This window comes from Alteromonas sp. ABV2_168 (assembly GCF_056161165.1).
The window spans coordinates 57,672-115,342 of the sequence record NZ_JBSWYQ010000003.1; the positions used below are offsets into that span (position 1 = coordinate 57,672).

53 protein-coding genes (1 of these 53 only partly in view) are annotated in these 57,671 nt (G+C 49.4%); 29 read left to right on the forward strand and 24 right to left on the reverse strand.

The genetic code is table 11. The features are described 5' to 3' along the window. Positions 1-133 precede the first annotated feature (133 nt). Entirely contained in the window at positions 134-1,018 is an 885-nt protein-coding gene (metF, locus tag ACXAH4_RS05830; protein WP_303573894.1) for a methylenetetrahydrofolate reductase, read from the reverse strand. 156 nt (positions 1,019-1,174) lie between these two features. Between metF and metJ the strand changes: the two genes are divergently transcribed. Continuing rightward, positions 1,175-1,498, forward strand: a complete 324-nt coding sequence (gene metJ, locus ACXAH4_RS05835; protein WP_119499938.1) for a met regulon transcriptional regulator MetJ — start codon at positions 1,175-1,177, stop codon at positions 1,496-1,498. 48 nt (positions 1,499-1,546) lie between these two features. On the opposite strand, the gene ACXAH4_RS05840 is transcribed toward metJ, so the two are convergent. Both ACXAH4_RS05840 and ACXAH4_RS05845 read right to left on the reverse strand, forming a co-directional pair. Then, positions 1,547-2,755, reverse strand: coding sequence for an MFS transporter (locus ACXAH4_RS05840; RefSeq protein ID WP_119499939.1), 1,209 nt, complete (start codon positions 2,753-2,755; stop codon positions 1,547-1,549). A 97-nt stretch (positions 2,756-2,852) separates the two neighbouring features. After that, the gene (locus ACXAH4_RS05845) at positions 2,853-4,106 is read right to left on the reverse strand and encodes a malic enzyme-like NAD(P)-binding protein (RefSeq protein ID WP_303573892.1); all 1,254 of its coding nucleotides are present in this window, start codon (positions 4,104-4,106) and stop codon (positions 2,853-2,855) included. Between the two features lie 148 nt (positions 4,107-4,254). Here ACXAH4_RS05845 and ACXAH4_RS05850 point away from each other — a divergent pair, with 148 nt between their 5' ends. Then, a complete protein-coding gene (locus ACXAH4_RS05850; protein ID WP_474852208.1) occupies positions 4,255-4,395 on the forward strand; it encodes a hypothetical protein in 141 nt (46 codons plus the stop codon). 92 nt (positions 4,396-4,487) lie between these two features. On the opposite strand, the gene rpmE is transcribed toward ACXAH4_RS05850, so the two are convergent. After that, positions 4,488-4,700, reverse strand: coding sequence for a 50S ribosomal protein L31 (rpmE, locus tag ACXAH4_RS05855; protein WP_303573891.1), 213 nt, complete (start codon positions 4,698-4,700; stop codon positions 4,488-4,490). Between the two features lie 176 nt (positions 4,701-4,876). Here rpmE and priA point away from each other — a divergent pair, with 176 nt between their 5' ends. The 6 genes from priA to ACXAH4_RS05885 all read left to right on the forward strand — a co-directional run bounded on the left by priA (position 4,877) and on the right by ACXAH4_RS05885 (position 12,383). Continuing rightward, positions 4,877-7,048 carry a primosomal protein N' gene (gene priA / locus ACXAH4_RS05860; protein WP_474881130.1) on the forward strand — a complete coding sequence of 724 codons (2,172 nt, stop codon included), beginning with the start codon at positions 4,877-4,879 and terminating at the stop codon, positions 7,046-7,048. Positions 7,049-7,203: 155 nt separating this feature from the next. Then, positions 7,204-7,767 carry an SPOR domain-containing protein gene (locus tag ACXAH4_RS05865; protein ID WP_119499943.1) on the forward strand — a complete coding sequence of 188 codons (564 nt, stop codon included), beginning with the start codon at positions 7,204-7,206 and terminating at the stop codon, positions 7,765-7,767. Positions 7,768-8,172: 405 nt separating this feature from the next. Beyond that, positions 8,173-8,697, forward strand: coding sequence for an ATP-dependent protease subunit HslV (gene hslV, locus ACXAH4_RS05870; RefSeq protein WP_119499945.1), 525 nt, complete (start codon positions 8,173-8,175; stop codon positions 8,695-8,697). Positions 8,698-8,770: 73 nt separating this feature from the next. Further along, on the forward strand, positions 8,771-10,102 hold the full coding sequence (hslU, locus tag ACXAH4_RS05875) for an HslU--HslV peptidase ATPase subunit (RefSeq protein WP_119499946.1): 1,332 nt from the start codon (positions 8,771-8,773) through the stop codon (positions 10,100-10,102). Between the two features lie 210 nt (positions 10,103-10,312). Further along, complete coding sequence (locus tag ACXAH4_RS05880) at positions 10,313-11,200, forward strand: LysR family transcriptional regulator (RefSeq protein ID WP_474845264.1); 888 nt, start codon at positions 10,313-10,315, stop codon at positions 11,198-11,200. A 94-nt stretch (positions 11,201-11,294) separates the two neighbouring features. Then, positions 11,295-12,383, forward strand: coding sequence for an alkene reductase (locus ACXAH4_RS05885; protein WP_474881132.1), 1,089 nt, complete (start codon positions 11,295-11,297; stop codon positions 12,381-12,383). 39 nt (positions 12,384-12,422) lie between these two features. On the opposite strand, the gene ACXAH4_RS05890 is transcribed toward ACXAH4_RS05885, so the two are convergent. The 6 genes from ACXAH4_RS05890 to ACXAH4_RS05915 form a co-directional block, all read right to left on the reverse strand. Then, on the reverse strand, positions 12,423-13,313 hold the full coding sequence (locus tag ACXAH4_RS05890) for an ATP-grasp domain-containing protein (RefSeq protein WP_474881133.1): 891 nt from the start codon (positions 13,311-13,313) through the stop codon (positions 12,423-12,425). 82 nt (positions 13,314-13,395) lie between these two features. Further along, positions 13,396-13,575, reverse strand: coding sequence for a hypothetical protein (locus ACXAH4_RS05895; protein WP_474881135.1), 180 nt, complete (start codon positions 13,573-13,575; stop codon positions 13,396-13,398). Positions 13,576-13,640: 65 nt separating this feature from the next. Continuing rightward, positions 13,641-13,949, reverse strand: coding sequence for a hypothetical protein (locus ACXAH4_RS05900; protein ID WP_474845256.1), 309 nt, complete (start codon positions 13,947-13,949; stop codon positions 13,641-13,643). 2 nt (positions 13,950-13,951) lie between these two features. Then, positions 13,952-14,203, reverse strand: a complete 252-nt coding sequence (locus ACXAH4_RS05905) for a helix-turn-helix domain-containing protein (protein WP_349583825.1) — start codon at positions 14,201-14,203, stop codon at positions 13,952-13,954. Next, on the reverse strand, positions 14,196-16,361 hold the full coding sequence (locus tag ACXAH4_RS05910; protein ID WP_474881137.1) for a peptidase domain-containing ABC transporter: 2,166 nt from the start codon (positions 16,359-16,361) through the stop codon (positions 14,196-14,198). The genes ACXAH4_RS05905 and ACXAH4_RS05910 overlap by 8 nt, the downstream gene beginning before the upstream one ends. Next, on the reverse strand, positions 16,361-17,614 hold the full coding sequence (locus tag ACXAH4_RS05915) for an HlyD family secretion protein (RefSeq protein ID WP_474845251.1): 1,254 nt from the start codon (positions 17,612-17,614) through the stop codon (positions 16,361-16,363). Before ACXAH4_RS05915 ends, ACXAH4_RS05910 begins: the two co-directional genes overlap by 1 nt. Positions 17,615-18,020: 406 nt before the next feature. Here ACXAH4_RS05915 and ACXAH4_RS05920 point away from each other — a divergent pair, with 406 nt between their 5' ends. Together ACXAH4_RS05920 and ACXAH4_RS05925 are read left to right on the forward strand one after the other, a co-directional pair. Continuing rightward, positions 18,021-19,565 carry a hydroxymethylglutaryl-CoA reductase gene (locus tag ACXAH4_RS05920; RefSeq protein ID WP_474845249.1) on the forward strand — a complete coding sequence of 515 codons (1,545 nt, stop codon included), beginning with the start codon at positions 18,021-18,023 and terminating at the stop codon, positions 19,563-19,565. Positions 19,566-19,674: 109 nt separating this feature from the next. Then, the gene (locus ACXAH4_RS05925; RefSeq protein ID WP_474845247.1) at positions 19,675-20,688 is read left to right on the forward strand and encodes a hypothetical protein; all 1,014 of its coding nucleotides are present in this window, start codon (positions 19,675-19,677) and stop codon (positions 20,686-20,688) included. Positions 20,689-20,732: 44 nt separating this feature from the next. On the opposite strand, the gene ACXAH4_RS05930 is transcribed toward ACXAH4_RS05925, so the two are convergent. From ACXAH4_RS05930 to ACXAH4_RS05945, 4 genes are all read right to left on the reverse strand, one after another. Beyond that, complete coding sequence (locus ACXAH4_RS05930) at positions 20,733-24,005, reverse strand: amidohydrolase family protein (protein WP_474881365.1); 3,273 nt, start codon at positions 24,003-24,005, stop codon at positions 20,733-20,735. A 233-nt stretch (positions 24,006-24,238) separates the two neighbouring features. After that, positions 24,239-24,412, reverse strand: a complete 174-nt coding sequence (locus ACXAH4_RS05935; protein WP_161599083.1) for a hypothetical protein — start codon at positions 24,410-24,412, stop codon at positions 24,239-24,241. A 92-nt stretch (positions 24,413-24,504) separates the two neighbouring features. Next, the gene (locus tag ACXAH4_RS05940) at positions 24,505-25,203 is read right to left on the reverse strand and encodes an NUDIX hydrolase (protein ID WP_474845245.1); all 699 of its coding nucleotides are present in this window, start codon (positions 25,201-25,203) and stop codon (positions 24,505-24,507) included. Then, on the reverse strand, positions 25,196-25,762 hold the full coding sequence (locus ACXAH4_RS05945) for a nicotinate-nicotinamide nucleotide adenylyltransferase (RefSeq protein ID WP_474845243.1): 567 nt from the start codon (positions 25,760-25,762) through the stop codon (positions 25,196-25,198). Before ACXAH4_RS05945 ends, ACXAH4_RS05940 begins: the two co-directional genes overlap by 8 nt. Positions 25,763-25,891: 129 nt before the next feature. Here ACXAH4_RS05945 and ACXAH4_RS05950 point away from each other — a divergent pair, with 129 nt between their 5' ends. Genes ACXAH4_RS05950 through nadE form a run of 3 tightly spaced genes read left to right on the forward strand, consistent with a single transcriptional unit; the run spans position 25,892 to position 29,878 of the window. Next, a complete protein-coding gene (locus tag ACXAH4_RS05950; protein WP_474845241.1) occupies positions 25,892-26,527 on the forward strand; it encodes an isochorismatase family protein in 636 nt (211 codons plus the stop codon). Positions 26,528-26,546: 19 nt separating this feature from the next. Then, positions 26,547-27,755, forward strand: coding sequence for a nicotinate phosphoribosyltransferase (gene pncB, locus ACXAH4_RS05955; protein ID WP_474845239.1), 1,209 nt, complete (start codon positions 26,547-26,549; stop codon positions 27,753-27,755). Positions 27,756-27,763: 8 nt separating this feature from the next. Beyond that, entirely contained in the window at positions 27,764-29,878 is a 2,115-nt protein-coding gene (gene nadE / locus ACXAH4_RS05960) for an NAD(+) synthase (protein WP_474845237.1), read from the forward strand. 67 nt (positions 29,879-29,945) lie between these two features. On the opposite strand, the gene gorA is transcribed toward nadE, so the two are convergent. Further along, positions 29,946-31,295 (reverse strand): glutathione-disulfide reductase, encoded by a 1,350-nt coding sequence (gene gorA, locus ACXAH4_RS05965; RefSeq protein ID WP_474845235.1) that lies wholly within the window; start codon positions 31,293-31,295, stop codon positions 29,946-29,948. Between the two features lie 124 nt (positions 31,296-31,419). Between gorA and ACXAH4_RS05970 the strand changes: the two genes are divergently transcribed. Then, entirely contained in the window at positions 31,420-32,757 is a 1,338-nt protein-coding gene (locus tag ACXAH4_RS05970) for a sensor histidine kinase (RefSeq protein ID WP_474845233.1), read from the forward strand. On the opposite strand, the gene nosR is transcribed toward ACXAH4_RS05970, so the two are convergent. Genes nosR through ACXAH4_RS05990 form a run of 4 tightly spaced genes read right to left on the reverse strand, consistent with a single transcriptional unit; the run spans position 32,749 to position 36,012 of the window. Next, entirely contained in the window at positions 32,749-34,083 is a 1,335-nt protein-coding gene (gene nosR, locus ACXAH4_RS05975; protein WP_474845231.1) for a response regulator c-di-GMP phosphodiesterase, NosR family, read from the reverse strand. The genes ACXAH4_RS05970 and nosR overlap by 9 nt on opposite strands. A 36-nt stretch (positions 34,084-34,119) precedes the next feature. Next, positions 34,120-35,058 (reverse strand): sensor histidine kinase, encoded by a 939-nt coding sequence (locus ACXAH4_RS05980; protein WP_303573862.1) that lies wholly within the window; start codon positions 35,056-35,058, stop codon positions 34,120-34,122. A gap of 1 nt (position 35,059) precedes the next feature. Further along, positions 35,060-35,425 (reverse strand): hypothetical protein, encoded by a 366-nt coding sequence (locus tag ACXAH4_RS05985; protein ID WP_474845229.1) that lies wholly within the window; start codon positions 35,423-35,425, stop codon positions 35,060-35,062. A gap of 26 nt (positions 35,426-35,451) precedes the next feature. After that, entirely contained in the window at positions 35,452-36,012 is a 561-nt protein-coding gene (locus tag ACXAH4_RS05990) for a response regulator (RefSeq protein WP_119499978.1), read from the reverse strand. 360 nt (positions 36,013-36,372) lie between these two features. Between ACXAH4_RS05990 and ACXAH4_RS05995 the strand changes: the two genes are divergently transcribed. The 8 genes from ACXAH4_RS05995 (at position 36,373) to ACXAH4_RS06030 (ending at position 45,588) form a co-directional block, all read left to right on the forward strand. Next, positions 36,373-38,076 carry a two-component system response regulator gene (locus tag ACXAH4_RS05995; protein WP_474845226.1) on the forward strand — a complete coding sequence of 568 codons (1,704 nt, stop codon included), beginning with the start codon at positions 36,373-36,375 and terminating at the stop codon, positions 38,074-38,076. A 141-nt stretch (positions 38,077-38,217) separates the two neighbouring features. Continuing rightward, positions 38,218-40,254, forward strand: coding sequence for an oligopeptidase A (prlC, locus tag ACXAH4_RS06000; RefSeq protein ID WP_474845224.1), 2,037 nt, complete (start codon positions 38,218-38,220; stop codon positions 40,252-40,254). Continuing rightward, a complete protein-coding gene (locus ACXAH4_RS06005; protein ID WP_474845222.1) occupies positions 40,254-40,940 on the forward strand; it encodes a DNA-3-methyladenine glycosylase I in 687 nt (228 codons plus the stop codon). The genes prlC and ACXAH4_RS06005 overlap by 1 nt, the downstream gene beginning before the upstream one ends. Positions 40,941-41,063: 123 nt before the next feature. Beyond that, positions 41,064-41,846, forward strand: coding sequence for a bifunctional demethylmenaquinone methyltransferase/2-methoxy-6-polyprenyl-1,4-benzoquinol methylase UbiE (gene ubiE, locus ACXAH4_RS06010; RefSeq protein WP_474845220.1), 783 nt, complete (start codon positions 41,064-41,066; stop codon positions 41,844-41,846). Further along, positions 41,846-42,490 (forward strand): ubiquinone biosynthesis accessory factor UbiJ, encoded by a 645-nt coding sequence (locus ACXAH4_RS06015; protein ID WP_474845218.1) that lies wholly within the window; start codon positions 41,846-41,848, stop codon positions 42,488-42,490. The genes ubiE and ACXAH4_RS06015 overlap by 1 nt, the downstream gene beginning before the upstream one ends. A 20-nt stretch (positions 42,491-42,510) precedes the next feature. Then, positions 42,511-44,151 carry a ubiquinone biosynthesis regulatory protein kinase UbiB gene (gene ubiB, locus ACXAH4_RS06020; protein ID WP_474845216.1) on the forward strand — a complete coding sequence of 547 codons (1,641 nt, stop codon included), beginning with the start codon at positions 42,511-42,513 and terminating at the stop codon, positions 44,149-44,151. A 290-nt stretch (positions 44,152-44,441) separates the two neighbouring features. Continuing rightward, on the forward strand, positions 44,442-44,651 hold the full coding sequence (gene cspE / locus ACXAH4_RS06025) for a transcription antiterminator/RNA stability regulator CspE (RefSeq protein ID WP_108568737.1): 210 nt from the start codon (positions 44,442-44,444) through the stop codon (positions 44,649-44,651). Positions 44,652-44,910: 259 nt separating this feature from the next. After that, entirely contained in the window at positions 44,911-45,588 is a 678-nt protein-coding gene (locus tag ACXAH4_RS06030) for a hypothetical protein (RefSeq protein WP_474845214.1), read from the forward strand. A 56-nt stretch (positions 45,589-45,644) separates the two neighbouring features. Here the strand turns inward: ACXAH4_RS06030 and ACXAH4_RS06035 are convergent, their stop codons facing one another. From ACXAH4_RS06035 to fadB, 3 genes are all read right to left on the reverse strand, one after another. Next, positions 45,645-45,809, reverse strand: a complete 165-nt coding sequence (locus ACXAH4_RS06035; RefSeq protein ID WP_181013645.1) for a hypothetical protein — start codon at positions 45,807-45,809, stop codon at positions 45,645-45,647. 171 nt (positions 45,810-45,980) lie between these two features. Further along, complete coding sequence (gene fadA, locus ACXAH4_RS06040; protein ID WP_119499987.1) at positions 45,981-47,144, reverse strand: acetyl-CoA C-acyltransferase FadA; 1,164 nt, start codon at positions 47,142-47,144, stop codon at positions 45,981-45,983. Positions 47,145-47,163: 19 nt separating this feature from the next. Continuing rightward, the gene (gene fadB / locus ACXAH4_RS06045; RefSeq protein ID WP_474845211.1) at positions 47,164-49,314 is read right to left on the reverse strand and encodes a fatty acid oxidation complex subunit alpha FadB; all 2,151 of its coding nucleotides are present in this window, start codon (positions 49,312-49,314) and stop codon (positions 47,164-47,166) included. A 328-nt stretch (positions 49,315-49,642) separates the two neighbouring features. Between fadB and ACXAH4_RS06050 the strand changes: the two genes are divergently transcribed. From ACXAH4_RS06050 to ACXAH4_RS06060, 3 genes are all read left to right on the forward strand, one after another. After that, positions 49,643-51,673: a transglycosylase SLT domain-containing protein gene (locus ACXAH4_RS06050; RefSeq protein WP_474845209.1), complete on the forward strand. Its 2,031-nt coding sequence runs from the start codon at positions 49,643-49,645 to the stop codon at positions 51,671-51,673. A gap of 65 nt (positions 51,674-51,738) precedes the next feature. Further along, the gene (pepQ, locus tag ACXAH4_RS06055; protein WP_474845207.1) at positions 51,739-53,058 is read left to right on the forward strand and encodes a Xaa-Pro dipeptidase; all 1,320 of its coding nucleotides are present in this window, start codon (positions 51,739-51,741) and stop codon (positions 53,056-53,058) included. Between the two features lie 69 nt (positions 53,059-53,127). Then, positions 53,128-53,787, forward strand: a complete 660-nt coding sequence (locus tag ACXAH4_RS06060; RefSeq protein ID WP_474845370.1) for a ZIP family metal transporter — start codon at positions 53,128-53,130, stop codon at positions 53,785-53,787. 26 nt (positions 53,788-53,813) lie between these two features. Here the strand turns inward: ACXAH4_RS06060 and ispB are convergent, their stop codons facing one another. Beyond that, the gene (gene ispB / locus ACXAH4_RS06065; RefSeq protein WP_349584550.1) at positions 53,814-54,788 is read right to left on the reverse strand and encodes an octaprenyl diphosphate synthase; all 975 of its coding nucleotides are present in this window, start codon (positions 54,786-54,788) and stop codon (positions 53,814-53,816) included. 310 nt (positions 54,789-55,098) lie between these two features. On the opposite strand from ispB, the gene rplU reads away from it, so the two are divergent. The 4 genes from rplU (at position 55,099) to folA (ending at position 57,555) form a co-directional block, all read left to right on the forward strand. Continuing rightward, the gene (gene rplU / locus ACXAH4_RS06070; protein WP_119499992.1) at positions 55,099-55,410 is read left to right on the forward strand and encodes a 50S ribosomal protein L21; all 312 of its coding nucleotides are present in this window, start codon (positions 55,099-55,101) and stop codon (positions 55,408-55,410) included. A 15-nt stretch (positions 55,411-55,425) separates the two neighbouring features. Beyond that, a complete protein-coding gene (rpmA, locus tag ACXAH4_RS06075) occupies positions 55,426-55,683 on the forward strand; it encodes a 50S ribosomal protein L27 (protein WP_070125553.1) in 258 nt (85 codons plus the stop codon). A gap of 182 nt (positions 55,684-55,865) precedes the next feature. After that, a complete protein-coding gene (gene cgtA, locus ACXAH4_RS06080; RefSeq protein ID WP_474845204.1) occupies positions 55,866-57,029 on the forward strand; it encodes an Obg family GTPase CgtA in 1,164 nt (387 codons plus the stop codon). Between the two features lie 22 nt (positions 57,030-57,051). After that, positions 57,052-57,555, forward strand: a complete 504-nt coding sequence (folA, locus tag ACXAH4_RS06085) for a type 3 dihydrofolate reductase (protein ID WP_474845202.1) — start codon at positions 57,052-57,054, stop codon at positions 57,553-57,555. 97 nt (positions 57,556-57,652) lie between these two features. On the opposite strand, the gene rpoS is transcribed toward folA, so the two are convergent. Beyond that, positions 57,653-57,671, reverse strand: the 3' portion of a protein-coding gene (gene rpoS, locus ACXAH4_RS06090) for an RNA polymerase sigma factor RpoS (RefSeq protein WP_474845368.1). 932 nt of this gene lie beyond the right edge of the window; only the last 19 of its 951 coding nucleotides appear in the window; its start codon lies off the right edge, out of view; it ends in the stop codon at positions 57,653-57,655.

Consider the following 57,671-nt stretch of genomic DNA (forward strand, 5'->3'; position numbering starts at 1 on the left):
AGCGATAAGGGGGAGGAGGCCAGAGAAAAAACCGTCTGCAGCAGGGATGCTGCAGCCGAGCCTCCATGGATGGAGTTCCGGCGTGTTTTTTCTCTGGCCTTCGCGCCCAGCGAAGATGCCGGGAGAAATCCGCCTATTCAGCGCGAACGCCCAGCATGTGGCAGATGGCGTAGCTGAGTTCGCAGCGGTTCAGGGTGTAGAAGTGGAAGTGTTTTACCCCTTCTTTCGCCAGCACTTTTACTTGCTCCATGGCGATGTTTGCGCCAATCAGATTACGTGTTGCCTGATCATCGTCATCAAGCCCTTCGTACATTTTGTGCAGCCAGCCGGGTACGTGAACATTGGTGAAACCGGCAAACTTAATCAGTGTCTGATAATTCGTAACCGGCAGGATCCCGGGGACGATATCCAAATCGATACCGGCTGCAGCAGCACGGTCACGGAAACGCAGGTAAACACTGGTGTCAAAGAAGAACTGAGTAATTGCTTCAGAAGCCCCGGCTTCCGCTTTACGCTTCAGGTTAAGCAAGTCGAACTGGGCATTCGGCGCTTCCGGGTGTTTTTCCGGATAGGCGGCGACGGAGATATCAAAGTCTGCCACGTCTTTCAGCAGTGCCACCAGATCAGAGGCATACATTTCGGTTTTATCTACGCCCTTCGGTAAATCGCCCCGCAGAGCAACAATACGGCGAATACCCGAATCCCAGTACTCCTGAGCAATTTGTTTGAGTTCATCACGGCTTGCGTCCACGCAGGTCAGGTGAGGGGCTGCCTGTACACCGGTTTGTTGTTGAATGCGTTTAACAACATCATGGGTGCGGTCACGCTCACCACTGTTTGCACCGTAGGTCACAGACATATAAGAAGGCTTAAGAGGCGCCAGGCGTTCAACAGATTTCCACAGCGTTTGTTCCATCTTTTCCGAGTTAGGCGGAAAAAATTCAAAAGAGACATCAATGTCACGCAATTCGGACAATGACTGGTTTAAGGCGTCGATACCTTGTGCATAGGAAACCATTTTGTTGACTCACTCAATTCTTTGGACGTTTAGACGTCTAAACTAATTAATATATGTCTGGACGTCAAGAGGTTTACACGGCTTAATTGACCTTTTCGCTACATTGTTTAGAATTTCCGCTTATAAAGTAAAATAACAGGCAGTCCGAGATTTCACATGGCAGAATGGAATGGTAAGTATATACACCCTTACGCAGAGCATGGAAAAAAGAGTGAACAAGTAAAGAAAGTCACTGTTTCTATTCCGATTAATGTGCTTAAGGTGCTCACAGACGAGCGAACCCGCAGACAAATTAATAACCTGCGTCACGCGACGAATTCAGAGTTACTGTGCGAAGCATTCCTTCATGCTTTCACCGGGCAGCCGCTGCCTGACGACGACGATTTGCGCAAAGATAACCCTAACCGTGTTCCTGCCGTTGCAAGGAAAATGATGGAAGAGATGGGGATCGACCCCACCGCCGACAACGAAGAAGAATAAAGTAAAGCCAGAGCAAATCACTCTGGCTTTTTTGTATCAGGGGCAAGCTTAGTCTTGCCTGGCTGAGGGCGGTTCGATTTTTTGTAATTCGAATAGAGGCCTGAAAGTTGAGCGGAACAGGAGCACAATACCCAGGCTCATTACTCCGCCCGCAACCGCGCAGGCTACCGGACCAACTGCTGCCGTCACCGAACCACTTCTGAAGTCTCCGAGTTCGTTGGAAGACGCGATGAACAGGGAGTTCACTGCACTCACCCGGCCACGTAATGCGTCCGGTGTCATAATTTGTACTACTGAGCTTCTGATCACCACACTTATCATGTCTGAACCGCCATAAATCAGTAAAGCGAAGCAAGCCACATAAAGGTTCTGTGAAAAGGCAAAGCCGATAATGGAAAAGCTGAAGATGATCAGTGACCAGAACAGCAGCGGGCCATTGCGTTCAATAGCCCGCTTACGTCGTACCATTGTCAGACCGATAAGCGTCGCACCCACAGCCGGCATGGCCCGCAATAAACCCAGAGTTTCCGGACCTTCATGTAAGACGTCTTTCACAAACACAGGTAATATGGCCATGACACTGCCACATAGTATGACCACAAGATCAGTAAACAGCGCTCCGCGGACAACGTTGTTGTGCATCAGGTATTCCACACCGCTGAATATATCTTTAAGTGCCAGTTTGCGCTCTGAATGAATGTTCAGAGCGGGCAATAAAGAAAAGCCACCCAGCGTAAACAGGCCGAAAATGATGAGCACCCAGTAGAGCTGACGGTCGAGCGCCGCCAGTAACACGCCGGCGAGGAAAGGCCCCACGGTTAAGGCGATATTCCAGATAGAGCTTATGGCAGCCACCGCACGCCCCAGATGATCGGTGCTGACGATATTCGGCAACACAGACTGAATGGCCGGTGCGAAGAAAGCCCGCCCTGCGCCCAATACCGATAACGAGCAAAACAGCGCCCATTTATTCAGTTCCGGCTGATTCATCAGCAAAGCGACGGCCAGCACCACCAGTAACTGCAATCCGGCAGAAATTAATAAAATGCTTTTGCGGGAAAAGTTGTCTGCAGCCCAACCTGCCACGAGGAATAAACTGATCACCGGCACAATCTGAAAAATGCCTACCAGTGCCAGGTCAAAGGCCTCGCCGGTGGCTTCGTATAAATGCCAGCCTATACTGACTGCCATGGTTGAGCCGATAAGCGTGGTAGCTATTCGTCCGATGATGAGCCCGATAAGTGCTTTTGACCACATGAAATCTTTGTCCGTCAGATTAGGGGAAGCGGGAAGATAAACGAAAACGGGCCGGTAGTATAACCGGCCCGTAACAAATGAAGTCAGTATGCTTCAATCAGTCTTTGTTACCCGTGTATTTTGCCGGTAAGGATTCAACACCGGCGACGCCTGAGTCAATCGCTGCCTGTGCTACGGCACTGGCAATACGGTGAAGCAAACGGGGATCCATAGGTTTAGGAATAATGTAATCTTTACCAAATGTCAGCGATGCTGATTTACTGGCTTTCAATACTTCTTCAGGTACAGGCTCTTTCGATACTGAACGTAATGCTTCAACCGCAGCGACTTTCATTTCGTCATTAATGGTCGAAGCACGAACATCCAGTGCACCACGGAAAATGAACGGGAAGCACAGTACATTGTTCACTTGGTTGGGGTAATCTGAACGGCCCGTTGCCATGATCAAATCACTGCGAACCTCATGGGCCAGTTCCGGTTTAATTTCCGGATCAGGGTTTGAACAGGCAAATACCACCGGGTTTGGTGCCATCAGTTTTAAGGTTTCTGGAGGCAATACGTCAGGGCCGGAAACACCGACAAAAATATCCGCACCATCCATTACATCGTCAAGGGTACGTTTATCCGTGTTGTTGGCGAACAACATTTTGTGTTCCGTGAGATCGTCACGGCGGGTATGAATCACCCCTTTACGATCGAGCATATAAATGCGCTCACGCTGGGCGCCGCACTTGATCAGCAGCTCCATACATGCAACGGCGGCAGCACCGGCTCCCATACAAACAATTTTGGCGTCTTCGATGTTCTTGCCCTGAATTTCCAGCGCGTTGAGCATACCGGCCGCTGTTACGATGGCTGTACCGTGTTGATCGTCATGGAATACCGGAATCTTGCAGCGTTTGATCAGCTCCTGCTCGATTTCGAAACATTCCGGCGCTTTAATATCTTCAAGGTTAATACCGCCGAACGTATCAGCGATATTGGCAACCGTGTTGATGAATTCTTCAGTAGTCCGGTGTTTAACTTCAATATCGATAGCATCCAGTCCGGCAAAACGCTTAAACAGTAACGCTTTACCTTCCATCACGGGTTTTGATGCCAGCGGACCTAAATTACCTAATCCGAGAATGGCCGTACCATTACTGATTACTGCAACCATATTACCTTTGGCGGTATATCGGTATGCTGCATCAGGATCTTCGGCAATTTCACGTACCGGTTCGGCTACGCCGGGGCTGTAGGCCAGTGCTAAATCATCTACGCTGTCAGCCGGAGTCGACAGTTCTACCTTTATTTTGCCCGGAGTAGGGTATTCGTGGTAATCCAGGGCGCGTTGTCTGAAATCTGACATTCTTTTGTGTGTCCTTCTCAGGGTTTGGTCTTTGCACAACTACTACTTGTCGTTCCTGCGCTAATCTCTTGTTTTCGTTATAAAGCGCAGCTTGCGACAAATGTAACACAACGCCTTTCACAGTACATATCTGATCAGGAGCTATCTTATGCTTACTTTAGTTGCCGGAGGGCGGCTTCACAAAACGGAATTATCAATGCCGACTATTGATGAAATTTATAAGTTAACTTTAATTTATAATTTATTTTATATGGCTGGACGGTGGAGCGGGCGGGTGAGTAAAGCGTAACGGGACGAGCACGGGTTAAGTGTTTTAAGTAACGGATTTAAGGCACAAAAAAAGCGCCGTAAAGGCGCTTTTTTCGCAATTCAATGCCGGACTTATTTTTTGCCCAGAGCACCAAAACGCTTTTTGAAGCGGTCAACACGACCACCAGTATCAACGTTACGCTGCTTACCAGTGTAGAACGGGTGGCAGTTTGAGCATACGTCCAGGTTCAGTTCTTTACCTGCAGTAGAACGTACTTTGATAACGTTACCGCAAGAGCAAGATGCAGTAATTTCTTCGTAAGTAGGGTGGATACCTTGTTTCATGGGTTACCTCATTATATAAGGCCGTATCGCAATCCAGCCCGAAGCTGAACACCATACGCAACTATATTCAATACAAGGCACAACTGGCCTTGCCGTAAAGAGCGGCGCATATTAATGTATGACGCCGTTTTGATCAAGAACGATAAGTAAAAAAGTGCGGAAAATATAGGCAGATTATGCGTTTTGTTGAGGTGGCGGTTCCTGTACCGTTACGACAAGCTTTTACCTACTCCTGTGACACATTACCGGAAGCAGGCTGCAGGGTCAGTGTGCCTTTCGGCCCCCGCACATTAACCGGCGTCGTTCTGGGAGAGGCGGAAACGCCGGAGAACAGCGGAAAAATCAAACCGGTTCACCATGTTATTGATGACAGTCCGGTGCTCGACAGTGTGATGCTGAAACTGTGTCACTGGTTATCCCAGTATTATCTTCATCCGGTGGGGGAGGTTATTCACACCGTATTACCGGTCCTGCTGCGCAAGGGTGAACCGGCGAATCCGGTGGATGAAATCTGGTGGCATGCCGGTGATAACATTGATGAAAATCTGGCGTCACTGAAGCGGGCGAAGCGCCAGTACGCTTGTCTTGAGGCACTGGCGGATGAGCCGGTTCGCGAAGGCGATCTCAAAAATACCTTTCCTTCCTCCATCATCAGTGCTCTGGAAGAGAAGGGCTTTGTGTACAGCGAAAGTAAACCGCCGCCCCTGCGACCGAAAATGTGGCTCGATTATTTTCATGTCGGCAAGAAGCCGTTGCCTGATAAAGAGCAGGCGGTTGCCATCAGCGCGTTGTCGCAACAGGCCGGCAAGTTTGCGCCTTTTTTACTGGAAGGGATCACCGGAAGCGGGAAAACCGAAGTCTACCTGCAGGCCATTGAAGATATTCTTTCTGCAGGTAAACAGGTATTGATTCTGGTACCGGAGATTGGTCTTACTCCGCAGACGGTTACCCGTTTTGCCAACCGCTTTGGTATCGATATCGGCGTATTACACTCCCAATTGAATGACAAAGATCGCCTTTCAGTCTGGCAGCGTGCGCGGGAAGGTGAACTGGGCATCATTATTGGTACCCGGTCTGCGATTTTTACGCCAATGAAATTCCCGGGCATGATCATTGTGGACGAAGAACATGATGATTCGTTTAAGCAGCAGGACGGATTGCGATATCACGCCAGAGATCTCGCAGTTATGCGCGCCAGTACTGAGCACATTCCTCTTATTCTGGGCACCGCGACGCCTTCACTGGAAACACTGAACAACGCCCTGACGAAGCGATATGGTCATCTGCAACTGACCCGGCGGGCCGGCGGTGCTTCGAACACTCATCAGCAGGTACTGGATGTACGGGACCAGCGGATGCAGTTTGGTATTGCCGATGGCATGCTGAGCATCATGCGCCAGCATTTGTCGATGGGAAATCAGGTACTGGTATTTGTTAACCGGCGGGGGTACGCACCGGCATTGCTCTGCCATCATTGTGGTCATTCTTATGATTGCCGCCGGTGCGAACGGCCCTACACGGTTCACCGCACCCAGCAACGTTTGCAGTGCCATCATTGCGGTGGCGCCAGACCGGTACCCCGCCAGTGCGAACATTGCGGTGAAAATAAACTGATTACTGCCGGCGTGGGAACGGAGCAGATTGAAGATGGTCTGGCGAAGTTGTTCCCCGCCGTGAAACAAATCCGTATCGACAGCGACTCGGTGCGGGGCAAAGACAAGTTGCAACGTTCTCTGGATGACATTAATGCGCAGAAGTATCAATTGCTGATCGGTACGCAGATCTTGTCAAAAGGGCATCATTTTCCCCATGTGACTCTGGTTGTTGTACTGGACTGCGACGGCGCCTTATTCAGCGCAGATTTTCGTGCCAGTGAAAAGCTGGCGCAACTGGTTACTCAACTGGCGGGGCGCGCAGGCAGGGCATCGAAGCCGGGGGAAATGTGGCTACAAACGCATAATCCGGGGCACCCGTTGTTGCAGGATTTAGTGCACAACGGTTACGCGCATTTTGCCCGCCAGGCGTTGGAAGAAAGAAAGTTATCATGGATGCCGCCCTTTCAGTCTCAGGCGGTGATCCGTGCTGAAGCCACTCATGCTGAACAGGCGTGGGATTTTCTTGAACAGGCGGGGTCGCTGTTGCAAAGTCCGTCTGTGAGATTAAACGGGCCACTTCCCTGCCTGATTGAGAAGCGTCAGGGGCGTTACCGTTTTATGCTGGTCCTGCAGTCGGCGCGGCGTAATGATATCAACGGGTTACTCAGAAAAGCCTTACCGCTATTATCAGCGATGCCAGCGGCAAGCCGTGTTCGCTGGTCACTGGATGTTGATCCCTCTGACTTCAGTTAGTATTCGCTTCTTAACGCATATAGCGGCAGCATTTTAGGAAAATTCACGATACACTGCTGTGCGGTTTCACTAAAAAGCGCTGATTTAATCACGTGATAATCAGCCAGCAGGTGATGCTTTTTTCAAACAATATTTGACGGGATATTACGCCGGATATGGCACAACGTGATTATGTAGCTCGTGGTCGTGCGCCACAAAATAAAAAGAACAACAATAAACGCAAGCCGCCTTCGCCGGAGACGAACCGGACTAAGATTTGGGCACGTCTGGTGGTTGTGGTGATCGCTATTCTGGGTCTTATTTATTTTCTGTTCTCTATTAAAGACAATGTTGATGAAACGGCTGACTCGCCGATGGAACCACTACCGCAAATTGTCGAAGAAGAGGAATTGCCTGAGCTGCCTAAGGAAGAATGGGAATACATTAAATCCTTACCCGGTTACGAAGTCGAAGTGGAAGTCGCGGAGCAACAAAAATCCGACAAACTGTATTTACTTCAGTGTGGTTCATTCCGCACCCGCTCGCAGGCTGAAGAAATGAAAGCCAAAATCGCCTTTCAGGGTCTTGAAGCACAGGTTCGGGCCACTACCGGCTCTAACGGTGAATGGTTCCGGGTCATCATGGGGCCGTTACAAACCAAACGTGATGCAGAAAGAGCAAGACACAGCCTGAGAAAAGTAAACATCACCACCTGCATGATCCTGTACTGGAATCTCTAAGGTAGATAACCCGTCGCTGTCGGGGCTTCCGATATTCTGGTACAGAACTCGCTGTAAACCCATCCATGGGCGCTCGGCAGCCGCTTCCCTGCGGCTGACGGTTCTGTACCAGAATATCTTCAACCCCTGCGCTTAGGGTTCTCAATCTCTTTTCGCCGGATCGTGTGCCTTTCCCGCCGGTAATACTTCATCCCGTCCACAGGCTCACCATGTTCCCTGCAGCAGCTTTCCTACTGCTGAAGGTTTGTAATGGCTTCTTCTTGCTCTGTTTGCGGGCCTGACACCGGACTTTATTGATGCTGGTGGATTGTCCCTTGAAAAAATTATCTCTTCCCCCACTTATCTCTTCATTGAAATTAATTTGCTGCGCGACAGCCAGCGACACCCGGAATATGGGGAAGTGTAGTGACTACTATTGTATCTGTAAGACGCGACAATCAGGTCGTCATTGCCGGAGACGGACAGGTTTCTCTGGGCAATACCGTAATGAAAGGCAACGCGAAAAAAGTGCGTCGCCTGTATCATAATAAAGTGCTCGCCGGTTTTGCCGGTGGTACTGCTGATGCATTTACGCTGTTCGAGCGTTTTGAATCTAAACTCGAGATCCACCAGGGGCACCTTACCCGCGCTGCGGTGGAACTGGCCAAAGACTGGCGTACTGACAGGGCGCTGCGAAAGCTCGAAGCGCTTCTGGCGGTGGCTGATGAGACGGCATCTTTCATCATTACCGGTAACGGCGACGTAGTGCAACCTGAAAACGACTTAATTGCCATTGGTTCCGGCGGTGCTTATGCGCAGGCGGCTGCAACGGCCTTGCTGGCAAATACTGAATTGTCAGCCCGTGAAATAGCAGAAAAGAGTTTAACCATCGCAGGGGATATCTGCGTATATACCAACCATCACCAGACGGTTGAAGTACTAGATTATTGATCGACTGCAGGCCGTATCACGGTCATGCAGCCGGTAGCTGAGCATCATCAGCGTTAGTAAGAGAAGGTTTATTATGTCTGAAATGACACCCAGAGAAATTGTTCACGAGTTAGATCGCCACATCATTGGTCAGCAGGACGCAAAACGCGCCGTATCTATCGCCCTGCGTAACCGCTGGCGCCGGATGCAATTGCCGGAAGAGCTTCGTGTTGAAGTGACGCCTAAGAATATTCTGATGATTGGCCCAACCGGTGTGGGTAAAACTGAAATTGCCCGCCGCCTGGCGAAGCTGGCAAATGCACCTTTTATTAAGGTTGAAGCCACGAAGTTTACTGAAGTGGGCTATGTTGGTAAAGAAGTTGAGACGATCATCCGTGATCTGACAGACATCGCGGTAAAGCTGACTAAAGAGCAGGAAATGACGAAGGTCAAATTCCGTGCTGAGGAAGCGGCGGAAGAGCGTGTGCTGGATGCTCTATTGCCACCACCGGAAGACGTGTGGGGTAAAAAGGAGCAGGTTGAAGATCGTGGCACCCGTCAGGCATTCCGTAAAAAGCTCCGTGAAGGTCAGCTGGATGACAAAGAAATTGAAATCGATGTCGCACTGCCGCAAATGGGTGTTGAAATCATGGCGCCTCCGGGCATGGAAGACATGACCAATCAACTGCAGTCGATGTTCCAGAACCTGAATTCTGACTCTCAGAAGAAAAAGAAGAAACTGAAAATCAAAGATGCGCTGAAAATGCTTACTGAAGAGGAAGCTGCCCGTCTTGTGAATCAGGAAGATCTGAAAGAAAAAGCGATTCATGCGGTTGAACAGCACGGTATTGTGTTCATTGATGAAATCGACAAGATTTGTAAGCGTGAAGGCAATAACTCTGCGGATGTGTCCCGTGAAGGTGTGCAACGGGATCTGCTGCCGCTGGTGGAAGGCTCTACCGTTTCGACGAAGCACGGAATGGTGAAAACTGACCACATGTTGTTTATCGCATCCGGTGCTTTCCAGATGAGTAAGCCGTCTGACCTGATCCCTGAGTTGCAAGGCCGTCTGCCAATCCGTGTTGAACTGTCAGCACTGAAAGTGGAAGACTTTAAACGTATTCTGACTGAACCGAATGCAGCATTGACAGAGCAGTATCGTGCTCTTATGGCTACAGAAGGCGTGACAATTAAGTTTGAAGAGTCTGGCATTCAGCGCATTGCTGAAGCAGCCTGGCAGGTAAACGAGCGCCTTGAGAACATCGGTGCCCGTCGTTTGCACACGGTGCTGGAGCGTTTGATGGAAGATATTTCTTTCGACGCATCCGAGAAGTCCGGTGAAACTTTTACTATCGACGCCGCCTATGTGGACTCACACTTAGAAACGCTGGTCGATAACGAAGATCTCAGCCGCTTTATTCTGTAAGGCTCTGTCTGTTACTTACCACATGGGTCGCTGCCTGGCTGAACGGTAGCTGCTCATTAATAATACTAAAACGCGCGACTGTCTGACGGTTGCGCGTTTTTTGTTGCCTGCAAAGTTGATTGCGTTGAATACGTCAGGTTTCTTTCTGGTTATTTGTATAAAATGTAATTAGTAAGCTGCTATCTTTGTGGAAAATGAAAAGGTTGAACAATGCCGGTTAATGCTAAAACAGAAGATTTAGAAGCCTTTGTAACGGTGGTGGATACCGGTGGTTTCTCTGCCGCCGCAGCGCTGCTGGACCAGCAGGTTGCCAGGATATCACGCTCGGTAACGCGGCTGGAAAAGACTCTCAATGTTACTCTGTTTAACCGCACCACCAGACGGGTAGAGCTGACGGAAGAAGGTGAGCTTTTCCTGCGTTACGCCAGAGACGGTCTGAACATGCTGGAAAAAGGCGAGGAGGCATTGCGACTGCTCGGGCGGACACCATCAGGCAAGCTGCGGGTTGATGCAGCCAGCCCGTTTGTATTTCATCAGCTGACACCGTTAATAGACGGGTTCTGCCGCACCTATCCGGATATATCTCTGGAGCTGACCAGTCACGACAGCATCATTGACTTACTGGAGCATAAAACCGATATCGCCATTCGTATCGGCGATTTAAGTGACTCCAATCTCCATGCCAGAAAGTTAGGGCGAAGCCGGTTACATGTAGTGGCAAGTCCGCAATACCTGGCTAAACATCCGGTCAGCGGCGATATTACAAGCCTTTCGCAGCATCGTTTAATTGGTTTCAGTGACGCGCCGCATTTAAATAACTGGCCACTTAAAAGTCCTCAGCAGCTTACATTTGCCATCAGTGCCTCAAGTGGTGAAACCGTGCGGCAACTTTGCATTGCAGGGCAGGGGCTGGCGATGCTGTCACACTTTATGACGTATGAAGATATTGAGGCCGGCCGGTTGGTGCCTGTGCTGACAGACCATGTCCTGAGTCCGAACCGGCGGGAACTGGTACAGGCGGTATATTACCGTAACAGTGCCGTGTCTTCCCGCATCTCTGCATTCCTTGATTATATCGCGCCGCGACTCACTCTATAATTGCAAAAATAACAAAAGTGTTTTTAATTTATTGCTGTTAATGATTCAAATAGGCTGCGATATGCTTCATCCATTGAAAATGGAAGGAGGCTTTATGAGTCTATTATTTAACAGTATTTCTCTTGCCGGCAAAACGCTTAAAAACCGTATTGTCATGCCCCCGATGACCCGCTCAAGGTCAACGCAGCCCGGTGATGTCGCCAACGATTTAATGGCTACTTATTATGCCCAGCGTGCCAGTGCCGGTTTGATTATCAGTGAAGGTACGCAAATCAGTGAACTGGGCAAGGGCTACGCCTGGACCCCGGGCATTTACACCGGAGCGCAAGTCGAAGGCTGGAAGAAGGTCACAAATGCCGTTCACAAGGCAGGAGGTGTGATGTTTGCGCAACTGTGGCACGTTGGCCGCGTATCCCACGAAAGTAATACGGGTGGCAAACAGCCGGTTTCTTCGTCAGCGCTTCAGGCTGAGGGCGTGAAGGTATTTATCGACGAAAATAGCTCACCGGGTTTTGTGCAATCTTCTGTACCCAGAGCACTCAGTAAAGAAGAAATCAAAGCGGTCGTTGAAGATTACCGGCACGCGGCGCAATGTGCCAAAGATGCCGGATTTGATGGCATCGAGCTGCATGGAGCCAATGGCTATCTCATCAACCAGTTTCTTGATTCACAAGCCAACAACCGTACTGATGAATACGGCGGCAGCCTGGAGAACCGTCTGCGGTTCCTGAAAGAAGTCGTGTCTGCCGTCAGCACGGTGTTCGACAGTCGCGCAGTGGGGATCCGTCTGGCTCCGCTGACGACGTTGAACGGTGCGGTAGACGAAAACCCTGAGCAGACGTACGTTGAAGCGGTGCGGGCCCTGAATGAGTTAGAGGCCGGCTATGTACATATCGCTGAAGCCGACTGGGATGATGCGCCGGAAATGGCGGTAAGTTTTAAACAGGCCATCCGCGAGGCGTTTGACGGTATTTTGATTTATGCCGGCAAATATACCCGTGACCGCGCTGAACAGGCGCTGGAAGAAGGATGGGCTGATATGATTGGTTTCGGTCGCCCCTTTGTATCGAATCCCGATCTGCCTGCCCGTTTACAACAAGGCATCGCGCTGGCAGAGCATGATCCTGATACCTTGTTCGGTGGCGCAGAGAAAGGTTATACCGATTATTCTGTCGCGTCATAACGGTTATCAGAGATAAACTGCTTCATCAACAGCAGCGGACTAGTGTTCCGCTGTTGTTATCAGCGCCCGGCATAAGGTTTCAGTGAGCGGGTGCTGTGTTTCATGTTCAAATTTCAAAAAGTACGGGCAGGGATTCGCTTCCAGGAAGATAAACTCGCCTTTAGTGTTACACCGCCAGTCAATGGCGCACCATTTCATCCCGAAAGCAGCGCAAATTGTTCTGGCCAGTGAGCGGATATCCTCAGGGACGTCTGTAGCCTGCGCCTCTGCGCACTCATCAGTACGGTAATCCGGCTTATCCGAGTAGATAATACCGGAAAAAACCTCATCACCAATAACGTACGTCCGCACATCAAGCCCGTCAATCCGGGCCTGTAACGTCACCGCACCGGTATCCTGCTGATGCAGAAGTTCACTGAGATACACGCCATGCTGACGAAGCAAGGTGGTGTGGGCACCACCGGAAACCGGTTTGACAATGACATCCTGAAACTGCTCAGCGAAGTGTTTGAGGGCAGTGACATCATTGCTGATGAGCGTATCGGGAATGATGGCGCCCAGTGCCGATGCTGTTTGCAATTGCACGGGCTTGGCCTGGTGAAAACGAATGGCACTCAGCGGGTTATACCAGCGCTCAGGCTGATGATAAAAAAGCGGCGAAAGTGCACTGATTTGATTTTTACCGGCAACAGGATTTGTTGCCGGTGGAGCTGAAAAGCGCTGCCACCAAAAGGCGCCGGCTTCGTCAATATCCACGTATTCGTTATCGACAACAAGCGTGAAGGCATTTTTAAGCGGTTGCCATTGCAACTTTAACTGATCGCCCAGGTTCGCCGTATTGAGGATCAGTGTTTCTTCCTGAAGGTCGTGAAGTGTTGTCACTACATGCTGTAGTTGATGGTCTGATTCATCACCCAGACAAAGAATCATACATTACGCCCTTTTAAGAATGATGCTGACGCCAACAGGTGCGGGAGACAACCCTGTCTGCGCAGCATCATCAGACCTGAAATCAGTAAACCGATTCTTCCGGGTAATCGCCACCATTTTCACCCAGCGCCAGGGTGAAATAGCGGGGCGGGATTAAGATGGCTTTGTCTTCTGTGACCGGCGTAGTTTGTACCGGGCCGGCGCCTGATACTTCGCAGGCTTCTTCATTCGTTAACGGGCGGGGTGTTGTTGTTTCTTTCATGATGTTCTCCTTGAACAGGTTATTTTTCCGTTACGGGTTTTGTTGCGCATAACTCACAACAGGTTTTAGTTTACCGGGTCTTCCGGCGCTGTCTTCTGGCTAAAAGTCCGGTTATCACCCACGCCGGGTTTCAGATAGGGCGACTGGCCAACTGTGTCTGAAACCCCTTGCAGGTAGCAGGTTAAAATGGTCTCGCGCAGACTCATTATCCAGCACAAATTAAACGTCAAACCCACCACCCACATATCGGGTAATGTACTGGTAATCGCGAAATAAATCAGGCAGCACAGCGATGCTGCAGCCATGGGAATGAGACTGTTCATAAACAGGACTTCTGTCTCAAACGCCACGGTTTTATTGATACGAAAGGACATTGCTATCCCTCTTGCTCTATCCGTGTACCGGGCTGATGAAACTGCCGGTAGTAGCTCGCCATCAGTGAGGTACGGTTGTGGATATCCAGCTTGCGGTAAATGTTGGCGCAGTGAAATTTCACCGTTCTCTCGCTGATAAATAGCTGGGAAGCGATTCGCTTATTCGGCAGCCCTTCCATAATTTTATGGGCAACCTGCAGTTCCCGGCGGGAAAGCTGCTCCAGGCGATCATTGATAGGGGTTGGATTAGTCATGACTCTCTCCTTGTTGTTCAATAACGGGGTTGGTACTGACGGGGTAGATTTCGGTTAATTTGCCTGCTTCAAGCCGGAACACACGGTCTGCCATGGCGATGGTTTGCGGCCTGTGGGCGATAATAATGCGGGTGATGTTCAGCTGTTTCAGGTTGTGGTTTACCTGTGCTTCGTTGTGCATATCAAGGTGACTGCTTGCTTCATCGAGGAACAGGATCTGCGGCCGTTGATACAGTGCCCTGGCCAGCATAATCCGCTGGATCTGACCGCCGCTCAGGGTGCTGCCCATGTCGCCGACCAGTGTCTGGTACTGCATTGGCATGGCTACAATGTCATCGTGAATACAGGCCAGTTGTGCCGCGCCTGCTGCCCGCTGAATATCAGGAGAATCACAATAGCCGGCTATATTTTCAAGAATGCTGCCGTTGAGCAGGGCGTCATCCTGATACACTGCCGAGGATACGCCCTTCAGTGCGCCCTGACTGACAGGCTTTGTGCCGAAATATACTGAGCCTGAACTGAGCGGGTGAATACCGGTAATACATTTAAGTAACGTTGATTTTCCGCAGCCGCTTGCGCCGGTGATCGCTATGACTTCGCCGGGGGCAACAGTCAGGTTGATATTTTCAAGTACCGGTGCTGAAAAGCTGTCGTAAGCATAGCTGACCTGTCTGAGGGATAAAGTTGCCGGGCCGGTATTGTCTGTGCCGTCTACACCGGAAAAAGCGACTGGTACGTCTTCACATTCAGCCAGCACCACATCTGATAGCCGGTCAATGTGTAGCGATAACATACGCCATTCCAGTGCGGTGGTGATCAGACTTTCAGCGGCGGTAACAAAGCGGTTTTTGTAGCTGATAAACGCATACAGCATACCGGTGGTCAGTGCATTTTCCATAGCCATCTGTGCGCCAAGGTAAATCACTACAATGTTTTCGGCACCGGTGATGACCTGTTTGGCAATGCTGGTACGCAAACCCCATTTGCCGATACTGATGTCTGCATTTAAGGATGATGTCAGCCGGTTCAGCCAGTGGCCGTGGCGGCTCGCCTCCAGGTTAAATTGCTTGATTGTCTGAATGGCCCGCATGGATTCGATGAAGTGCGTTTGCTCCTTTGAAGCCAGCTCCAGTTTGTTGGCGTGATGAGGCCGGACGCAATGCCAGGCAAACACGCGGAACAGCGCATACAAAAAGGTGATAACAATGACTACCGTGGCCAGAAGCGGCGCATAAACATACATGACTGCCACTGTCACCAGTGCCATCAGTCCGTCCATGATCACGGTAATGAAGCTGGCAGTGAGAAAATCCCGCAATGCATTTAATGAACTGAAACGGGAAATAATGTCGCCGGTGTGCCGGCTGTGAAACCATTTTAGCGGCAGTTGCAGTAAATGACTGAATACCCTGGCGCTCATCAGCAGTTGCAGGCGGCTGGTGAAGTGTAAAAGGATATGTTGGCGTAACGCTGAAGTCAGACATTCAATTAACAGAAAAAGCGCAAAGCCTATGGTTAATGCGGTCAAAAAGTCAGACGATCCTGCGGGCAGCGCATCATCTACCACCATTTGCATGTAATAAGGAGACAACAGGGCAAATAACTGAATAAGCAGGGTAATACAGAAGGTAAGCAGCAAGGTTCTGCGAAGCCCGCTGAGACCTGAGAAGAAACTGCTTATTGTCAGCTTTGGGGTAGCCGTGACCGGTGTAAAAGCCGGGGCCGGAGAGACTTCCAGAGCAATGCCGGTGAAATGAGCGGAAAAACGGGATAACGGCATTTTACGTTTACCCGTGGCCGGATCATGAATGGTTACGCTGTTTTTGTTCACTGCGGTGAGTACCACAAAATGCTTCATATCCCAGTGAACTACGCAGGGCAATTGCAGTTTTGGCAGATCATCCAAGTCCAGTTTCAGCGCTCTTGCAGATAAAGAAAGGCGCTTAGCGATGGTAATAATGTCTCCCAGCGTTGCCCCTTTCAGTGACAAGCCATATTCCTGCCGGAGTTCGGCCAGTGTTCTTTTATCGCCATGGGCCTGCAATATCATACACAGGCAGGCCAGTCCGCATTCTGCGGCTTCCGCCTGATACACCACCGGTGTTTTAACAGAACGGCGAAGGGAAGGGAGCGGGTTTGCTGATAAGAGGGCCTGCATTACCACGCCCCTTTTACAGACAGTAATGGTGCGAAAAGCCATTCAATCAGGCTGGACTCCCGTGTCGTCACATCGGCACTGAAGGTCATGCCGCTTCTCAGTGGTGTTTCCTGTCCGTAGGTGGCGATGCTTTGTTTATTCAGCGAAACCTGAACCAGATATGCCGGTTCGTCTGTGGTGACAGGAAACCATTGCTTACTCTGTGGCTGGATAAGATCGTCAGATATTTGCGTAATAACACCGTCAACGGTGCCGTATTGCTGATAAGGGAAAGCATCCAGTTTAATGCGGACTGACTGACCCTGTTGCAGTAAACCTGCCGACCGGGCTGGCAGCAACACCTTACCGGTAAGGGTGTCAGAAGAGGGTTGTATATTCAGTAGAGGTTTAGACGTATTGATGAAGTCACCGCTACGTACAGACAAATCGGATACCACACCAGCTCTTGATGCGGTAATCACCTTCTTGTGCTGACTGTCCCACTGCAGCATCTGATTGCGTAATGCACTGAGTTGATGCTGAAGATCAAGGCGCTCCTGCTCCTGACTGGCGGGGAGCCTCGCCAGCTCGTGGCGATTTTCGTCAAGGTAGGCGAGCTTACTTTCACGCTCCCGCTGGTATTCCAGTAATTCCTGCTTTAGCGATAACACAGCACGGGCGGCACTGAGATGTTCATTTTTCGCCAGTAATCTGGCATCGGCGAGTGTTGCCATCGAGTTAGCAGACGTTTCTGCCAGAGCGATCCGCTGGCCTACCAGCTCAATGAGTCCGTTAAGCTTGCTAATATCCCGCTCCAGTTGCGTGCCGGTATTTCTGGTCGTTGCAATTGCCAGTTTATGGGCGACAGTGAGATAGCGTAGTTGTTGTTCAAGCTGTTCCTGCTGAACTTCATACTGACTGTGCACTGCAAAATGCACGTCTTCGCCGGAGCCCAGCGTCTGGCCGCTGTTGATTTTAAGTAAGGGGGTTCCCGCCTCAACCTCATCGCCATTTTTCACGAGAATAGCGGCAACCCGTCCGCCGGTATTGTCCGGATAAACCGGCGTACTGCCTTCTGACATTTCCAGCCAGCCGTTGATCCGGGTGAAGGTTTTGTATTCCTGACTATTCAGATACCAGGCCATCACGATGACCCAACCTGTTACCATCAGGCTGATCATCCTGACAGGCAAAGACGGTAAAACAAATACGTCTCCCTGACTGGCTGTCAGCTGATGTTGCAAAGCCTGTTGTCTGAACAGCTTGTGTTCCATGATTTACTCCTTGCTAAATAAAAGTCCGGCAGATTACCCCTGAACAGCATCCTTAACTGATCAATTGAATCCCTGGCATCGTAGTCCCTGACACCTCCTTTTCCGGTAACAGGGGCAATCTGTCGAAAACACATCAGCGTCCTGCTGACGGAATTAAATTTACAAGAAGCAGTGCCGTAGGCTTTCAAATCACGGACACTGGATAATTTGTGTACAAAAAATGTGCGTTATGTCCGTTTTTGTTAAGTCATGTCCGTTTCAGGCAAGTCCTGAAAGGTTGACGGGGGTCAACCCAGTGGCTGGTTTGACCGGGAAAGAAGTGAAATTGTTGTTAACTGACGCTACTGTATTACATTGATAATAAGCGCGTCTCAAAAAGCGTCAGCCATTAAAAAGGAAGTGCCTCATGTTTATCCCCAGCATGCTTTTAAAGCAGTTGTATACCCACGGCAGTCTGCAAAAAACGGAAGATGGTTTGTGCTTTATGCTGAAAAACCGGTTGAAAGACGCCAGTATCAGCGAAATTTTACATATCGTGCTGGATGGCAATCATATTCCGAAAGAGAAAATTACTCTGAAAGTCGGGGCGGACATGCTGCTCTCTGCCGAGGAAATTAATGCAAAAGGGGACATTTCTTTTCCGCTACGGGAAGTTATTACGGTTTTTTTGAACGTGCGGGCAAAGGCCGGGCCTGAAAAGCTTAAATTGGGACTTTCTTTCAAGGCCTCTCCATTCGGTAAGCTGAAGTTTGAAGTCGAAGACAACATTTCAGACATCAGTGCCAAACCGGAGGGGATCCCAAGAGATCTCCATGACGACTATCAGGCAGAAATCATCAAAGCCCGTCAGGCATATTTCGCTTCTGCAACCGGCGCGCCGGTGAATCATGTAGGCAACTATTCCATCGACCCCAACACACTCAAAGGCAATATTGAGCACTTTATTGGTGTGGCGCAGGTGCCCATTGGCATAGCGGGTCCGCTCACCATCGACGGAGAATATGCGAAAGGCGATTTTGTGGTGCCGCTGGCTACCACTGAAGGCACGCTGGTGGCGTCTTATAACCGTGGCATGAAGCTATTGAATATGAGCGGAGGTGTAAAAGCAACGGTGGTTGATGATGCCATGCAACGGGCACCGGTTTTTGTTTTTTCTGATGCGCGCGGGGCACGGGATTTCGTTAAATGGATAAATCAAAATATTGAAAAGATCCGTGAGGAAGCAGAAGCGACATCTTCGGTGGCGAAGCTGACTTACATCGACCATTTCCTGTCTAACAAATTTGCGTTTCTCCGTTTTAACTACAGAACCGGAGATGCCGCCGGTCAGAATATGGTGGGGCGCGCCACATTTGCTGCCTGTGGCTGGATCATGGATCACTACGAAGGGATTGTGAATTTTTATCTGGAGTCTAACTTTGCCACCGACAAAAAGGCCTCGCAGATAAATATTATGCGGACCCGGGGAAAACGGGTTACTGCAGAGGCTACCATCAAGCGCGAGCATTTACTTAGCGTAATGCGCGTGGAACCAAAACAAATTGATTATCATGGCAGAGTAGCGGGTATCGGTTCGTTTTTATCCGGCGTCAATAACACCGGCCTGCATTCGCCTAACGGTATCACCGCCATGTTCATTGCCACGGGACAGGATGTCGCTAATGTCTCTGAATCCTCGGCGGGGATCATGTACTCCGAGCTCACCGAAGAAGGGGATTTATATGTCTCGCTGACTATCCCTTCTCTGATTGTTGCTACCTACGGCGGTGGAACCGGCATAGGTACACAGAAAGAGTGCCTGGAGCTGATGGATTGTTACGGCAAAAATAAAGTGTACAAATTTGCCGAGATTGTAGGAGCGGTGGCACTGGCCGGAGAGATCTCGCTGGCTTCGGCCATTTCTTCATCTGACTGGGTGTCATCTCACGAACAATACGGACGTAACCGGTAACTGAGACGCCGTGCGGGTAACATTCTGAAACTGATCTCCCTTTGCGCAGAGAACTGACCATGCAGTAAACTTTACCGGTGGCATGGTTAAGCAAACAGGGAGTGTTGCTATGCAGAAATCTGCTCAGTATCGTCTTATCTATTTCGTTCTGATGGTCGCTACATTTGCCGGCGGCTATTACTTTCTACCTGACACAATCCGGTTACCGCAGGATAAGTGGCTCACCGCACTTTTTGCAGGCCTGTATTTTATTGTTTTGCCTGCAGCGTACTATGTTTGTGTTGTTGTGAAAGGCAAACAGAAACTGTGGAAAATAATCATCAGTTTTAGTCTCGCGGCGGTGGCCGCGCGGTACACCTTCCCTGAAGATCTTGCTGCTTATTTTGAGTTTATTTCCTGGCTACGTTATCCCATTGCGGCAGTGCTTATTATTCTCGAATTTGCATTGGTTTATATGGTGGTTAAAAGCTTGTGGAAAGCCCGCCATCTTCCCGGTGATCCGAGATTGCATGCTCATAAAGCGTATGCAGAGGATGACAAAAAACGAATGACTGCTGTTTTATGGGCCCATGAACCGGCATCCTGGTTTTATGCCATTCCCCGGTTTACCCGCCGGCATGTGTCGCCCGTGGGGAAACTACATACCAAATCAGACAGCGTGATTTATCAATGCGTGCTGACAGGCGGAATAGTGTTTGCGGCTGCGCTTTCATACTGGCTTTTGGCTGAATGGAGTCATACCGCAGCGGTTATCGTTTGCAGCCTGATCCTCTGGACGATGATTTCTGCCATTGCCAGTATCCGTATAGGAAAGCATTTCTCGCTGTATATTCAGGACGATGATCTGGTCATCAATCCGGGTTTCTACAGTACCCTGTTCGCCAGGCTGTCTGCCATTGAGTCTGCAGAGGCAGGGAGCTGGAGCAGAGCTGACTGTGGTGATGCATTGATTTTGGGGCAGGGTGATGAAGCTAACGTGCGCATCAGATTCAGTAAGCCGGCGCTGTTATATTCAATGATGGCGACATTTGAAGACTGGCAGGATGAGGTTTATCTTATTTGCCGCGATCCACAACAGGTCGCTGACAGTCTCAAACCTGCGATGGCGTTGCCAGCAGCATGAAATAAAAAGGGCGCCTTATCAGGCGCCCGTACAGGTTTAAGGTATCAATGCCTCCAGTGATACATATGCGCTTTGGCGTTGATTTCCTGCGCAGTCTCTTCCGGCATAAACAGTTTGTTATCTGCCTCGAAGAAGAACGGCTTACGCAGTTTACGGCTGCCCACCTCATTCATCGTCGCAGCCTCATAAACCCGTCCGTTCAGCACGGTATACTCAACAAATTCGCTTCTGCGGATATCGCTCAGTACATCACCGTCAATCACAACTAAGTCGGCCAGCTTACCTTTTTCTATACTGCCAAGGTCGTTACCCATGCCTAAGTGTTTGGCACCGTCAATGGTTCCGCCACGCAGGGCTTCCCATGGCGTGAAACCACCCTGAGCCATACTCCACAATTCCCAGTGAGCGGCTAAACCTTCACGCTGGCCATGGGCACCGATGTGCACGCTCACACCTTTGTCGCGCAGTGTTTTTGCATACGCTGCCACTTCGAAGTGATTGTACTGGTTATCCGGTGCGGTAGGACGGCGGATAGCACGGCTGTCGAGAATGGTTGACGGCACATAGCGTAGCAGGCGCTCGTTCTTCCACACTTCAGTTCTGTCGTACCAGTACTCTTCACCCATCAGGCCACCATACGACACCACGAAGGTTGGTGTGTAACCCGATTCTGTGGCTGCCCATAACTGGTTAACATCATCATAGCCTTTCGCCACAGGGAAACTGTGCTCAAGACCGGTATGTCCGTCTACCACCATAGTCAGGTTCTGCTGCATTTTACCGCCGCCTTCCGGCACAACCATCATCTGCTGTTCGTGTGAAGCCCACAGAATTTGCTGACGTTGGTCCCGACGGGGCTGGTTATAACTTTTTACTGAAATCGCACCAGCTTCTTTCAGCCTTTCAACATGGAAATACGCATCATCGTAGTTGTTGATAATGGCTTTATAACCCAGTGACTCGGCACCGTATAAAATCGCGCCGGTGGAATAAATGCGCGGAGCAATAATATCGCCATGTCGTTGCAACTCTGAGGCGGCAAAGATTTCAGTGGTGTCGTTGGATGGATCGTGAATCGTGGTCACACCAAATGCTACGTTGGCAAATTGTCCCCAGTTTTGTTGAGGAATAATTTCGTTACGCCCCTGAGAACCGTGAGCATGGGCATCGACTAAGCCCGGAATAATGGTTTTTCCGTGGGTATCGATGCGCATGGCGTCATCAGGAATAGTAATATCGTCAAGTGAGCCAACGGCTTCAATCCGGTTATCGCGAATAAGCACTACGCCGTTTTCGATGACTTCCTGTGTGTTATCTGCATCACGCATGGTAACGACTTTGCCGCCGACCAGCGCTTTGTAGCCACCGGGTTTATCTGCCTTCGATTTGAAAGACAGGTTCATGCCTTTGGTTTCCGGTTCCGGCAGTGCATCTTTTTCTTTACCGGCAACAAAAGTAAATGCATCTTCCAGTGCGCGCTCGTAATACACCGGTCCGTGGAACCAGCCTACCGACGTACTATCAGGACTCCAGTTCAGGTACTCGCCGGCGCGGGCAGAGAGCTGTGTAACCGGTAATGATGTCATGTCCGGTCCCAGCGTAATTTTCTGACCATTGTCTACGAATGGTGCTACGTAGGTCTTGAACTGGTAAACAAAAGCCACCCACTTTTTATCATGAGACAAACGATATTCGCTGACTTTATCCGCGCCGTATAAATGCGTGCGTTTGTCTTCACCGCGTAAATTAGTGCTGCTCAATTGCGTTTCAGGGTAAGCAGAACCGCCGGCGCGTTCGGTGAAATACACACGACCATCATCACCGGCAAAATGGGGTTGTGCACCACTTTCGCTGACTCTGACTTCAGTGTCGTTCTTCAAATCAGCCACATATAACCCCGGCTCTACCGAATAAGTAGGATCTAACAAATAGCCGCCGCTGAATTTCCGGAATGCGACATAACGGCCATCCGGTGAGAAGCTTGGCTCTACATAATGCCCCGGCTTTTTGGTGATCACTTTCCCTTTGCCACCTTTGGCAGAAACTATGCGTACATCACCCAGCTTTTCGTCATTCCAGGTGGTGTACACAATGAACTTTCCATCGTTGGTATAACGGGGAAAATATTCATCGTGCTCATTTTGTTTCGTAAGGCGGGTCATTTTGCCGCTTTTAATATCTTTAACATAAAGCTTGCCCAGGGCCTGGAACAATATACTTTTGCCGTCCGGCGACTTTTGCGACCAGCGAATCATTTTTACATCGAATTCTTCCGGTGCCACATCCACATCGAAGCGCAGTGCATCTGCATAATGCAGTGTCGCTTTTACGCTGACATCAATATCTCCGATATTGCCGGTTTTAATGTCGATGTTGTGAAACTTACCACCTGTCCAGTAAACCAGAGACTGGCTGTCGGGCATCCAGTCGTAATAGGCAAAGTAGCCTTCTGAACCAAAGCCTTCCTGCATATCCCGCTCAAGGGTAAGGGTTAGCGGTTTCTCAAGGCCGGTTTCCAGCTCTTTGAGGAAAAGCCCGGTTTTGTTTTTAACCCTGCGGATAAAGGCGATGTATTTACCATCCGGTGAGGGCACAGGTACAATAGCGCCACCGGTGCCACTGATAAAACTGTCCTCTTTGCCGGTTTCGCGGTCGAAGCGGGTGATGTCGAAAATCCCTTCAAGGGGATCTCTGTTGTACTCGAAGCCTGCACCCAGCACGGTGTTGTGGGTGTAATAGATGTACTGGCCATCATGTGAGAACACCGGGTCGGCAATATTTTGCTGGTCTGCGTTCCCGTGCTCGCGGGCTTTGATTTGCAGACCGTCACCACCGGCAATGTGATACATCCAGATTTCACCGGCCGGAATACTCCGGCTGGACATAATCCCTTTGGTGGCAACAATGTACTGCCCGTCCGGACTCCATTTCGGAGAATGAATGATGTTTTTCTTTTCCGTAGTCACCTGACGCAAATTACTGCCGTCGATATCCATCACCCACACATTGGACAAACCGCCGCGGTCTGAGATAAACGCAATATGCTTACCGTCCGGCGAAATGGCGGGATGAATGTTCCAGGCAAAATCCTGTGTTAGCGACGTTGCAGCGCCGCCGGATAACGGCACTTTATACAAATCGCCAAGCATATCGAACACCATAAATTTGCCATCCGGTGAGATGTCCAGGCTGGACCAGGTGGTTTCGCTGGTTTCAATATCCACGCTGTTAAGTGCGAAGGGAGGCTTGAGCACATCCCAGTTTTCGTTTTCTGATTTGTCTGTCGTTTCGGCCAGTGCAGCACTGCTGCCCAGCATCAGGCTGACAGCAAGTGCCAGACTGTTTCGGGTGATTTTTATCATTATGCGTTCCGGTAAAGGTACTTGTTGTGTGTTATGCGGCTGGCTGGCATCAATGCCGGCGAACAGCCCGTTTCCCGTTCAGAAGCATACGACACGGCTTACCGGATTTGCAAAGCGGATGGTTTTACTAAAGAGGTTATTCATCGTATCTGGAGGTTTACGACAACGACCCGCAAACTGAGACAGACCTAAAGCGATGCGGAAGAAGGGTCCAGTTCAGTGAGGATCCAGCGGATGCACAAATGAAAAAATGACACCATTAAGGCTGAAAAACCGCTCATCACCAGGTTTGCAGTCAGAACATAGGTTGCAACAAACGCAACAGCGAACAACACAGCGACAGTTGAAATACCCGCTCTCATAATATAACTCTCCATTAAATTTAATGAATGTATTATGCGCGGTATTTCAGAAAGTGCGTAACGGGACTAATTGATAGACTTAATCTTAAAAATTAATCAAACGCACCTTGCATGACCCGGGAGAAAAAGTGGGGCTTTAACGGGTGTTTGTGGGTGTAAAGTTTGGCCCGGCTTCGTTTGACAATTTTACTGTCACCGGTTTCTTCCACTGACATACTTTCTTCAATCCGGTCTCTGAAGTTCTTTTTGTGCAGGGGTTTGCCAAGCACGATTTCATACACCGTTTGCAATTCTGAGAGGGTAAACGGATTCTTGAAAAAGTAATTGGGTTCGGTACTGTATTTTGCGCGGTGATAAAGCCGTTGAAAGGCTTTCTGTATAAGTTGCTGATGGTCAAACGGCAGTGTCAGTGAGGGTGAATCACGCAGAAAATCGCTGACATCATGCCAGTGAACATGCTCAAGACACGGCGCAGAGTCGTCCACCAGACACAAATAAGGACAGGTAATACTCCATCCCTCCGGATCCCGGCTGATGTTACCCTCAAATTCCAGTTTAGCGATATAAGACGGGCTCAGGCCCACCTTTGACTGCAAATTGCGAAGGAGTGTGTCGTTGAGTGTCTGATCCTTGTCGGTATGAACAAATCCGCCCGGCAATGCTAATACGTTGGCATATACCCGCGCATCAGCAGGGCGGCGGATCAGGGCAACTTCCAGCTTATCAGCACGGATACGCAATAAAATGGCGTCAATGGTACACACCGGGGTCGGGTAAGCAGTTTCACGCATATAACTGATGCCTGTTGATGTAGTCAGCCACGGAAGGGGTTATCAGCGATGTTGCGGCATTCCCCTCTGCCAGCGCCTCACGGACCATGGTTGAACGGATAGATTGCCGTTCAGGTACCACCAGAACATGCCACTTTTCTTCAATTTCCTGCGCTTTATAAAACTTCGGCCAGTTTGCTTTGTTATCCGGCCCGATGACGAAAGTAAGCTGATCGCCGCTAAACTGCGTATTGTGTAAGTAAGACAGTACATCGTAGGTGTACACAGGGCTTTCACCGTCACTGATGAGATGCTCAACGGGCAGGGCATGTATACGGTCATCCTGAAGATCACTCACGAACGCATTCAGCATGGCAACCCTGTGACTGTAATCAATCATGTTTTTCGCGAATGCGTGGCAAAAAGAAGGGATGAGCACTACCCGTTCATAGTGATTTGCATGTGCCAGAATCGATTCAATCGCATCAGCATGCCCCTTTGTGGGCGGATTAAACGCTGAACCAAACACCGCTACTTTCATATTGAATACCTTCTTAATGAGTGTTTTTAAAATACTCATTAGTTACCAGAAAGGCAAATAAAACCACGACTTAAAAGACTCCAAATAGGTTAGGTAGTGATTGATTAAATTTTGATTGACTTTAAAGGGTATTGATAGAATACTCTTTAAAAAGTGAGGAGCTTATTGATGACAATTGCATCCGTTAACGTTGATCCGCAAAAAGGGTTTACCCCTTTATGCCCCGATGAACTGCCTGTTCCGGGCGGAGATGAGATCGTACCGGCGTTGCTGGCGCAAAATGCACTGGCGGATTTCATTGTGGGTTCCAGCGATTCTCATTGTGATGCAGCCTTGTTCCGGGTGGAGAACGACGATGAACAGTTTCAACCGCTGGAGCATCCGAATACCGATTGCACATTTAAAATGCACTGCAAGCCGGGAACAAAAGGCTTTGAGCTGCTTGACGGTTTACCTGCGCCCACAGAGTACGATTTTTTCGTCTGGAAAGGCGTGGCTCCCGACCTTCATCCCTATGGCGCCTGTTACCATGACCTGGCTGAAAAGCTGTCCACAGGGTTAATCGAGTACTTACGCTGTAATGACGTGACAACAGTAATTGTAGGTGGCCTGGCGACAGATTTCTGTGTCGCTACTACCGCCCGTCAGCTACAAAATACAGGCCGGTTTACTGTCATATTGCACCTTGATGCGTGCCGGGGCATTGCGCCTGACGGTATCGACACCCAAATTCAATCTCTTAAAGAATCAGGAGTTGTCATCGCCGCTACCATCGACGATGTCAAAAAGGCCCTTGCTGCATAATCCACTAAGAAACAAACCCATGTCCCGAAATTCTCTGTTTAAGGAACACTTAAACTTCTCTGCGTTAGATAACGACTTCTACAAAATGAACATGTGGCAGTGTTTTATGCACCAGTTTCCATATGTTGAAGATGTGGAATACCGGTTTGTGGTGCGCAGCGATGTGGATTTACGTCCATACCGGGCTGAAATTCAACAGGAGCTGGAAAAGCTCGACGGCCTCCGGTTTACGCCGGACCAGATAAGCTGGCTGGAATCCATCCCCTGGTACACGAAAGACTTCATTGAGTGGCTTCGAATGTGGTCTTATCAGACACGCTTTTTGCATTTGTCAGAAGAAGACGGTCAGTTGTCGATTCGTGCGAAAGGCCCCCTGATGCACGTACATAACTTTGAGATGCCAGTATTGTCTACCGTGGCAGAAGTGTACAACCGCCGGAACTATCCAAACAAAACCTACGAGGATGTGCGTCAGCCTTTATTCGAAAAGGTGAAATGGCTGAAAGAACAGCATGAAAAGCACGATTTGTCCGGTTTATCCATTGCTGAGTTTGGTACCCGTCGTCGCTTCAGCTATGAAGCACAGCTTACTGTTATTGATATGCTGAAAAGCATGGTGCCGCAATTTCTTACCGGTACATCGAATATGCATCTGGCGAAAGAGTTCGACATTTTGCCAATCGGTACCATGGCCCATGAAATTTTTATGTTGTCCCAGCAAGTTGGCGTGCAGCTGGTGAATTCACAAAAGCACACCCTTGAAGCCTGGGTGAAGGAGTTCCGTGGCCAGTTGGGTTACGCGTTAACCGATACCATTGGTATGGACGCTTTCGTCCGTGATTTCGATTTGTACTTTGCAAAACTGTTCGATGGTTTAAGACATGACTCCGGTGATCCGATAGAATTCGGGGAAAAGGCGATTCGCATGTATGAGAATTTGCATATTGATCCGCGAACGAAAACCATTATTTTCAGTGACGGGCTGGATTTTAAAACCATGGTAACGCTGTTTTTGCGGTTCCGCGGGCGAATCAAAACATCATTCGGGATTGGTACCTTTTTGTCTAACGATGTTCGCGGCGTGACGCCACTGAATATCGTGATGAAACTGGTACGGGTTAACGGTAAGCCGGTGGCGAAAATATCTGATGCGCCGGGTAAAAACCTTTGCGAAGATCCTGAATTTGTAAGCTACCTGAAAAAGGTATTCGAAGTAGACTGGGCATAAGATCACCTATGGCAAATTACACCCGAATCGGCACAGCAGCGCTGCGTCAAATTCCTTTCGACTTTAAGGGCAATGTTTCCCGAATCCTTGGCGCCGTAGAGCGTGCAATGGACGCCCATATCAATATCCTGCTTATGCCTGAACTTGCACTGACAGGCTACGGGTGTGAAGACAATTTCAGTTACCAGGAATTTAACCAGGCGACGGAAGCTGCGCTGAACGATGTGCTCGCCGGCTATCAGGCGCTGGCCCATGAGCGCGAACATGCCGGCAACATGCTTATTGCTATGGGCATGCCGGTGATGTTTCCGGGCGGGCAGGTGTATAACACCACGGCATTTATCAGTGCTGACGGCCTGCATGGCTTTGCCTGTAAACAATATCTGGCCCGTAATGGCTTGCACTATGAGCCGCGCTGGTTTGAAGCCTGGCCACGGGGCAGGGTGGTAAATCATCCGACATTCAACGTGCCTTTTGGTGATGTGGTAGTGAATGCCGGTGGCCTGCGTATTGGCGTGGAAACCTGCGAAGATGCCTGGGTGGCAAACCGTCCGGGGCGTGATCTCTATCATCGTAACGTGGATGTATTATTAAACCCCAGTGCCTCTCACTTCGCGGTAGGCAAAAATTTTATCCGCGAGCAGTTTATTAAAGAAGGCTCCCGTGCCTTTGGCGTGGTGTACGCCTATGCTAACTTAGCCGGAACGGAAAACGGTACCAGCATTTTCGATGGCGGTTCACTGATTGCTTCAGAAGGTAAAGTGGTTTCCCGTGGTGACCGCTTCAACGTGCGCGACGTGGTGATGAATCAGACGCTGGTGAATGTTAGTGCCAACCGTGTTTCCCGCGTTATCAGTTCTGAAACCATCGATATTGACGACACTAATGTGGTGGATATCGAACTGTCACTCACCCTGCCTAACGATGCCGTGCTGGCTGCACGCAGCAACGACCGCGTAGATTCCGCCAAAGACGAGCTGCCGGTATTCTGGGATGCACTCAGTGGTGATGACTACGCCTACACCGAAATCTGCTATGCGCTGGGCAATGGCTTGTGGGACTGGACTACCCGTACTCACACCGACGGTTACGTGGTGAGTTTGTCCGGCGGTGCGGATTCCGCGCTGGTGGCGGCTTCGGTGTATGTGTCGCATTTCGTGGCGCTGGAACAACTCGGCGTACACGATTACCTGGCGACCTTGCCGAAAGGGTTAGCTGCGAAAATAGACGCCATCGCGCCGGGCGAAGATAAAATTGCCTGGCTGAAAGAAAAGGCCATGCCGAAGGTGTTGCTGTGCTTATATCAGGGCACAGATAACTCCTCTGAAACCACGTTCAACGCAGCGAAATATCTGGCGGAAGAAATTGGTGCAACTTTCCATAGCTGGAATATCGAACCGGTGGTACAGCAATATCACTCGCTGGTAAATGGGTTATATCCGGACCGGCCGCTAAGCTGGAAAACCGACGATATCGCCATGCAAAACATTCAGGCCCGCAGTCGTAGTCCGGGTGTATGGATGCTGGCGAACCGTGAGAACAAATTGCTGATTGCGACTTCTAACTTGTCTGAATCAGCACTGGGTTACGCCACCATGGATGGTGATACGTCCGGTGTGATTTCTGTGATTGCCGGTATCAACAAAACCACTATCCGTAAGGTGAATCGCTGGTTGGAAGAAGTGGGACTGCCGCTGTCTGTTGACGGTAAAAGTGCCCGTCATCAACTGAAAGAAATGCACCGCGTGAACGTACAGCAGCCTACTGCGGAACTGCGCCCGGAAGAGCAGACCGATGAAGCGGATCTGATGCCTTACGTGGTGTGCGATTTCATCATGGATTGCTACCTGGCCCGCCAGATGTGGCCAAAGAGCATTCTGGTGGAACTGATGCTCAACGGCTTCGACAAAGAACACGACATGCGCCAACTGGCTGCTTATGTTGAACGCTGGTTCAGACTGTTCTGCCGCAATCCGTGGAAACGCTACGGCACCCGCGCCGGTTTCCACATCGAACAGGTATCGCTTGATCCGAAAACCTTCCACCGCTTCCCGCTGCTGAATAATGGCTTCAGCGAGCAACTACAGCAAATGTGGGATTATGTTGAGGAAGTAGAGGGGTGATACAGGTCATCTGAACAGAAAAGCCGGTTTATGGAAACCGGCTTTTCTCGTTTATACGGCACGCAAATCAGGTCATGGTGACAAACTCTTCGGCGCTGGTGGGGTGAATCGCAATACAGCTGTCGAAATCGGCTTTGGTTGCGCCCATCTTCATGGCGACAGCAAAACCCTGCAGAATTTCATCCATGCCCATTCCTATACCGTGCAGGCCAACCACCCGTTCCTCTTCACCGGCGCATATAAGCTTCATTTTCGTAGCCTGACGGTGTTTGGTGACAGCCGTGTACATGGCGGCAAACGATGACGTGTAAACTTTCAGGTTTTCCTTACCGTAGGCTTCTTCTGCTTCCGGCTCTGTCATGCCCACAGTGCCTATTGGCGGGTGGCTGAATACGACGGTTGGGATGAGATTGTAATCTAGGTGCGCATCGCTTTGGCCATTGAACAAGCGTTCACTGAGCAAACGTCCGGCTTTAATGGCAACCGGCGTCAACTCTGCATGGCCGGTAACGTCGCCCACACAGTACACGCCATCTACCGTGGTGTTCTGGAATTTATCAACTTTAATGAAACCTTTATCGTCGGTGTCGATACCGGTGTTTTCCAACGCCAACTTGTCGCTGGATGGTACCCGGCCAATGGCCCAGATAAGCACATCGGTTTCAATGATTTCACCGGTGGAAAGGGTGATTTTCAGTGAATCGTCATCCTGCTTTTCCACTTTTTCAATTTCTGAAAACTTATGCAGGGCAGGGCCTTCGCTGTCGATAATTTCCGTGAGCGTTTCAGCAATCATGGGGTCGAAATGACGAAGTGGCTGACCATGACGGATAACCAAATCGGTTTTTGTGCCCAGTGAATGCAGTACGCCCGCCAGTTCCACACCAATGTAGCCGGCTCCTGCAACCACTGCCCGTTCGGGCTGTGTTTGCAGGGCAAAGAAGCCGTCGGAGTCGATGCCGTGTTCTGCACCGGGAATATCCGGGAAGCGCGGACGACCGCCAACGGCTATGGTGATATGTTCTGCGGTGTACTGCTCGCCATCTACTTCAATGGTGTGATCGTCAACGAATGTTGCAAAGCCTTTAATAACGGTAATATCGTTGGCACCAAGCACGCGATCATAGGAAGCGTGGATACGCTCAATGTACGCCTGACGGTTGGCCACCATCACTTCCCAGCTGTAGTTATTGACGGTGACATCAAAACCATAGTCAGGGCCATACTTATGAATGGCTTCTGCCACGTTCGCGCCGAACCACATTGCTTTTTTCGGCACACAGCCCACGTTTACACAGGTACCGCCAATATCAGCACCTTCAATGAGTGCGACTTTCTTGCCGTGCTTTGCTGCCCGGTTGGCCGATGCGATCCCGCCACTGCCACCACCAATACAGATATAATCAAAGGTTTTCATAATCATTTGCCCGTTAAGAGTAATATAGCTATTCTGGCACGAATAATTTCTTCGCTCAAAATGCAACAACTGTCTACACTACGAAGTAGCAAGAAATAAAGTCTAACGGGTTATGCAATGGGATATGAGTAGTATGCCTCAGGTAAATGACACGCGCGGTAATCAATCTGTACACATACTCATGCAAGAGCTGGGAAGTGTACTGTGCCTGGACTGCTCTTTGCACACTCTGCTGGATAAATACATTGAGCTGCTGGTCAATCATTTTGAGGCCCGCTGCGGCTTCTATACACCTTTCTGGTTCGAAGAACTTTCTCTGGTTTCCTCATTGCGGGTATTCAAAGAAGAAGCCTGGTCCGGCGATGATGCTGAACTTGATGCGTTGTGTGAGCGGGCGAGAAAGCGATACGCGGCTTATCCTGATGACACATTTCTTTACGACGGAGATGACGACCCTTTTATTTGTTTGCGGCTTGCTGACAATGGTCACCCGGAAATGTGGTTGATCATCGTGCTTGAAAAGCCATTGAGTGATGAGGCATTGAATGCTTTTGTGCCCCTGGTTAGCTGGTTTCAGAATGGAATGGTGCAATGCCGGCGCAAAACCACGCTGGACAGTACGCAAACCCGCATTGATGAAATGACCCGGGGAATGGCAGAAACCATGGCTCAGCTTGTACAGGCTGAGAAAATGTCGGAGTTAGGCAAACTCACTGCAGGTATCGCTCACGAAATTAATAATCCCATCGGTTACATCCGCTCTAACCTTGAAACCCTTGTGCAGTATGTGGAAACGTTTGAAGAACTGTTTGCAGAAATCGCACAGTGGGCGAAAACTAAACCTGGTTGCTCAGAGATGTTGCAGGAACTGGAAGCCAAATACGATTTGTCATTTTTATTAGAAGATGCCCATGAGATCGTAGCAACTAATGTCAGTGGTATTGATCGTATTCGCGACATAGTCAGTGATTTATATGCGTTTTCCAGGAAGGGCGAAGGTAAGATGATGCCGTTGTCTTTACAGGATGTTATACAGCGGTGCGTGAAGCTCACTAAAACCCGTTTCGATAATCATCATCAGATTCAGGTCGATGTTCACACAGACACCCCTTACTGTGTGGGGGATGCTTCACAGCTTGAGCAGGTGATGATTAATATGATGATAAACGCAGCGCATGCTATGCCAGCTGGAGGCGTGTTATCACTAGACTTAAGCAGTACGGAAAACCGTCTTATTCTGAAAGTGAAAGATACTGGCGTCGGCATGGATAAGGTCACTCAGCAGAAAATTTTCTCGCCATTTTTCACTACCAAGCCCACCGGAGTGGGAACGGGGCTGGGGTTGTCGATTTCTCACGGAATTTTACAGGCGCATAACGCCACTGTGTCGGTGGAAAGCGCAATCAACGAGGGGACTGAATTTACCCTGTCGTTTCCCCTCTACCGCGAATCGTCAGATTGATTCGGGTTCGGCCTGATTTTCTGATTCACCCACGTCCAGCCGGCCAGCTTTAATCGTGATTTCAAACATCTTGCCGTGGTCATCTTCGAACTGACATAGTTTGGCAATCGTTGACTCGGTAAATACATGCCCTTCCGGCAAAATCAGAATATGACTGTCGTTGTACAGGTTGGCCGCCAGTACCATGCCGGGGGTAAGCTCGTTGGCAGTAAACGTGTTGTCTATGTGCTTAGGCAATCCGATTTCCTGTGATTCCAGCAGGATATCCAGATACGTTGCGTCATAACGTGTGTTGCGGTGTTTCTTAAGTTCCTGCTTGGCTTCGTTCGGTGTCATGTGTTTTTCGGTCAGGCGTCCGGTGATTAACCGCCAGTAGTCGCGACTTATCGATAAAATTCGGGCACCGTCAGGGATCTCTTTCGCCACCTTGTGATACAAACCGGAACCGTTCCAGTGTTCAAACTGTAATTCGATAATGTCAGAAATCGGTTGCAGATGCTGGGCAGGTGCCAGGATAGTGGCCGCCTGTTTTGTTTGCGACAGAAAATTCTTTTGTTGCTCGTAGTTCAGCTTGTTAAACGGAGGCGCATAATCCGCCGGTGTCAGACCGAGACATCCCAGTTCACAAATTAAGCTGGCATAACGGATCAGTTTAATTTCCTCTGCGGGTAATCCGGCACGCTCTGCTAAAAGGGTCGCAAGCTCACTGACTTCAATGGCAAACTTGCCATCTATATCAGGGTTGATGCTGATCACATTGAATAACACCTGCTCAAGTGCCAGATTGTGTTTCTCAATGCGCTGAAGCGCCAGTTTGATTTGCTTAGTCCGCTTAATCACCGTTTGTTCTAGATTGGCGTTAATGTCCTTAAGCTTTTTATTCTGCAGTCTTGTCAGTTTTTGCAGTCGGGCATTTTCGTCTTTTAATTTAACCCGCTCGAGCCCTTCTTCCAGGGTATTCATTAATTCCTGATTGTCCCAGGGTTTCTGAAGATAACGGTGGATTTTGCCCTGGTTAACGGCCTTTATGGTTGAATCAATGTCTGCGAAACCGGTGAGGACGACACGGAATGTGTCGGGATATAATTTGGCAACCTGTTCTAGCAATTCTGCGCCTGACATATGCGGCATCTTCATGTCAGATACCACAACGTGAACTGTGTGGCTTTCCAGTAACTCAAGGGCTTTCTTGCCGCTCTCTGCCAGCAACATGTTTATATTCATTTTGAACAGGGCACGCTTCAGCGCCCGAAGAATATTCGGCTCATCATCGACAAACAGAATCGTGTACTTCTTTTCCTCTTGAGTGGGCGTCTGCTCGCTCATGTATTCTCCTGTGAACCACGCTTGCTGCTGCCGGCTTTAGCAGTCTGATTCCGGCTCCTGCTCATCTTCCGGGCCGGTCGTCGGCAGACTTAATGTGAAGGTGCTGCCTACGCCTTCTTTACTGGCGACTTTCAATTCGCCGCCATGTTCTTCGGCAATGCCAAATGAAATCGATAAACCCAGTCCGGTACCTTGCCCCTCAGGCTTGGTGGTGAAAAACGGATGAAACAATTTATCGAGGTGCTCCTGTTTAATTCCGGAGCCGGAATCAGTCACGCTGATATGAACATAGTCCCCTTCATGCCATGACTTAACAATAATTTGCCCTTGTTTGCCGGTAGATTCAATCGCCTGACCAGCATTTATTAACAGGTTAGTAAAGATTTGAGTAATTTTCCCTACATTTATATACACCTTTGGTATATCTTCGAGACGCAATTCCTGCTGACAAATATATTTCAGTTTGTTATTTACCATACTCAATGTGGTACGCATGCACTGGTTAATATCAAACCACTGCCGGTCGTCAGAGTCTATACGGGAGAATAACCGCAGCCCGCGCACAATTTCACTGACACGCTCCAACCCTTCGGCAGATTCATCTACCAGCGCCAGAATATCTTCGCTGATAAATTCGATATCGTGTTCTTCAATGGCACTGGCCAGTTTCGATTTAATCGTGTCCTGCTCAGTATTTTCCGGACTTGCCAGCTTAAGAACCTGCGTCATCACTTCCTGGTAAGCATGAACGTAATCAGCCAGAGTGGACAAGTTACTGGAAACAAAACCTACCGGATTATTAATCTCGTGTGCAACGCCGGCGGCAAGCTGACCGACTGAGGCCATCTTTTCTGCTTGTAACAGTTGTCGCTGAGCATCGCGGAGATCTTTTTGCAGGCTGTCTATCAACCTGTCTTTTTGCTCCAGTTCCAGCTGCAGTTGATCTGCGCTTTTGCCATTTTCATGTTGTGTCATGTTAGCCCGCACTGCGAAAGGTAAAGAATAAGCCCGGTGGCGAAGCCGGATATCCTGTCGGAACGTCATTACGCGTCAGGGCAGGGGAGAGTAAATGTAATGCATCACAGATATGTGGTGCTTTTATCGGGTATTTTACTTCTTTAACTACTGCCATGCTTTGCCCGGATTTTTGCCATCCATCATAAAAATAGCCGGGTATTTCCGATTTATGTAGTTTTGCCGTGTAAATCGCAGAAAAATCAGGTGTTGTGAGTTCTGTCACCGGTGTATCGTCATGCTCAGATGCCAGACAGGCACATGTCATCACGACAAACAGTACCGCACTTAACACCGGGGGATGCAAAAATACAGAACGCTTCACCATTGACAGACTCCTCAGGCAAACAGGGCTTACACCGTCATAAATTTATCTAACAGTTCTGTCAGATCATGATTAGAAAAAGGCTTGGACAGTACCGCGTCAGCGCCAAGATCCAGTGCCCGTTCAAGGCTGTTGTCGTCGAGGGCAGAAATGACAATGATTTTCAGGCGCTTGTATCTTGCCTGCTCGCGGGTAAATTGAATAACACTGTAGCCGTCCATACCCGGCATGCTTAAATCCAGTGTCATCAGTCTCGGATTGTGCTGGCTGAGCATGACACCTGCCTGAAAGCCGCCGGTGGCAATCATAGTGTCGTAGCCCGCACGCCTCGCTACGCGCTGGATTGACTTTGCTACAGGCAATTCGTCGTCTACAATCAAAATGCCAGGTGTTGCTTCTCCCTGCAATTGTGAGGGAACCGGCATATTGTGATGTTCGAGAAATTCAATAAAGTCGTCTACCAGTACACGGTTGTTACCCCGGCCGGGTAACTTAAAACCCTTGAGTTTTCCGCTTTCAATCCAGCGGATGACGGTTCGGAGATTCACATCGCAGTAAGATGCGATTTCGCCAGACGTTAACGTCTTCATAAAGTATTGCTCCGCAAGATGCTCAAATAATGACCTTTGTATTTATAGCACTGAAAATTTAAAGTGACAATAAAGACTAAAGTATAGTAAATGACATTTGTGACAATTGAAGTGTTTGTTTGATTTTTAAGTTTCTGAAAATAAAGGTGTTTATATTTTCTGGATTAGAGAAAATTTACTTTTGTGTAATTATTATACCAATTTATAAGTGTGTACTTATACAAGATACGGTAAAAAGGAATGGTATCGTATAATTACAGGTAAAAGCGGCACTGTCACGTGCCTGCGTTTTGCTTTTAACACACGAGTACATGCGATGCGTGTACTCCGGGTCTCCGGCCCCCGGTAATGAGGTATTTCATGTCTGGTTCTAATGCTGCTGTAACGAGGTTGAACAAACTGGAGCTGCTGATTGTTGATGATGAACCTGCGGTGCTGAGTTCAATCAAACGGGCTGTCCGTCCCTCAGGTTATGTCGTTCATACGGCTCAAAACGGCAAGGAAGCCATGAAGGTACTGGCGAACAATAATATCGCCGTGGTACTTACAGATCACAGGATGCCGGGCATGACCGGTGCGGAGCTGCTGAAATATATTAATCAGTTTTATCCGCAAACCATCACGCTGATGCTGAGCGGAGAAAGCAATTTTGATATGGCGGTGGGCTTGCTGAATAACGGACTGGCGAATAAATATCTTACCAAGCCATGGAATGCAGGGCAGCTCATCAATGAAATTGACCAGGCATTTGAGTATTTTAAAGGACGCCGGAATCATGGCTGGCAACGACGCATCGCAGAACTTACCCGTCAGGTAGATGATGCCGGTGAGCCTCAGATAGCGCCTAATGTGGTCAACATTGATGCCAACGCTGCGCTTATCGCGGTGAAGCTGGTGAATATGGATGATGTTTCCTACAGTCATGGTGAAGATACTATGGCCGCGCTGGTCAGTGAGGTAGGGCAGCTCATTGAAGATGCTGTTGACGGTAACTGTCGTGTACGTTGTGATGAATTCGGGTTGTTCTCCTTTCAGATGCGTGAAACCAATGAAGAAGAACTTGAGTCCTGGTGTGCCATGTTGCGCCGGAAACTGCAGCGCACATACAGTATTGATAAACGGGCAGTGTATTGCCAGGTGGGCGTTGGCTTCCGTGTACTCGGGAAATCGCCGGTAGATTACAACACACTGATAAAGAACCTTGAGCTCACCATTTTACGGGAAATGCACTCCAGCCACGTATCCAATCTCGACGATGGCACCATAGAGCGTTATCAGCGTCAGCAATTTATTCGCGCTGATGTGCAAAATGGTCTAGACAATAATCAGTTCAAACTGGCTTTTCAGCCCAAAGTAACATTGAAAAACGGGTTGGTGGAAGGTGCTGAAGTGTTGCTGCGCTGGCAGCATCATCATCTTGGCTGGGTGCCGCCTGCAGAGTTTGTCCGTCTGGCTGAACTCGACGGTCAGATTGAAGCCATTGGCGAGTGGGTGTTGCGCCAGAGTGTACGTAGTGCCTCTGAGTTGATGCGTTTCAGCCCTGATATCAAGCGTATTTCCATGAACGTGTCGGCCAAACAGCTGCAAAACCACCGGATCGTCCAAATCTTAAAAGACGAAATTGAGCGCTATTCGGTGGACCCTGCATGCCTGGAGCTGGAAATTACAGAAACCGCTATTGCTACCAACTGTGATTACGTGAATGGCCTGCTCTGGCAATTAAAGTTGCTGGGAGTCAAAATCGCCATCGATGATTTTGGTGCCGGTTTTACTTCTATGTCGTACCTCGCGAAACTGCCTGTGGACGTACTGAAGTTAGACAAATCGCTGGTGGACAACATCGATTACGAGGTCAATAAGCGGGAACTGGTGAAAAGCCTCATTGAAACCTGCCAGCGTCTGAATATCGGGACCATCGCCGAAGGAGTTGAAACTGAGCAGGTGCTCCGGATCCTGCAAACTATCGGGTGCGACCAGGTGCAGGGCTTTTATTTCAGCAAGGCAGTACCGAGAAATGAGCTGGAAAAAGTAGTGATTACCCAACCATTTGTGTCAATGATGTAACTGCGCTTGTTTTTGTGTTGTGTGATCCCAACATCTGAGTAAATGTTATTAAGTGAAGCAGGCAGTCTGTGCGGTTGCCTGCTGTGACACTTAGCCACCATAATCAAAGTCACATGACATCAGATAACAAGCGAGATCATTATGACTACCCCTGCTATTGAGCAAGTTGACGGGCTGCCGCTTTTTTCCGGTATCGTTCCGCAAGATATTAAGCCAGCGATTGAAAAAGCCATCGAACATTGTAAAGCCACCATCGACGAAGTGGTGGAAAGTAACGATTTTAGCTATGCCAACGTGGTGGCAAAAATTGAAGAGGCTGATGACCGCCTGGGGAAAATGTGGTCACCGGTCTCCCACATGAACTCTGTGGTCAGCAGTGATGAACTGCGGGAAGCCCACGATGCCTGTTTGCCTTTGTTGTCTGAATACGGCACTTGGGTTGGTCAGCACGAAGGCCTGTTTAATGCCTATAAATCTCTTAAAGAAAGTGACGAATTTGCCGGCCTCGATGAACAGCGTAAGAAGCTGATTGATAATACCATCCGTGACTTTACCTTATCCGGTGTCGCCCTGCCGCCTGAAGAGAAAAAACGCTTCGCTGCCATTCAGGCCCGCTTAAGCGAGCTGTCTTCTACGTTCAGTAACAATGTGATGGACGCCACCATGGGCTGGTCGAAACATGTTACCGATGAGTCAGAACTGGCGGGCTTACCTGAATCCGCACTTGCTGCGGCAGAGCAGGCAGCCCATCAGAAAGATCTGCAGGGCTGGTTGTTCACACTGGATATACCCTCTTACCTGCCTGTCATGATGTATGCCGACAATGCTGCCCTGCGGGAAGAAATGTACCGCGCCTATACGACCCGTGCGTCAGAGCAGGGGCCAAATGGTGGCCAGTGGGATAACACAGCCATCATTCAGGAGACTCTGTCCCTGCGTACTGAAATTGCAAAACTGCTCGGGTTCAGCAGCTATGCGGAGCGGTCTCTGGCAACAAAAATGGCCCAATCTACCGATCAGGTAACAGGATTTCTGGAAGATCTCGCGGCAAAATCACGTCCGCAGGCACAGGAAGAACTGGAGGAAGTCAAAGCGTTTGCTGAATCCGGTTTCGGAATTACGTCACTGAACGCCTGGGATTTACCTTACTACAGTGAAAAACTGAAGCAGGAAAAATACACCATTTCTGATGAAATGCTGCGTCCTTATTTCCCCGAAGACAAAGTGTTGCATGGGCTGTTCCGCGTTGTGCATCAGCTCTATGGTTTGACGATTGTTGAGCAGCCGGGAATCGATGTATGGCACGACGATGTACGCTACTTCACGATTACTGATGACGCGGATGTGATGAGGGGCAGTTTCTACCTTGATTTATATGCACGTGCTAAAAAGCGTGGCGGCGCATGGATGGATGAATGTCGTGTACGCCGCTACAGAGTGGATGGTGAGCTGCAATTACCGGTCGCGTATCTGACCTGTAATTTTAATGGCCCTGTGGGCGGCAAGCCGGCATTGTTCACCCATGACGAAGTGGTTACCTTGTTCCACGAGTTTGGTCACGGCATACATCATATGCTGACTAAAATGTCTGTTGCCGGCGTTTCCGGTATCAATGGCGTGCCCTGGGATGCCGTAGAGCTGCCAAGTCAGTTCCTTGAAAACTGGTGCTGGGAAGAAGAGGCGTTAACCTTTATTTCCGGTCACTATGAAACCGGCGAGCCGTTACCCGATGAACTATTGGATAAAATGCTGGCAGCCAGAGATTACCACTCTGCCATGCAGATGGTGCGTCAGCTGGAATTCAGTTTATTTGATTTCAAAATCCATCAACAGGATGGTGCGAATGTGGATGTTCAGGGAGTACTCGACAGCGTGCGCGGGCAGGTTGCCGTGGTTACACCGCCTTCATTCAATCGTTTCCAGCACAGCTTTGGCCATATATTTGCCGGCGGCTACGCAGCAGGTTATTACAGCTACAAGTGGGCTGAAGTGCTGTCTGCTGACGCGTTCAGCAAATTCGAAGAAGACGGTATATTCAACCGTGATACAGGCAAAGCGTTTTTAGAAAACATCCTTGAGATGGGCGGCAGTAAAGAGCCCATGGAACTTTTCGTTGCGTTCCGGGGCCGTGAGCCTCAGGTAGATGCATTGCTTCGCCACTCGGGGATCAGAACCTGATGGCTGCCGAACCGTTTTCAGAAATTCAAAAACGGGCGGCACAGAGAAAGGGCGGCGCTGCCGCCCTTTCTCATTTAGTCAGTCAGCCTTTATCAGCAAAAGATGTAGCAGCCATTCCTGATGACCGTTTCTTAGCGGCAATGACAAAGAAAGTGTTTCAGTCCGGGTTTGTATGGCGGGTTATTGAAGCCAAATGGCCGGATTTTGAAACCGTTTTCTTTGGCTTTGATATTGAGAAAGTGTTGCTTATGCCCGATGAAATGCTTGAGCAGAAAGCCACTGACAAACGCATCGTGCGCAATTACAAAAAGGTCATGACTGTGCGTGACAACGCTATGATGATTCAGGACATCAAACATCATCATAATAGTTTCGGTGAATTTGTTGCTGGGTTCGGCCCTGAACGTATCACTGAACTCTGGTTGTATCTGAAAAAGCACGGTGCCCGTCTGGGCGGCAATACGGGACCTTATACTTTACGTGCGCTGGGCGTTGATACTTTTTTGTTTTCCCGTGATGTGGAAGACTACCTGCGCAAGCACGAAATCATCGACGGTTCACTGACCAGCCAGAAGTCGTTGAAAGCTGCAAACGCCTGTTTTGCCCAATGGCAGCAGGAAAGCGGGTTGTCGCTGCAGGAAATCAGCCAGACATTGTCACTAAGCTGGGGCCCCAACGGAAATTAATGTTCACCGTCAGGAGAACACTGCAAAGTTTGATCTAAATAAGCGTAGCGGCGGCAAACCACTGTCGTTCGTTACCGCTTTTGGGTACACTTCTTCATACTGAAATTTAAAGACAGGACAGCCATGAGCGATAATACGGCGAGCCGGGCAGATACCGCTGCGGAAACATCCACAACCCATTTTGGCTATAAACAGGTCGATAAAACACAGAAGGCATCTTTAGTTGCCAATGTTTTCGATTCTGTGGCAGCTAAATACGACGTGATGAATGATTTAATGTCGTTAGGCATTCACCGTTTGTGGAAGCGCCACGCCATTGACTGTTCAGGCGTCCGCACAGGGCATAAAGTGCTGGATATCGCCGGCGGTACCGGTGATTTGACAGCAAAGTTTTCACGACTTGTAGGCCCTGCAGGTCAGGTCACTCTGGCAGATATTAACCTGTCCATGCTGAAAGTTGGCCGTGACAAATTACGTGACCGGGGTCTGGTTAACAATATCGATTATGTGCAGGCCGACGCCGAAGCATTGCCGTTTCCTGATAACACCTTTGATGTGGTGACCATGGCATTCGGTTTACGTAACGTGACTGAAAAACAGAACGCCCTGAATTCTATCTACCGCGTATTAAAACCGGGGGGCCGGTTACTGGTGCTTGAGTTTTCTAAGCCCACCACTGAGCAGCTCAGTAAACTGTACGATATGTATTCTTTTCACATTCTTCCTAAAATGGGTCAGCTTGTGGCCAATGATGCTGAGAGCTATCAGTATCTGGCAGAAAGTATCCGCATGCATCCGGATCAGGAGACATTGAAGGGCATGTTTGAACAGGCGGGTTTCGAACAGTGTGACTATCAGAATCTGACCGGCGGCATCGTGGCGTTACACCGGGGATTCAAGTTTTAATGCCTGCCATTGCACTGGTTACGGCCGCTGTTGAAACGGCTCTTAACCGCTTGCTTGCGCTGGATAAGCATGCTGCAGAACGTTTAAAGCCTCTGAACGGTAAGCGGCTTACCATATTCGTTACCGGCACGCCGGTAGCGTTGTCGCTGGTGTTCTCCCATCGCATCGACGTGCTTGGTGAAAACGGTACATTTGAGGATGTGGTCGCGCAACTGGATAAGCATACCTGCTGCGTCCGGGCCGGATTGGATGTGTTACCGGAGCTGAAGCAAAGCAGCAAAATTACCAGCCTTATTCAGGCCGGCAAATTGTCGGTTGAGGGCGAACTTAATATTGCCCAGCAGGCCAGTGCTTTGTTTCAGCAACTGAACATCGACTGGGAGGAAATCGCCTCAGGGTACGTGGGTGATGTGACGGCACATTCGGCGTTTGCGTTATTAACGAAAGCCCGGCAATCTGCCACGCAATTTTTAAACAATGCGAAAGCCGGCCTCAGTAATGCTCTGACCGAAGAGAAAGATATCGCTGTGCCCCGTATAGCGGTTACCTGGTATGCTGACCAGGTCTCGGAACTCAGAGACGATGTGGCCCGTTTTGAAGCCCGGCTGTCAAAACTGGAACAAAACCCTCCTTCTAACGGATAAAGCCTGAACCGGATTTTTTCATGCGTATTGGTCGTCTGTATTTCATCAATAAAATTCTGCTGCAACATGGTCTTGATGAGCTAATTCCATCCCGCTGGTTACCCTGGTATGCCCGCCTGGCGCGGAAACTGATTTTCTGGATCAGCAACGAACATAAAGATAAATCTGCCGGCGAACGGATAACCCTGGCGTTGCAGGCGCTGGGGCCGGTTTTTATCAAGTTCGGTCAGATGTTATCTACACGGCGGGATTTACTGCCACCGGCAATCGCCAATGAGCTGGCCAGGCTACAGGATAAAGTGGCGCCCTTTTCCAGCGACGCCGCCACAGCTATCGTGCTGAAAAGTCTGAATATACCTAAGCTGAACCTGGTGTTCAGCCAGTTCGATGAGCAACCTCTTGCATCAGCTTCTATTGCCCAGGTTCATGCCGCGGTATTAAAAGAGAATGGTCAGCATGTGGTGGTAAAAGTATTGCGACCGGGGATCCGCAAAACTATCGACGCAGATATGGAACTGCTGTATACCCTGGCCGGCGTACTGCAGAAGTGGTTGCCTGATGGCAAGCGCTTGCGTCCGGTGGAGGTTGTTACCGAGTACCAGAAAACCCTTGTGGATGAACTGGATCTGATGCGTGAGTCGGCGAACGGCATACAGCTGCGCAGAAATTTTGAAGGCTCACAGAGCCTCTACGTTCCTGAGATGTACGGTGATTATTGCCGTCATGACGTGCTTGTCATGGAGCGTATATACGGTATTCCTATTTCCAATATTGAAGCCCTGCTGGCGCAAAATACCAATATGAAAAAGCTGGCAGAACGTGGTGTTGAAGTGTTTTTCACCCAGGTGTTCCGTGACAGCTTCTTCCATGCTGACATGCACCCCGGAAACATTTTTGTCTCTGCAGAGCACCCCGAAAATCCGCAGTATATTGCCATCGATTTTGGCATTGTGGGTACGCTTAACAGAGAAGATAAGCGTTACCTGGCGGAAAACTTTATTGCCTTTTTTAACCGGGATTACCGCAAGGTGGCGCAACTTCATGCCGATTCCGGCTGGGTACCTGCCGATACTAATATCGATGAATTTGAAATGGCAATCCGGACGGTGTGCGAGCCTATTTTCCAGAAGCCGCTGGCAGAGATTTCTTTCGGCAACGTTCTGCTTCAGCTGTTTAATACGGCCAGGCGTTTCAATATGGTGGTGCAGCCTCAGCTTGTTTTGCTGCAAAAAACATTACTTTATATCGAAGGGTTAGGGCGGCAACTCTATCCGCAACTGGATTTGTGGCAAACGGCAAAACCGTTTCTCGAAAACTGGATGAAAGAACAGGTTGGTGTCCGTGCCATGTTATCCAAGGTAAAAGATAACCTGCCTTTCTGGTCCGAGAAATTGCCGGAGATGCCTGATCTGCTCTATGACAGCTTAAGGCAGGTAAAAACCATGCCTGTGCAAATAGCCAGAAATCATCAGGAGCTGGCACGTTTGCAGCTGGAAACAGCCAAGGCCAATCATTGGGTGGTGGTCGGGTCCACGTTTATCATTGTGGCGGCCATTCTGCCTGTATATGTTCACCACTGGTCATTCGCTGCACTGAGCGGTGTAGTGGGGTTGGGTTGCTGGATTCAGGGCTGGCGTCATAGTCACCCCAAGTCTTCGTAAGTAAGGGAATCTGACACTCCGGTTACGAAATTGTGATAATTTTCTGTTAGCGGTGAATTTTTGTATCATTTTTCCCGCCAACTGTTATAGTGGTTTTAGGCTGTTTTAGCCTAAGGTCTTTTTAAGACGAGATTATTTTTGTTTCTACCATGATGTTTTGAACGCTCTGGTTACACCTGTAATTGTTGTAAGTTGTTTGTCCATCCCATGTAAGACCCAAATATCCCGTTGCAATGAGGCCACGAGTAAAGCGCCTTTGGCGCAGTTTTATTGAAAGTTTTGAGGTCTACATGTCTAAAGTTACAGGCACCGTTAAATGGTTTAACGCAGATAAAGGTTATGGATTCCTGACTCAGGATAGCGGCGACAAAGATGTATTCGTACATTTCCGTGCTATCGTTTCTGAAGGGTACAAAACCCTGAACGAAGGTCAGCGAGTTGAGTTTGAAGTTGAGCAAGGTCAAAAAGGCCTTCAAGCTGCCAACGTCAACGCTATCTGATTTCAAAAAAACGGTGACATCTGTCACCGTTTTTTATTTCCCCCACCGTTTATCATCGGCGATTGTCATCGCGTCTTAATTGCAGTTGCAATTTTCTCTCTTTCCGCTTTTATTGAATTGTTACACTTAGTTATTAGCATCACCGGCAAGGTTACATTATGTTACTGTTTGAACCGTTGTTATTTGCTTTTATTCTGTGTATCACGCTTATGGACAACCGCGTGGTTTAACATACCGGTATTCTTTTCAAGGAGCATTCATGTCGTATCCGTTTAAGCGACTTTTTCTTTTATTCATTTTAGGCACAACGTTATCCGCAGTTGCGCATGCTCAACAAAATGTAGTGGCTACTTTGCTGGGTAAACCAGTGACAGAGCGCTCTGTATCGCCCACAGAGAAGCAGCTCAATGCACTGGCTAAAACTATGAATGTGTCCCGAGAAATGGCCGTAGCGCAATTTCAGCAGGCCAGACTCACCGAAATCATTGTGGATGGTGTGTTAAAGGATTATGCTGAATCTAAAGGTATCGAACCGGACGCTGAACTGGTGGCACGTTTCGTTGAAGTGTTTAAAGACAGTCTGGATACCGCTACCCCTCCGCCAGAACCCGAGACGGAAGAAGATAAAGAGCTGGCATCAGCATTTACTCCGCCACCAAAACGTAGTGTGCAGGAGATTGCTTCAGAACAGGTTAAACACTGGCAAGTTGAAAAGGCGATGTTCGAGGAGTTTGGCGGTGCAGTTGTCTTTCGCTCCAACACCCCTCAATATCCGGTAGGCGCCTACAACAAATTATTGAAAAAGTACGAGAAAGAAGGAAAGCTGACAATCAATGCAGCAGAATTCTCCGGGGTTTTCTGGCGTAGCTTCGCTCCCCCTTATACTGCAGAAATTGATCCTCAGTATGTGGATTTCAGCCATCCATGGTGGTATTGAAATCGTCATCAGATTACAGCACGGTGATTAAATGCACGTGCTTGAGTCTTTCAGTTTTATCCGGCACGTTTGCGGGGAAACAGACCCGTCCAGAACACGCCTTCTAACACGAAGCCAAGTACAACAAAAAGAAATGCACCGGTTTGATGTCCTGCGCTGTATGCAGTAAGTGCTGCAATCAGCAAGAGGAAAAGCCCCAGACATCTGAAAATCACTTTCATTTTATTCCCTGCAACGGTTAATTGTTGAACTTTCAATATAGCAGAGTGTAGCAGGGATCTGTATACCCCGGCAGGTTTAGTTGTAAGGCTTATGCAGTACTAATCCAATTTCTATATCCGGGCATAAAGAAAGGGCCCGCAGGCCCTTTCTTCAGAGTAATCTATAAAAGATTAAACACGTTCGAAGACGGTAGCAATACCCTGACCTAAGCCAATGCACATGGTGGCGAGGCCCAGAGTTTTATCTTTCGCTTCCATCAGGTTCAGCAAGGTGGTGCTGATACGTGAGCCTGAACAACCCAGCGGGTGACCAAGTGCGATGGCACCGCCGTTCAGGTTGACGTGGTCATCGTATTTTTCCAGCCAGCCCAGTTGTTTGATACACGACAATGCCTGTGCAGCGAAAGCTTCGTTGAACTCGGCAATTTCAATGTCATCCATACTCAGACCCGCCCGTTGCAGCGCCTTTTTAGTGGCTGGTACAGGGCCGTAACCCATGATTGCAGCGTCACAACCTGCCACCGCCATTGAGCGGATTTTTGCCCGTGGCGTTAAGCCCAGTGCTTTCGCTTTGTCAGCTGACATAACGAGCATGGCTGATGCACCGTCTGATATTGCAGAGGCGGTACCGGCGGTGACTGTACCGTTTACCGGATCAAATACGGGGCGTAAGCCGGATAAGGTTTCGACGGTCGTTTCGGGACGAATGACTTCGTCATAATCAACCATTGTCAGCACGCCGTCTGCATCATGGCCCTCAACGGGTACAATTTCATTTGCCCAACGACCTTCAAGGTGGGCCTGATGAGCCAGCTGGTGCGAGCGGGCGCCGAAGGCATCCTGCATCTCACGGCTAATGCCGTTTTGACGACCGAGCAGCTCGGCAGTCATACCCATATTCCCCGATGCTTTGGCGGTATATTTAGCAAGAGCAGGGTGGAAATCGACGTTGAAGGTCATGGGAACGTGACCCATGTGTTCAACGCCGCCTATCATGTATACATCACCGCGACCGCTCATAATACCGCTGGTGGCATCATGCAGGGCCTGCATAGAAGATCCGCACAAACGGTTCACCGTCACTGCCGCTGTGGAGCGGGGAACGTCAGTCAGCAACTGCGCATTTCGGGCAACGTTAAAACCCTGCTCTTTCGTTTGCTGCACACAACCCCAGATAATATCTTCAATCTCAGCAGGATCGAGGTTCGGGTTTCTTTTCAGTAATGCGGTCATCAGGTGGGCAGATAAAGTCTCTGCACGGACATTTCTGAATACGCCACCTTTGGAACGGCCCATAGGTGTGCGAATCGCATCAACAATTACTACATCTTTCATATTCTTCTCCCTGGTTCCGTTACGCGAAATAAGACTTACCGTCAGCGGCCATCTGGCGCACGCCGTCGGAAATCTGATAGATCGGACCTAAGTGGGCATACTTGTCTGCCAGAGCAACAAACTGCTCAAGGCCCAGTGTTTCGATATAACGGAAAATTCCGCCACGGAAAGGAGGGAATCCCAGTCCGTAAAGCAGCGCCATATCGGCTTCTGCAGCACTGGCAACAATGCCTTCTTCCAGACAACGGATAGCCTCGTTTGCCATAGGAATCATCAGGCGGGCAATGATTTCTTCTTTATCAAAGGCTTTTGTTTCAGCAGTGTTTGCGTTGATCAGGCTGTAAGCCTCTTCTGCGGCTTCTTTACTGGGACGTCCCCGTTTGTCAGTACCGAAGTTATAAAAGCCTTTGCCGTTTTTCTGACCCAGGCGTTTCGCTTCGTAAAGCAAAGTGACCGGATCATTCTCAAGTTTCGCCATGCGCTCCGGAATACCTTCAGCCATAACGCCCGCAGCGTGATCAGCCGTATCCATACCTACCACATCCAGCAGGTAAGCAGGCCCCATTGGCCAGCCGAAGTCTTTCTCCATGACCTTATCAACCGCAACGAAATCGGCACCGTCTAGTACCAGTTTGCTGAAGCCGGCAAAGTAAGGGAACAACACACGGTTCACTAAAAAGCCGGGGCAATCATTGACCACAATGGGGGTTTTGCCCATTTTCAGCGTGGTAGCAACGACGGCATTAATTGTGTCGTCAGTGGTTTTCTCACCACGGATGATCTCTACCAGCGGCATGCGATGTACGGGGTTAAAGAAATGCATGCCACAGAAGCGCTCTGGTTTGTCGAGGTTTTCAGCCAGCTGGTTAATGGAAATGGTGGATGTGTTTGAACATATAATGGCGTCATCTGCCACCACACCTTCCACTTCTTTCAGTACGATGCCTTTTACTTTCGGATTTTCGACAACCGCTTCAATGACAACGTCTGCATCTTTCAGCGTGCTGTATTCGAGAGTCGGGGTAATGGCATTTAACGTGGCTGCCATTTTCTTCGCGTCGACTTTGCCGCGCTCCATGCCTTTATTCAGAATTTTGGCGGCTTCACTCAAGCCTAAATCAAGCGCCGGAGTGTTGATGTCTTTCATCACTACCGGTAAGCCTTTGGATGCGCTCTGATAAGCGATTCCACCGCCCATGATGCCGGCGCCGAGAACCGCATTAAGTTTGACTTCTTTGGTGGCGGCTTTGGCCATTTTTTTGCCTTTGCCTTTCACCAGCTGGTCAGCCAGGAAAATACCGATTTGAGCTTGTGCCGCGTCGGTTTTAGCCAGTTTAACAAAGCCCTGGTTTTCCAGTTTCAACGCGCCGTCGCGATCCAGGCCGGCTGCATTTTTAACGGTCTCTACCATCATGTGGGGAGCCGGATAATGTTTACCTGCTTTGGCCGCTACGAATGCCTGCGCCGTGGAAAAACTCATCATTGCTTCATTTTGATTCAGTTTTAACGGTGCTTTTTTATTTGCACGGCGGGTTTCCCAGTCCAGCTTGCCGGCAGCGGCATTGCTTACCATTGTGGTAGCTGCATCAAGAAGCTTCTCCGGTGCCACGACTGCGTCTACCGCACCTTCATCAAGTGCTTGCTGGCCTTTTCTGTCTTTGCCGGTGGTCATCCATTCCAGAGCATTATCGGACCCAATCAGGCGGGGGAGGCGAACGGTACCACCAAAGCCTGGCATCAGGCCCAGTTTGACTTCCGGCAGGCCAATAGAAGCGGTAGTGTCAACAACGCGGAAATCACAAGCCAGTGCCATCTCACAGCCACCGCCCAGCGCGAAGCCATTTACCGCTGCGATGGTGGGGAAGGGAAGATCTTCAAAGCGATCGAATACCTGTGATGTTTTAGCTACCCACGCAAGCACTTCTTCTTCCGGTTGCTCAAACATAGCCGTAAATTCGGTGATATCAGCACCCACGATGAAAGCCGGTTTGCCACTTCTTACTACTGCACCTTTAATGCCACCATGAGCAGCCATAGCCGCAGTGGCTTCATCCAGTTCAGCTACCGTCTGGCGGTCAAATTTGTTGACTGAACCTTGTGCATCAAAAACCAGTTCAGCAATACCATCATCTGACAACGTAACGGTCAGACTCTTGCCTTCGTATATCATTCTCGTCTCCTTCGGCAATGGCGAGGATGTCAGAAATGAGGAACCGGAACTGCAAGCCGGTGTCTTACTCTGACGTGTTAGGGTGGCTTGATTGTGACAATGCCACGGAAAATTTCAATAAAAATTCAAACAAGTGTTTACATTTTTTTCCTAAATGGCGATTGAACAGCAAAAAATCAAGCTCGAATTCACATCACAAGGTTGTATAATGGTAAGGAAATCGGGTGTTCGCCAGCGCTATTTTAAATTTTCGGGTTGTTTTGTTTTTTACCCCTTATTTTCTGGTAACGCCCCTGTCATTCACTCGTTTTTGGATGGATGGTTTTGAATGCAAGTATCTTCGGCCGCTTCCGTGAAGCGCATTCCGGTGTCTTTTCTTGTTGCCAGTTTCTGGCTGGGTGTGATGAGTGTTGCAGGTATTGTGCAAGCTCAGCCAACGCCTTCTTCTCCCGAATCAGAGTTAAAGCGGGCACAGTTTACTGAGCTCGAAAAACAGCTTGGCCGCGCCAGCCGGAAAAAAGTGGCTGCGCTGGAAGACGATGTTGCCGCATTAAAAGACTATCCCCTTTATCCTTATCTTTTGCGGCAGCAAATCGATCAGCGGATGGACATAGCTCACCGTGAAGACATAGAGTCTTTCCTGCTGAATTATCACAACCAGCCTTTTACCTATGGCTTACGTGGCCGCTGGCTCCGTTACCTGGCTACTCATGGTGAAAAGAAAGCGTTTCTTGCTAATTATCGCGATGGCATGGGGGCAACCATTACGTGTCAATATCTGCAATATCAGTTGGAAGACGCGGGCCAGCCTGAATACTGGTTAGAAAAAGTTGAGCCCATCTGGCTGGCAGGCCGTTCACAACCGGACGAATGTGACCCTGTATTCAAAAAATGGCAGCAGGCCGGCATGATGACCGGTGACATGGTGTTAGGTCGAATTGAGAAAGCGGCGTTGTCCGGTAACCCGAAGCTTATTCCTTACCTGAAGCGTAAGCTTCCTGCAAAAGAACAATATCTGGCTGATTTATGGCAGCGTATCCGTACTTCATCATCACTGGTACTGAAGAAGTCTCAGTTTCCGCTGAAGAATAAAGAAACAGAAGGAAAAATTCTTGCTTACGGTATGGAAAAGCTTGCCTGGCGGGATGCCGGTGATGCAATTAAAGCCTGGTACCTCTGGCAGCCGGCGGATGTGTTAACGCATCAGCAGCAACTGGATGTGACCAGGGCAATTGCTCTGAGTCTTGCCATTGACGACAAACCGGAAGCAGATGAATGGTTAAAGCGGGCTGATGTCAGTGGTGCTGCAGATGACGTAAAACGCTGGCATATGTCTTACTTGTTGCGTCATGAAAAATGGCAGGACGTGCTGGATCTAATCGCGGCAGCACCGGAATATGTGCAGCAGGATGAAGCCTATCGTTACTGGCAGGCCCGCAGTCTCGAGGCGATGGGGTTACAGGAGCAGGCTGGTATCCGTTATCGTGAACTGGCTCAGGAACGGAACTATTACGGTTTTATGGCCAGTGCCAGAGTTAATGAGAAACCTTCGCTGAAACACATCTCTACGCCCCGCAGTGACGAAAATATGCAGATGATTGCTGAGCGTCCGGCGGCAAAGCGGGCGCAGGAATTTCTCGCTCTTGGCCGCTTAATTGATGCCAGACGTGAGTGGCGTTATCTGGTGAACTCACTGGATACTTCGCAAGTGAAGGACGCGGCCTTACTGGCCAGCGAGTGGGGTTGGTTCGACCAGGCAATCATCAGTTTTACTCAAAGCGGCTTTCTGGATGACGTGGAGAAGCGCTTCCCTATGGCCTATGCCGAACAGTTTGATGATGTCGGACGGGCCTACGATATCCAGCCTGCATTTGCCATGGCAATTGCCCGCCGGGAAAGCTCGTTTATGGTCGATGCTGTGTCTCCTGCCGGTGCCCGCGGCCTGATGCAGTTAATGCCGGGCACTGCGGGATACATTGCCGAAAAAAGAGTATCCACAGATGAATTGTTTGATGCAGGTCAGAATGTTCAGTTTGGTGTGCAGTACCTGCGTTATCTGATGGACAAAATGGGCGATAATCCGGTACTGGTTTCGGCGTCATATAATGCCGGGTGGCGGCGGGTTATGGAATGGTTACCTGCCGGCAAAAACGTAGAAACGGATATCTGGATTGAAACGATTCCATATAAAGAAACCCGCAGTTACGTAAAAGCGGTGATGGCATACCGTTATATTTACGAACATCAGCTGGGTGAGTCTTCAGGGCTGTTTGAGCAACTGGCAAAATCTGCTATTCCGCCGGCTACCGGCCTTTCTTCTCCCGGAGGAAGGGCAGGCGGCACTTACGCACCCAAATAAGGCCGGTGGCATACCGCCGGTCTTTTACAAATTAAAACAATTAACGACAGAATATATGAGGGTTTATGACCACACTTACCGCGTCCTACCGCGCACATATTGAGACACTTCAGTCCCGTACCAGAGAAGCTTTGCAGCGGGAAGGTCTGGACGGGCTGGTTATTCATGCGGGACAAAGTAAACGGCTTTTCCTCGATGACAATGATTATCCGTTTAAGGTGAATCCTCATTTCAAAGCCTGGGTGCCTGTTGTAGATAACCCGCATTGCTGGCTGGTTGTGAACGGTACCGATAAACCGAAACTCATTTTTTACCGTCCTGTGGATTTCTGGCACAAAGTACCTCCTGAACCGGATGACTTCTGGACGGCTGAGTTCGATATCGTCCTGCTAAAGCAGGCTGACGCTGTTGAAAAACATTTGCCTTACGATAAGCAGAAATATGCCTATGTAGGTGAGTATATTGAAGTGGCCAGCGCATTGGGATTCCACATTGTTAATCCGGACCGGGCGTTAAATTACCTGCACTTTCAGCGGGCGTATAAAACTGATTACGAGATGCTGTGTATGCGCAAAGCCAATAAACTGGCTGTGCAGGGGCACCGTGCTGCCCGCGAAGCATTTATGGCAGGTGAAAGTGAGTTTGCCATTAAGCAGGCTTACAACAGCGCGGCGGGTCAGGGAGACAACGACTTACCTTACACGAGTATTATTGCGCTCAACGAGCATGCATCTATTCTGCATTACATGCATTGTGACAATGCAGCGCCGGATACGTCACGCTCGTTTCTCATTGATGCCGGTGCCTCTTTTCATGGTTATGCCGCCGATATTACGCGGACGTACAGCCACTCAGATCCTCTGTTCGCTGAGCTAATCGCACATGTTGATAAAGTTACGGTGACATTAGGCAATGCACTTAAACCCGGTGTTGCTTATACCGACATTCATATTCTTGCCCACGATGGCATTGCACAAATTCTTCATGATGTGGGACTGGTCAATCTTAAGCCTCAGGAAATTGTTGAAAAACAAATCACCAGTACTTTCTTTCCTCACGGTATAGGCCACTTCCTTGGCTTACAGGTACATGATGTAGGCGGGCTGGTAGCTGATGACCGCGGTACGCCAAAACCGGCACCAGAAGAGCATCCATTCCTGCGTTGTACCCGCGTGGTGGAAGCCCGTCAGATCTTCACTATCGAGCCCGGGTTATATTTCATCGACACGCTGCTGTCCAATTTGAAAGCCAGCGATAACTCTAAGTACATTAACTGGGATATTGTTGACCGGTACCGGCCTTTCGGCGGGATCCGTATTGAAGACAATATCATTGTACACCGGGACAGAAATGAGAATATGACCCGTGATTTGGGTTTGAATTAAGGAGTCAGATCTGTGGTGGATCACAACCTGATCAGCGTGATCTTTATTGCGCTGATTGCCGGATTAGCTATGCCAGCCGGAGCGTTACTGGCCAGGAATGACCGCATTCAGCCTGAGTGGCTGGAGCAGGAAATTCGCCACGGCATCATGGCGCTCGGGGCGGGAGCACTACTTTCAGCTGTAGCACTCGTTCTGGTGCCTGAGGGCATCACTGCGCATACACCTCTGACTGCCACTTTGTGTTTTACCGCAGGCGCTCTGGTATTCATGAGTCTGGATATCTATCTGGCCAGACAGAACACTCCGGCCAGTCAGTTAGCGGCAATGTTAAGTGATTTTGTACCTGAATCTCTGGCGTTGGGAACGACTGCAGCATCCGGAGGTGGAACCCTGTTACTTGGTTTGCTGATTGCTATTCAGAACCTGCCGGAGGGCTTTAATGCTTACCGCGAAATGACAGGCGGAAATTTAAAGTATCAGAATAAACTGATTTGGAAGTTTGCTGCAATGGCGTTGCTGGGGCCGGTGATGGCCGTCGCCGGATTTTACTGGCTGGCTGATTATCCCACAGTCATTGGTGGCATAATGTTGTTTGCCGCCGGAGGGATCCTTTATTCTGTCTTTCAGGATATGGCACCGCAAATTTACGTGGAAAAACAATGGCTGCCACCCATGGGGGCTATTGCAGGTTTCTTGATGGGTATGATCGGATTTATGGTTGAGAATTAGGCCCGCAACATCGGGCCTGAGAAGTCTTATTTAGTTCGTTCTACAGCGATATGCGCTAATGCAATCAGCGCCTGTTTGTAGTCAGATTCCGGCACTGGAGCCAATGCGGCTATGGCTTTCTGCGTTTCTTCATCCGCGCAGCGTTTGGTATATTCCAGCGCACCGGTTTCACTCATAATATTGACTATTCGTGACAGGTGAGGCAGGCCATTTGCTTTCTCAATGGCTTCTCTGATCAGTTGTTTATCCGCTTCATCTTCAGCGTGCCACATGGCATACAACAGGGGCAGGGTAGGCTTACCTTCTGCAAGATCATCGCCGGTGTTCTTACCCATTTCGTCTTTATCAGCCGCATAATCGAGAATGTCGTCAGCTAACTGAAAAGCGGTGCCCAGGTGTTTACCGTAATCCTGCATGGCTTTTTCAATGTGCTCAGGCTGCCCCGTCAGCACAGCGGCAAGCTGTGTTGCTGCTTCAAATAAGCGGGCAGTTTTGCCGTAAATTACGTCAAAATAGCGGGCTTCTGTGGTGTCCGGGTCATTACAGTTCATTAACTGCAATACTTCACCTTCGGCAATACGGTTGGTTGCGTCAGATAAAATCTCCATGACACGCATACTTTGCAGATCGACCATCATCTGGAATGAACGGGAGTAAAGAAAATCGCCCACCAGTACGCTTGCCTGATTACCAAATATTGCATTCGCCGTTTGTTGACCCCGGCGTAATGTGGATTCATCAACCACATCATCATGAAGCAAAGTGGATGTGTGGATAAATTCAATGATCGCGGCCAGCGTGTGATGCTGATCTGTTGTGATCCCCATTGATCTCGCTGCCAGAACAGACAACAACGGGCGCAGCCTTTTTCCGCCACTGTTGACGATGTAAAAGCCTAACTGATTGATTAGAGCAACTTCTGAGTCGACTTGCTGCTGTATAAGCGCATTTACCGCTTTCATGTCCGCAGCTGTCAGCTCGCGGATCGCATTTATGTCCATGGGCATGTCGTGGGTATGTTTTACTGATTTCATTCTGAGCGCTGATTGTACCTGAATCTGAAAGGGTATCCACCCGCATGGTTTAAAAAACTGAAATGAATGAAAAAATAATCCCTTAGCAGCATTTCCCTGAAGGGGAAAATGCAGGTAAAATGCGGGCTTTTAGTAGTTCTGGCAGCGAATTGAGCCGAAGCGCGAAAAATAATCAAATTTTGTGTTTTTCGGGGTTGAGATCTCAGGATGTTTCACGTACAATTCGCGCCCTGTTTTTTGAATTGAAGCGTCAATGAGACGCAGAGCGGAGTAGAATATGTACGCGGTTTTCCAAAGTGGCGGTAAACAGCACCGTGTGGCTGAAGGCCAGACCGTTCGTCTAGAGAAGATCGAAGTCGCGCCGGGCGAGACTGTTGAATTCGATAACGTATTAATGGTTAGCAACGGTGACGACGTTAAGATCGGCACCCCTTTAGTTGCTGGTGGCAAAATTACTGCTGAAGTAGTTCAGCACGGACGTGGCGATAAAATCAAAATCGTTAAGTTCCGTCGTCGTAAACATCACCGTAAACAAGCGGGTCACCGTCAGTGGTTCACAGAAGTGAAAATCACTGGTATCAACGCATAATAGGAGCACGAACACATGGCACACAAAAAAGCTGGTGGTAGTACCAAAAACGGTCGTGATTCAGAAAGTAAACGCCTTGGTGTTAAGCGCTTTGGCGGCGAATCTGTGCTTGCTGGTAACATCATCGTAAGACAACGTGGAACTCGTTTCCACGCTGGCGACAACGTAGGTATCGGTAAAGATCACACGTTGTTTGCTCTGAAAGACGGTAAAGTTCAATTTGACGTTAAAGGCAAGAACAACCGTAAATTCGTGAGCATCATCGGCGAGTAATCGCGGATTGACGTTACGCCGAACAGGCTTAAAAAACCCCGCGTAAGCGGGGTTTTTTGTTTTTAGTAACAAGATTTTTTCCGGGGTCCGCAGCCCTTCACCAGATTGGCGATGTAGTGATTGTCACAATGGTGTAAACTTAGCTTTCAAATACGGTAGTCGACAACGACTCGGAGTGACTAATGAAATTTGTTGATGAAGCTGAAATTCGTGTTGAAGCCGGCGACGGTGGTAACGGCACGGTTGGCTTTAGACGTGAAAAATATATCCCGAAAGGTGGTCCTGACGGCGGTGATGGTGGTGATGGCGGTTCTGTTTATCTGCAGGCCGATGAGAACCTGAACACCCTCATTGATTATCGCTTCGAGCGTTTCCACCGTGCTGAGCGTGGTCAGAATGGCCAGGGCGGAAACTGTACCGGCCGTGCAGGTGAAGATCTTACGGTAATGGTACCGGTTGGTACCCGTGCGACAGATGTGGAAACGGCAGAAGTGCTGGGCGATCTGACTAAGCACGGCCAGCGCCTGAAAGTCGCGCAGGGCGGTTTTCACGGTTTAGGTAATGCCCGCTTTAAAAGTAGCGTAAACCGTGCACCCAGACAGAAAACAAACGGTACGCCAGGTGAAATCCGCAATCTGAAGCTGGAGCTCATGCTGCTTGCCGATGTGGGCCTGCTCGGTATGCCGAATGCCGGTAAATCTACCTTCATCCGCTCTGTGTCTGCTGCTAAACCTAAAGTCGCCGATTACCCCTTTACCACACTGGTACCTAACCTGGGGGTTGTCAGACAGGATTCACAACGTAGTTTCGTTATTGCTGATATTCCCGGACTCATCGAGGGCGCGGCCGACGGTGCCGGTCTGGGTATCCGCTTCCTGAAGCACTTAGAGCGCTGCCGCGTATTGTTACACATGGTTGATCTGTTGCCGGCAGATCAGAGCGATCCCGCGGAAAACGCGAAGAAGATCATAGAAGAACTTGAAAAGTACAGTCCTAAGCTGGCAGCCAAGCCACGCTGGTTAGTGTTCAACAAAGTTGATCTGCTTCTCGAGGAAGAAGTGGAAGCGTTGTGTGAATCAATTAAAGAAAAGCTGGACTGGGATGGTCCTGTTTATCAAATTTCTGCTTTCCAGAAAATGAACACACAACAGCTTTGCCACGAAATCATGAATTACATTGAAACACTGCCTGCCGGCATCGACGAAGACGATGAGAAAGAGACGGTAGAGTTTAAGTGGGATAGTTACGATCGCGAGACCATGCAGGGCGATCTGGATGACGATCTCGATGACGATGATGACTGGGATGAAGACGACTACGACGTTGAAGTAGAATACCGTCGCTGATATCGCGTCTTAAGGAGTAGTGATGAAGATTGCGATGATTGCCGCCATGGCACACAACCGGGTTATCGGCGCTGACAATGATATGCCCTGGCACCTGCCGGCCGATTTGAAGCATTTCAAGGCGGTAACGTTAGGTAAGCCGGTGATCATGGGACGCAGAACCTGGGAGTCAATTGGCAGACCTTTACCTGGCAGACCCAATATCGTCATTACTTCTGCAGCAGCTTCAGATTTTCCTGACACGGTGACTGTGGTTACTAACGTCGACGAGGCACTCAGCGCTGCCAGTGAGATGGTCACGGAAGATGATGAAGTGATGGTGATTGGTGGCGGTAAGGTCTATGAAGCTTTTCTGCCTCAGGCAACCACTCTTTATCTGACACAAATAGCGTTAACTGTCGAAGGTGACACCTGTTTCCCTGATTACGATTCTCAGGGCGACTGGGTACGTTCAGATGTGGTTGAAAACCGTGCCGATGAGCATAATCCTTACGACTACACTTTCTTCACATTAACACGTAAATAGTCTTAAAATACATCAATCGGTATTTTATACAGTGCCGCCCGGTGCAACATACCGGGCAGAACGGCATAAACTGTATGGTCGGGTCAGACGGGTGAAATTACTCACCCATCTGATCG

What these genes read in the sequence shown, in the direction of transcription:
- ispB (WP_349584550.1), bottom strand. Translation starts at nt 54,788, where the DNA reads ATGGACATAAATGCGATCCGCGAGCTGACAGCTGCGGACATGAAAGCG.
- ACXAH4_RS05990 (WP_119499978.1), bottom strand. Translation starts at nt 36,012, where the DNA reads ATGAAGACGTTAACGTCTGGCGAAATCGCATCTTACTGCGATGTGAAT.
- metJ (WP_119499938.1), top strand. Translation starts at nt 1,175, where the DNA reads ATGGCAGAATGGAATGGTAAGTATATACACCCTTACGCAGAGCATGGA.
- rpmE (WP_303573891.1), bottom strand. Translation starts at nt 4,700, where the DNA reads ATGAAACAAGGTATCCACCCTACTTACGAAGAAATTACTGCATCTTGC.
- ACXAH4_RS06005 (WP_474845222.1), top strand. Translation starts at nt 40,254, where the DNA reads ATGGCTGCCGAACCGTTTTCAGAAATTCAAAAACGGGCGGCACAGAGA.
- metF (WP_303573894.1), bottom strand. Translation starts at nt 1,018, where the DNA reads ATGGTTTCCTATGCACAAGGTATCGACGCCTTAAACCAGTCATTGTCC.
- ACXAH4_RS06030 (WP_474845214.1), top strand. Translation starts at nt 44,911, where the DNA reads ATGTCGTATCCGTTTAAGCGACTTTTTCTTTTATTCATTTTAGGCACA.
- ACXAH4_RS05950 (WP_474845241.1), top strand. Translation starts at nt 25,892, where the DNA reads ATGACAATTGCATCCGTTAACGTTGATCCGCAAAAAGGGTTTACCCCT.
- ACXAH4_RS05845 (WP_303573892.1), bottom strand. Translation starts at nt 4,106, where the DNA reads ATGTCAGATTTCAGACAACGCGCCCTGGATTACCACGAATACCCTACT.
- ACXAH4_RS05885 (WP_474881132.1), top strand. Translation starts at nt 11,295, where the DNA reads ATGAGTCTATTATTTAACAGTATTTCTCTTGCCGGCAAAACGCTTAAA.
- cgtA (WP_474845204.1), top strand. Translation starts at nt 55,866, where the DNA reads ATGAAATTTGTTGATGAAGCTGAAATTCGTGTTGAAGCCGGCGACGGT.
- rpmA (WP_070125553.1), top strand. Translation starts at nt 55,426, where the DNA reads ATGGCACACAAAAAAGCTGGTGGTAGTACCAAAAACGGTCGTGATTCA.
- nosR (WP_474845231.1), bottom strand. Translation starts at nt 34,083, where the DNA reads ATGAGCGAGCAGACGCCCACTCAAGAGGAAAAGAAGTACACGATTCTG.
- ACXAH4_RS05930 (WP_474881365.1), bottom strand. Translation starts at nt 24,005, where the DNA reads ATGCTGGGCAGCAGTGCTGCACTGGCCGAAACGACAGACAAATCAGAA.
- ACXAH4_RS05915 (WP_474845251.1), bottom strand. Translation starts at nt 17,614, where the DNA reads ATGGAACACAAGCTGTTCAGACAACAGGCTTTGCAACATCAGCTGACA.
- ACXAH4_RS05935 (WP_161599083.1), bottom strand. Translation starts at nt 24,412, where the DNA reads ATGAGAGCGGGTATTTCAACTGTCGCTGTGTTGTTCGCTGTTGCGTTT.
- ACXAH4_RS05850 (WP_474852208.1), top strand. Translation starts at nt 4,255, where the DNA reads ATGCTTACTTTAGTTGCCGGAGGGCGGCTTCACAAAACGGAATTATCA.
- ACXAH4_RS05920 (WP_474845249.1), top strand. Translation starts at nt 18,021, where the DNA reads ATGTTTATCCCCAGCATGCTTTTAAAGCAGTTGTATACCCACGGCAGT.
- gorA (WP_474845235.1), bottom strand. Translation starts at nt 31,295, where the DNA reads ATGAAAACCTTTGATTATATCTGTATTGGTGGTGGCAGTGGCGGGATC.
- ACXAH4_RS06060 (WP_474845370.1), top strand. Translation starts at nt 53,128, where the DNA reads ATGCCAGCCGGAGCGTTACTGGCCAGGAATGACCGCATTCAGCCTGAG.
- ACXAH4_RS06015 (WP_474845218.1), top strand. Translation starts at nt 41,846, where the DNA reads ATGCCTGCCATTGCACTGGTTACGGCCGCTGTTGAAACGGCTCTTAAC.
- nadE (WP_474845237.1), top strand. Translation starts at nt 27,764, where the DNA reads ATGGCAAATTACACCCGAATCGGCACAGCAGCGCTGCGTCAAATTCCT.
- ACXAH4_RS05995 (WP_474845226.1), top strand. Translation starts at nt 36,373, where the DNA reads ATGTCTGGTTCTAATGCTGCTGTAACGAGGTTGAACAAACTGGAGCTG.
- ACXAH4_RS05840 (WP_119499939.1), bottom strand. Translation starts at nt 2,755, where the DNA reads ATGTGGTCAAAAGCACTTATCGGGCTCATCATCGGACGAATAGCTACC.
- priA (WP_474881130.1), top strand. Translation starts at nt 4,877, where the DNA reads ATGCGTTTTGTTGAGGTGGCGGTTCCTGTACCGTTACGACAAGCTTTT.
- ACXAH4_RS06035 (WP_181013645.1), bottom strand. Translation starts at nt 45,809, where the DNA reads ATGAAAGTGATTTTCAGATGTCTGGGGCTTTTCCTCTTGCTGATTGCA.
- rplU (WP_119499992.1), top strand. Translation starts at nt 55,099, where the DNA reads ATGTACGCGGTTTTCCAAAGTGGCGGTAAACAGCACCGTGTGGCTGAA.
- ACXAH4_RS05945 (WP_474845243.1), bottom strand. Translation starts at nt 25,762, where the DNA reads ATGAGTATTTTAAAAACACTCATTAAGAAGGTATTCAATATGAAAGTA.
- folA (WP_474845202.1), top strand. Translation starts at nt 57,052, where the DNA reads ATGAAGATTGCGATGATTGCCGCCATGGCACACAACCGGGTTATCGGC.
- ACXAH4_RS05925 (WP_474845247.1), top strand. Translation starts at nt 19,675, where the DNA reads ATGCAGAAATCTGCTCAGTATCGTCTTATCTATTTCGTTCTGATGGTC.
- ACXAH4_RS05980 (WP_303573862.1), bottom strand. Translation starts at nt 35,058, where the DNA reads ATGACACAACATGAAAATGGCAAAAGCGCAGATCAACTGCAGCTGGAA.
- ubiB (WP_474845216.1), top strand. Translation starts at nt 42,511, where the DNA reads ATGCGTATTGGTCGTCTGTATTTCATCAATAAAATTCTGCTGCAACAT.
- ACXAH4_RS05865 (WP_119499943.1), top strand. Translation starts at nt 7,204, where the DNA reads ATGGCACAACGTGATTATGTAGCTCGTGGTCGTGCGCCACAAAATAAA.
- fadB (WP_474845211.1), bottom strand. Translation starts at nt 49,314, where the DNA reads ATGATATACGAAGGCAAGAGTCTGACCGTTACGTTGTCAGATGATGGT.
- fadA (WP_119499987.1), bottom strand. Translation starts at nt 47,144, where the DNA reads ATGAAAGATGTAGTAATTGTTGATGCGATTCGCACACCTATGGGCCGT.
- ACXAH4_RS05940 (WP_474845245.1), bottom strand. Translation starts at nt 25,203, where the DNA reads ATGCGTGAAACTGCTTACCCGACCCCGGTGTGTACCATTGACGCCATT.
- ACXAH4_RS05880 (WP_474845264.1), top strand. Translation starts at nt 10,313, where the DNA reads ATGCCGGTTAATGCTAAAACAGAAGATTTAGAAGCCTTTGTAACGGTG.
- ACXAH4_RS06050 (WP_474845209.1), top strand. Translation starts at nt 49,643, where the DNA reads ATGCAAGTATCTTCGGCCGCTTCCGTGAAGCGCATTCCGGTGTCTTTT.
- ACXAH4_RS05910 (WP_474881137.1), bottom strand. Translation starts at nt 16,361, where the DNA reads ATGCAGGCCCTCTTATCAGCAAACCCGCTCCCTTCCCTTCGCCGTTCT.
- ACXAH4_RS05985 (WP_474845229.1), bottom strand. Translation starts at nt 35,425, where the DNA reads ATGGTGAAGCGTTCTGTATTTTTGCATCCCCCGGTGTTAAGTGCGGTA.
- ACXAH4_RS05890 (WP_474881133.1), bottom strand. Translation starts at nt 13,313, where the DNA reads ATGATTCTTTGTCTGGGTGATGAATCAGACCATCAACTACAGCATGTA.
- ACXAH4_RS05895 (WP_474881135.1), bottom strand. Translation starts at nt 13,575, where the DNA reads ATGAAAGAAACAACAACACCCCGCCCGTTAACGAATGAAGAAGCCTGC.
- prlC (WP_474845224.1), top strand. Translation starts at nt 38,218, where the DNA reads ATGACTACCCCTGCTATTGAGCAAGTTGACGGGCTGCCGCTTTTTTCC.
- ubiE (WP_474845220.1), top strand. Translation starts at nt 41,064, where the DNA reads ATGAGCGATAATACGGCGAGCCGGGCAGATACCGCTGCGGAAACATCC.
- cspE (WP_108568737.1), top strand. Translation starts at nt 44,442, where the DNA reads ATGTCTAAAGTTACAGGCACCGTTAAATGGTTTAACGCAGATAAAGGT.
- hslU (WP_119499946.1), top strand. Translation starts at nt 8,771, where the DNA reads ATGTCTGAAATGACACCCAGAGAAATTGTTCACGAGTTAGATCGCCAC.
- ACXAH4_RS05970 (WP_474845233.1), top strand. Translation starts at nt 31,420, where the DNA reads ATGAGTAGTATGCCTCAGGTAAATGACACGCGCGGTAATCAATCTGTA.
- ACXAH4_RS05905 (WP_349583825.1), bottom strand. Translation starts at nt 14,203, where the DNA reads ATGACTAATCCAACCCCTATCAATGATCGCCTGGAGCAGCTTTCCCGC.
- pncB (WP_474845239.1), top strand. Translation starts at nt 26,547, where the DNA reads ATGTCCCGAAATTCTCTGTTTAAGGAACACTTAAACTTCTCTGCGTTA.
- pepQ (WP_474845207.1), top strand. Translation starts at nt 51,739, where the DNA reads ATGACCACACTTACCGCGTCCTACCGCGCACATATTGAGACACTTCAG.
- ACXAH4_RS05900 (WP_474845256.1), bottom strand. Translation starts at nt 13,949, where the DNA reads ATGTCCTTTCGTATCAATAAAACCGTGGCGTTTGAGACAGAAGTCCTG.